This is a genomic window from Flavobacterium sp. F52 (assembly GCF_000278705.1).
Classification (GTDB): Bacteria; Bacteroidota; Bacteroidia; order Flavobacteriales; family Flavobacteriaceae; genus Flavobacterium; species Flavobacterium anhuiense.
Map to the genome: position 1 here is coordinate 346029 of NZ_AKZQ01000037.1, position 57671 is coordinate 403699.

Sequence of the window (57671 nt, forward strand, 5' to 3'; positions counted from 1 at the left end):
TCAACAGGTTTTGGGGAAATAGTGCCTCTTCATCCTTTGGCTCGTTCCCTAGTTCAGATTGAAGTGCTTACCGGCGTTTTGTATCCAGTAATCTTAATTGGAAGGTTGGTTTCAGATGCCAATTTCTCTATTAATAAGACTGAGAAGTAATAAAGAATAAAGAATAAAGAATAAAGAAGTCAGAGTACGGATTTATAGAGAGAATTCATTCACCATTAACAATTCACAATTATAACCATTCACCATTAAAAATAATAACCATGAAAACAACTTATTCGAATAAAAAGAAAGAACTCTTTGATACTATTTTGCAGTTATTTTTCATATTTCTCCTTGTCGGGTTTTGTCTTAAATTGCTGTTGCCTTTTTTTATGCCTATCCTTTGGGCTATAATACTGTCTGTTGTATTTTATCCGTTGTTTAATTCATTGCAGCGAATATTAAAAGGACGTAAAGTATTGGCATCGGTTGTCATTACTATTTTGATTATTGCCATTATGGTGGTGCCTCTTATTTATTTCCTGAAAGCGGCGACTGGCAATTTTTTGGAACTGAAGGACAGCTTTGAAGCAGGAACGCTTAAAATTAGTCCGCCGGGGCCTTCTATAAAGGAATGGCCGATAATTGGGAAGCCTCTTTACGAATTTTTGCTGACGATGTCAACAGATTTGGAACAAGGTGTTGTTAAATATCAAGATCAGATTAGAGAATTGTCATCTAAAATTATGGCAAGTATTTTGAGTTCTGGTGCTGCATTTCTTCAATTTATACTTTCGGTTATTATTGCTGGAGTTTTATTAGTATCGCCAGGAGGTAAAGCTTTCTTCATGAAATTCCTTAAAAAAATTGCAGGAAGTGAAGCTGAAGAAATTATGACAATTTCTGTTTCAACAATTTATCAAGTGGTTAAAGGCATTTTGGGTGTTGCCGTTATTCAGACTCTGATCCAGGCCATCGGATTATTTATGGCTGATATCCCTTATGCGGGAATATTGACCTTGATTTGTTTGATATTTTCTATTTTACAAATTGGACCCATTATAATTAATATTGGAGTTATTATCTATCTTTTTTCAACAGGAGATTCTGGCCATGCTGTTTTTTGGACTGTGTTTTTTATCATCAGCGGACTTTCAGATAATGTTTTAAAGCCGCTTCTATTAGGGAAAGGAGCGCTTGTGCCAATGCTTGTAATTTTTCTGGGTGTAATTGGCGGTTTCATCATGTCAGGTTTCATCGGATTATTTGTCGGACCAATTGTGTTTTCAATAGGATATAAATTATTTGTAGCATGGTTAGATGATAATCCCGAGCCCGTTGAAGAACCTGCAGACGATATTGAAATTGTCTAAATTGTTGATGGTTGATTGTTGATGGTTAGCTGCGAATTGTCAATCGTTGCTATGTTTTTGCATAGCCCCTAGTTTCAACTAGGGGTTTTCGGAATCGAATATCGTTATTATTTAAACTAAAGCCTTTTTTGTGCAAATTTTGTGTATATCCCTAAAGATGGAGGCAATTGATTATTTAGAAAGTTTTACACTTGAATTAACAATTCACAATTTATAATTCACAATTAAAAGAAGTATTTTTGCAGGATTATAATTCCAGCAAATGAAACGTTCCGGCACGGCAGATCTTCCTTTACATTATGGACATGTTCCATTATGGCTTGCTGAGCGAATGTCTAAGTTAGGTTTGGCCATTGTAGAAACTATTGCAATGGAATTTTCGACTTCTGAAGTAATCAGCAAATTAAGCAATCCGTTTTGGTTTCAGAGTTTTGGAGCTGTAATGGGAATGGATTGGCATTCGTCTGGAATTACAACTTCGGTGCTTGGAGCTTTGAAAAAATCGGTTAATCCGCACTCAAAAGAGTTGGGAATTTATATTTGTGGAGGAAAAGGAAAACATTCTATGGCAACGCCACAAGAACTCTTATTTGTGGGAGAAAAGACAGGCCTCGATGGAATCAATCTTGCCAGCTGCAGCCGACTTACGGCAAAAGTGGACAATACCGCCATTCAAGACGGATTTCAATTGTATCAGCATAATTTTATTGTAGATAATAAAGGACAATGGGCTGTTATCCAGCAGGGAATGAATCCGAATTCTAGAACTGCCAGAAGATATCATTGGCATTCGCAAGATTTAAAATCTTTTATAAATGAACCACACACGTTTATTTATGGCGAAAACCAAGGTTCGATTTTAAATCTCACAGCCAATGCCGCAACAAAATCTCGCGAAGGTATTTTAGAATTGGTAAAAGAATCGCCAGTTAAAATCATAAAAGAAATGCAGCATCTTTCTATGCCTGCGCACCATGATGTGAGAATGGAAGATGTGAATATGAAAAGATTGGGAGCCATGCTTTGGGCTACTCACGAAAATAAGCCCGAAGATTTTGAAGAATTATTGCTCTTAAAAGGAATGGGGCCGAGGGCTTTGCAATCTTTAGCTTTGGTAAGCGAAATCATTTATGGAACTCCAACACGATTTGAAGATCCAGCACGTTTTTCATTTGCTCATGGCGGAAAGGACGGACATCCGTTTCCTGTTCCCGTTAAAATCTACGATGAAACTATCGATACTTTGCAGAGAGCGATTAATCGCGCCAAAATCGGAAATAGCGATAAATTGAGTGCCATTCAAAAACTATCTGAGATTTCGCGGAAAGCAGAAGAAAGTTTTACGCCAAATTCTAATTTTGATGCTCTTATCCAGAGAGAACGAGAGGAATCTTATAAATATGGCGGAAAAACTGTTTTTGGAGATGCCAAACCTCCCCAAAAGAAACCCATAAACCCAAACAATCAGCTGGAATTATTTTAAGAATCATAACTTCTATCAGCCTTTAGTTATATAAAAATTCAATAATGTCACAAAACGAAAAATCAATTTATACTTTACAATTCATTTTACTTTGTTTGAGTTCTTTATTATTTTCATCAAGTTTTAATATGATGATTCCTGAACTTCCTAATTATTTAAGCAGTTTGGGAGGAGCAGAATACAAAGGGCTTATTATCTCATTGTTTACATTAACAGCTGCGATTTCGAGACCTTTCAGCGGTAAGCTTACCGATAAATGGGGACGTGTTCCGGTTATGGCTATTGGTTCTTCTGTATGTGTGGTATGCGGATTTTTGTATCCTATTTTGAGTTCTGTTTCGGGATTTTTGTTGTTGCGTTTGGTTCATGGTTTTTCAACAGGATTTAAACCAACCTCGACATCGGCTTATGTGGCAGATATTATTCCGCAGCACAGATGGGGAGAAGCTCTCGGAATGCACGGATTATGTTTTAGCATCGGAGGAGCATTGGGTCCTGCACTGGGGAGTATGATTGTGAATAATTATGGCATTAATGTAATGTTTTACACTTCGTCATTTTTGGCTTTCTTTTCAATTATAATCGTGATGAACATGAAAGAAACTCTTAAGTCGAAAGAAAAATTGAACAGATCAATGTTCATTATAGGAAGAAACGATATTGTAGATAAAAATGTGTTTCCTGCGGGAATTATTACTTTTCTTTCATACACAGCTTTCGGGCTTATTTTAACTTTAATCCCAGATTGGAGCGAGCATTTGGGAGCAACCAATAAAGGTATCTTTTTTACCGCTTTTACTATCGCTTCGGTTATGGTGCGTTTTGGGGCAGGAAAAGTTTCAGATAGACATGGCCGACCAAAAGTAATTATGGCTGGATTAATCATAACTTCGATTGCACTTTTTATAATTAGTTCGGGAAGAGATATTGAGATGTTATTGATTGGAGCTGGAATTTATGGAGTTGGGACTGGTATTTTGTCTCCAGCAATTAGCGCATGGACCATAGATATGAGCAATCCTGAACATAGAGGAAAAGCGGTTGCCACAATGTATATTTCGATGGAACTCGGAATTGGATTAGGAGCGCTTTTGGGTGGAACTTATTATAATGATCAAATCAATCGCATACCGCAAATCATTAGATTTGATATATTGGTGCTAATTTTAGGAATTGTATATCTTACTTATTGGGCGAAAAATAGAAAGAGAATTAATGTATGACTTTAATAGACCTTATTCTTTTCGAATATTTAACTGCACTTTAAAATTGCCGTAATAAGGATTTTCGGCCATTAAAGAATGGCCAATTGCCAGAATATGAGTTCCTTTTTGTTGAAGCGGGATTTTCAAGTCCATTCCAAAAGGGCCATCTGAGGTTTTATCAGGAAAAATAATTTGATTAAATCGGATGTTTCCTTTTCCTGCATCTGGAACAATTTGAGCGTTTAATTCACCCAAAACTTCATTTTTGAATTGAACATACACTTTTGAATTCAGAGAATCTAAATGGCCTTCAGCTGAAAACACATTTTCTTCATTTTTGAAATTCATAGCAATAGTATCGCCTATTTGTTTATTTTCCTGCTTTTCTTTTTGAACAACAGGTTTTGTAGCGTCAGCAGCAGTTTTATTATTTTCCTTCTGCTGACATGAAAAACAGAAAATTGAAATTAGAAGTATATACCAATTTTTCATAGTGCTATTTTTAGTTCATCATTTCAAAGCTTCCTGGTTTTTCTTCGTTCTCATCATATTCTCCTGCAAGATTATCATTTAAATCTTCTTCTTCTTCCCAGTCATTTTCGTCATATTCCGAGTCGAAATCATATTCAAGATTATCTTCCAATTCTCCTAGTTCTAGATTGTAGTGATTAGAAGCTGTCAGCCTATTGTTATAATCGCCTTCTAGATAATCATCATAATTTAATAATAGCTGTTCCTCGTAAGAATTCATTTCTAATCCAAATTCGTCTGACATGTAATTTTCTGATCTCATATTAAATAAGTTTTAAAGAATAATTGTATCTAATTCTGTATTAGATTATTCTAAAATTACATTCTAACACGGCTAATTGTTTTATATAATTTTCTAACAGTCTTATCAAATTTTCATTTAACCAAAAAAGGCAAGGGCAAGAAGATTGAAAAAATACAAATTGGTTCTTTTTCCAACTATAATTCTGGCTATTCAATATTATTAAGATTAATCATATTGATATTTAAAAAAATGCTTTACGAAATCCTTTGCGCTTGTTTTAACTGCATCATCTTTTGGTTTTTAACACTAAAAATGTTTAATATTGTGTTTTTGATCCTCACTTTTTATTGTTAAATGTCTGTTTACCGCAAATATGCTGATCATATTTTATTGAATCTTCTTAAGGAAGATGATCAATTAGCGTATACAGAAATTTTTGAGAGATATTCCAGACTTTTAGTAAATCATGCTTACAAAATGATTGGGAATCAGGATGAATCAAATGACGTTGTTCAAGAAGTATTTTTATTTATTTGGAACAAACGCCATGAGCTGGAAATTACGGGTTCTCTATCTTCTTATTTGTACAAAGCAACAAAAAACAAAATCCTTAATCATATTGCTCACGAAAAAGTGGTTTCGCGTTATGCTGATTCGATTTCGAATTTTATAGAAAGCGATTATGTTTTTGCTGATTCTAAACTCAGAGAAAAAGAATTAGAAGCAATTATTGAAAGCGAAATAGCCTTACTTCCTGAAAAAATGCGTGAAGTTTTTCTTTTAAGAAAAGTACAAGAACTTTCGTATGATGAAATTGCCTTACAATTAAATATAACCGACAAAACAGCTAAACAGCAAGTTTATAATTCGCTGAAAATTCTTCGTGGAAAACTAAAATCGGCCCTAAATGTTTTCATTTGGTAATTTTTTCTTGTTCTTTTTGTTAAAATTTAAAACAAAATTTACTTCTAATAACCTCATTAATAAAGAGAAACTAACGTTTTGATGAATTTATTAATGATAAATTAATATTTTTTTGATTTTCATCTATGACAAAACCCATTTCTAACTGTCTTACTATAAAACGAGACAAAATTTCGTGTTGTAATTATGAATGAAACTGAATTTCTAGAACTGCTTAAAAAATATCAAAATGGCACTTTATCTCATGAAGATAAGGACAAACTTGATGCGTGGTATTTACATAAAGCTTCAAATAGCAAGAGACAGCTTAGCGAATACGAATTGGCAGATAGTTACGAACATTTGAAATCGAGGCTTCCGTTGGCTCAAAAAACAAAAGTGATTAATATTTGGCCGCGTGTTGCCGCTGCAGCATCAATTATTGTGCTGTTAGGCGCTGGAATATTCTATTTTGCAAAATCGGAAACGGCAGCAAAACAAGAAAATATTCAGATTGTCGAAAAGGCAAAAGAAATTGCTCCAGGCGGAAACAGAGGGATTTTGACGCTTTCTAACGGAAAACAGATTATACTTTCTGATATTTCTTCGAAAGATATCATTGCTAAAGAAGATCAAGATGAGGTAACTATAAAAATGGATGCCAATGGAGTGATTACTTATGTTATAAATCCAGATGCGGATACTTCAAAAGAAAATGGCAATTCATTTAATACACTTTCTACGCCAACTGGAGGGCAATATAATATTGTCTTAGCAGACGGCACAAAGGTATTCCTGAATGCCGTTTCGTCTATCAAATATCCAACTCAGTTTAACGGAGATCAAAGAGTCGTAGTATTGGAAGGAGAAGCTTATTTTGAAGTTGCTAAAGATAAAAGCAAACCTTTTATAGTAAAATCTGATAAACAGACCATTGAGGTTTTAGGAACACATTTTAATGTTCATGCCTATAATAATGAAGCAGCTGTAAAAACTACATTATTAGAAGGAAGTGTTGCGGTTTCTTCTAAAAATCAGAAAGCAATTTTAAAACCGGGCCAGCAGTCTAATATAAGTGATAATGCTAAAATTGCCATTAGAGAAGTTGATACAGAAGCGGCAATAGCTTGGAAAAATGGCCGATTTAAATTTGATAATGCTGATCTGAAATCGGTAATGAAACAGCTGGAACGCTGGTACGGAATTAAAGTAGAATACCGCGGCGATGTCTCAGACGTGAGATTTAACGGTGGTACTTTTAGAAATAAAAATTTGTCTGAAGTATTAAAAGTGCTTGAGCTTAGCAATATAAAATTTAAGGTCGAAGGAAAAACGATTACCGTCTATCCGTAAGTCTTTTTATTTAACCGATTATATTGAGTTTATAAACTAAAAAACCAGAGGCAGTTGCGATGCTTCTGGTTGTTTAAAAAGTTTATAGCCAATATAAGTTGTCCACTATTGTTTAACTATAACCAATGTAAATGTATGAAATTAAATTTACAACCAAAAAAACCTTACAAAAAACTTAAAAAAAAGATTCCAAAAGTTAGTTTTCTGGCTTTATTAAGTCTTCTGTTTACTTTGTTTTGCAGTTATAAGAGCCAAGCTCAGACTATTACTGTCAATTTTAAAGACGCATCGCTTGAGACGGTATTAAAAGAAGTGGCCAAACAAGCTAATTATGAAGTTTTTTACACTCAAAAACTGCTTAAAGATGCTAAACCTGTTACGATTAATGTAAAGAATTCTTCATTGAAGGAAACTTTAAATCGGATTTTCAGCGGTCAGAATTTAAAGTTCAATCTTGCGAACCAAACTATAGTAGTGACTGGTTCAAAAGATAAAGCCGAGAACTTGGGAAACGAACTGATCGATATACGAGGAAAAGTACTAAACAATAAAAATGAACCTTTTCCGGGAGTAACAGTTACGGTTTCTGGAACTAACAGAGTAAGCATAACCGATTTTGATGGTAGTTTTTCTTTTGATAAAGTTTCATCAAGTGCTGTTCTTGAATGTTCTGGACTAACTATTGAGAATAAATCTTTTGGGATTGCAGGACGCACAGAATTAACACTCATTGTTGAAGACAAGGTAGCTGCCATGAAAGAAGTTGTGGTAACGGGTTTTCAGACAATTGCCAGAAGTAATTTTACTGGTGCTATTGGTAAAGTTGAGGGAAAGGTATTAAACGAAAATATTAATGCTAATTTATCAAGTGCGCTTGAAGGCCGTGTAGCTGGTTTGATGTTTCAAAAAAATCCAAACGGACTTGGATCGGACCAGCCGATATTGAGAGGTATTGGTACTTTTTCTGCAGATGTTGGGTATAGTCCGCTAGTAGTAATAGATGGTTTGCCAACTGAATTGACATTGGATGAAATCAATCCGTATGATATCGAAAGTGTTGATGTTCTTAAAGATGCAGCTGCGGCTTCTATCTATGGGTCAAGAGCGGCAAATGGTATTATTGTATTGACTACCAAAAAAGGAAATGGTAAATTAAAAGTGACCATAAACTCAGATTTCTTTATCTCAGATAAACCTAATTTGAGAGATATGAACTATGCCTCAACAAGTGAATTGATTGATTTTGAGCAGGCGGTTTATAATAGAGAAAGAGCAAGATTTGCCGATACGGCTACAATGTTTAGCAGTTATGGAGATATTGGAAATACCAGTTCTAAATATTACAGCCCTCTTTATCAATTAAACAGAAATTTGGAAGAAGGAAAAATCGATAATGCAGCTTATAACAGCACTATTGCGCAATGGAGAAAGAATGATTATAATAAAGATTATCGCGATAATGTTTGGCAGAATGAATTAAGACAGCGTTATAATGTTGCATTTTCGGGTAGTACAAGTAAGCAGAATACTTATGTGTCTCTTAATTATGATGAATCTAGAAATCGTATAAAATACAATAACGGACGTACATTCAATCTTTATGCAAAAAGCAGTTTTCAGATAAACAACTGGTTGAATGCTACATTTGGAGTAAATGGAACATACAGTAATGATGAAGTTACAGAATATGATCTTGGGAATTACGATATTCAAAAACGATACGAGCGTATTACAGATGATAACGGAAATTTAGTTCAATCTTCATTTGCATCCATTAGAGATGGATTTACTTCTAGCGGTGCTCTTAATCCAGCTATGGTTGAAAAATTATCAGGTTTAAGCGGATTTAAATCTTTTAATTTTAATGTCCTTGATGCACTTAAAGAAGGTATTGAAGAGCAAAATTCATTAAGCTTAAGAACTTTTGCTAATGTAAAAGCTAAATTATGGAAAGGTCTAAGCTTTAATACGCAATTTCAATATGAAGTAAGAAAAAATGATAGAGAACAATACCATGACGTCAATTCTTATAGAATGCGTTATGCTATCAACGCACTAACAGGCTATAATCCGACTACAAATGCATACACTTATGTGGATGGTTTTTCTACGGGAGGACGATATAAGCAGTCTAGCAGTCAGGCGAGCAATTATTCTTTTAGAAATCAATTAGATTTTAATCAAGAATTTGCGGAAGGGAAACATTCTGTTAATGCTTTAGTGGGAACTGAAATGCGCGAAACTTTTGTTCCAAGAAGCATAGAACAACTTCGATATGGGTATGATCCTGTTACACTTACTTCTGCAGTATTAAACAATCTTGCACTTAGCCAAACGGGAGTTTCTAGTTATATTTTTGGGAATAACAGAACACTTTCAGCGTTAGGCAGAACACAGCAAGAAATCCTTCATCGTTACTTTTCTATTTTTAGTACTGCGAGTTATACTTATTTATCAAAATACAACCTTACGGGGAGTTACCGAGTAGATAGAGCAGATTTGTTTGGAGTTGATCCAAAATATAAAAACCGTCCATTATGGTCTGTAGGTTTAGGCTGGAATATCAGCAATGAAGATTTTATGAAAGAGGTTAAATGGGTAAGTATGTTAAAATTGAGATCAACTTATGGTATAAACGGAAATGTTGATCAAAATACAACGCCTTATATTACTGCTACAAGAAGAAACGATAACCTGTATCAATCTTTACAATATACAAATATTACGGCTCAGCCAAATCCGATGTTAAGATGGGAAAAAACACAAAGTACCAATATTGGTGTAGATTATAGCTTATTTAGAGCTAAATTAAACGGTACGATTGATGTTTATCACAAATACAGCAGCGATTTATTGGCAACTACAGATCTTGATCCTACTGTTGGTGCTTTGTCGAGAAAAATCAATGCAGGAGCTCTATTAAATAAAGGTATCGAATTTAGTATCGGTTCTGAATGGTACAATAACGGTAACTTCCGCATTAATTCTAATTTAGTTTTTGCCCACAACAAGACAACCGTTAAAAAAGTAACAAGAGCTGAATCGACAGCATCGGTATATGTTTCTTCGCCAACCAATTTTTTTCTAGAAAATGAATTATTTAATAGTATGTATGCTTACCAATACGGAGGAACAGTAAATGGTTATCCTTACGTTTTGGATGAAAACGGAAATCCTTCTATAACTTTTGATGAAAACGGAAATCCAGTTTCAACAAGTATAAAAACGATTACCAATGCAGATGCCTTAGTAAATGTGGGAACTTTAATGCCAACTTACACAGGTTCATTATCTCAGCGTTTTTCGTATAAACAATTCGATTTAAATTTTCTGTTTGTTTTCTCGGGAGGAAACGTAATGCGTAAAGAAACTTTAGATATGAGTTCTGATGCCGTAAATCTTTCTGGTATCACAAATCGTTATACTGACACAAATAGAAATGACAATACTCGTTTGTATGTTGATTTTGCCGAAAATATTAGAAATTATGCAGGAACAATAAGCAGCCAATGGAGAAACTCAACAGCAAATGTTGTAGATGGCGATTATATTAAATTGAGAAATATTTCTTTGGCTTATAATCTTCCTAAAGCTTTTGCAACTAAAATAAAGATGGCGTCTGCAAAATTTACTTTTCAAATGAATAATATTTGGTATTGGAGTGCAGCTGGTAATCGTATTGATCCAGAGGTTTATAGCCTAAATTCTGGTACGCGTAATTTACCATTGCCAAAAGCGTATTTACTAGGTCTTAATCTTACTCTTTAAAAATGAAACAGGTTTATATACTATTATTGTCTTTGATGATGTTAACGATTTCATCATGCGAAGAATACACTGAAATAACACCCAAAGGCGCTTTGGTGATCGAAACTCCTCAACAATTTCTTGAATTAGTTTCGCTGCCAAATAGAGGGTATCCAATCAATAACTTTCAATATTTGTCAGATGACCAATGGATGAGAGAGGCTAACGTAATAGGAAGAACTCCAAACATTGACATCATTAATTTTACTTTTGATGAAACTATAGACAGGGTTTCTTTATTCACAGCTTCAAGTTTTTATAATCAAGCTTATACTTATATTAATAGATGGAATACTGTTATTTCGTTGGTTGATGATAGTAAAGGAGATGAGAGCATAAAACAATTGGCCAAAGCCGAAGCTAAAATTTATAGAGCGTACGATCATTTCTTATTAGTAAATACGTATGCTAAAGCTTATGATCCGCAAACCGCTGCGACTGATGGAGGAATTTGTATCATGGATAAATTTGATCTGGAAGCGCAGCCTTCAAAATCTACTGTTGCTCAGGTTTACGATTTCATACAGAAAGATATAGAAGATGCATTGCCATATTTGAAGGAAAAACCAATGGATGTTTATCATCCTTCATTGGCATTTGCCTACGCATTTAAAGCTAAAGTACATTTGTTTAAACGCGAAATTGCGGCGGCACAGGCTGCGGCAGAAAAGTCATTGAGTTATAACAATCAGATATTTGATATGGTTGCTTACAGCGCAAAAGGAGGGCCAACATCAGTGGCTGTTCCAGCTGCAGACAATATTGAAGTTCTTAGTTATATGTACATGACAGGTTATAACGAAATGAATTTTGCGCAGAGCTATATTATTAGCCCTGAATTGAGAACTTTATTTGGAACAAATGATGCTCGTTTTAATTTGTTTTTCAATTCTACGAGTACAACCAATTTAGATCAGGGTTCGAATACTGCTTATTGGGGAGTTCAATATACAAGGTTTTTTTATCCAACAGTTGGCATGAAGACTACTGAAGTATATTTAATGCTAGCAGAATGTTATGCCAGAGACAATAAATTAAACGAAGCAGTAGGAGTTTTAAATACTTTAAGAGCAAAACGTATTCTATCTGGCACAGTAAATTTAACGGTTCCTACAACTAGAAAAGAAACTATGGAATTGGTGGTGAACGAACGCAGAAAAGAACTGCTTTTAGGATTTAATAGATTTTTTGACCTAAAGCGATTAAATACAGAAGCAGAATATGCAAAAACAATAACAAGAGTATTTCCAATCGTAAACAAAACAGTTCCTCAAAAGACTTATACATTGCAGCCTAACTCAAGATTGTACATTATTCCGTTTCCTTTATCGGCACTGACAAAAAATCCAAAGCTTACTTTAAATACAGACGAAAAAGTTCCGTTTTAATTTCAATGAAAAAGTTAATTATAATACTAACCATGCTGTCTGCTTGGCAGCATGGTTTTGCTCAAACCCCAGAAAAAAAAGCCGATAGTACCAGTACACAGCCCAAAGGCATGCAGGCTTATAATAAGGTAATAACAGAAAAAGCAAAAAATAAATCAGGGCTTTTTACTGTAAGCCAGGTTGATACTAAATATTATTTTCAGATTCCAGATAGCTTGTTTAATAGATACATGCTAGTGGTAACACGATATTTATCTACTCCGGAAGGAATGGGAGCTTTTGGAGGAGAAAAAGCCAACGAACAAACCATTTATTTTGAAAAAGGAGCTAATAACACGGTTTATTTGAGATCGCTTCAATATAAGCAAGATGTGCGTTCGGCTGATTCAATGTTGGCAAAAGCATTGGCTGGAAGTAATGAAAACCCAATTGTAGGGGCTTTTGCAATCAAGACAACTAATCCAGATAACGGAAATATTGTTATTGATGTAACAGATGCATTCAAAAAAGATAATCCGATGTTTTCTTTAGAAAGCAAAGAGAAAACAGAAAAAAAACTGACTTCTCTTGCCGATGATAAATCTTTTATTGAGGCTATTGATACCTATGCAATCAATATCGAAGTGAAAACCACAAAAACGTACACAAGCAGTACTGCAAGCAGCGGAAGCATAACTATTAGATTAAATACATCTATTGTATTATTGCCTAAAACACCAATGCGCAAACGTTTTTTTGATGAAAGAGTGGGATACTTTGCTAACAAATATGTCCTTTTTGATGATGACGAACAACGCGCACAGAAGAAATTTATCATTCAGAGATATCGTTTAGAGCCAAAAGACAAAGACATTAAAAAATATCTAAAAGGCGAATTGGTTGAACCAAAAAAGCAAATCGTTTATTACATAGATCCAGCAACGCCAAAAAAATGGAGACCATATTTAATTGCGGGAATCAACGACTGGCAGAAAGCTTTTGAGGCCGCTGGTTTTAAAAATGCGATTGTAGGGAAAGAATGGCCAGAAGACGATAAAACAATGAGTCTAGAAGATGCAAGGTATTCTGTAGTAAGATATTACGCTTCTGAAACGCCAAATGCGTATGGGCCTCGTGTGAGCGATCCAAGAAGCGGTGAAATTATAGAAAGCCATGTTGGTTGGTATCATAATGTGATGAAATTAGTGCAGCGCTGGTATATGATTCAGGCTGGACCTCTTGACGCGAGAGCAAGAAAAATGCATCTGGATGATGAATTAATGGGACAATTAATCCGTTTTGTTTCTTCGCATGAAATAGGTCACACTATTGGTTTACGCCATAATATGGGAGCAAGCAATGCTACTCCAGTCGAAAAACTTCGTGACAAAAAATGGGTAGAAGCCAATGGCCATACCGTTTCTATTATGGATTATGCCCGCTTTAATTATGTGGCGCAGCCAGAAGACAATATTAGTCCAAAAGGAATTTATCCGCGTATTGGAAGCTACGACAAATGGGCGGTTCAATGGGGTTATGGATATTATCCAAATGCAAAGGACGAGTTTGAAGAAGAAAAAATATTGGCAAAATTAACTACTGATAGTTTAGCTGCTAATCCTAAATTATGGTTTGGGGGAGAAGGTAAAGATGAAGATCCGCGCAGCCAAAGAGAAGATATCGGTGATGACGCAGTAAAGGCAAGTGATTACGGAATAAAAAATTTAAAGCGCGTTGTGCCAAATCTTATCGAATGGACCTATCAGCCTAATGATGCTTACGATAATTTATCGGACATGCATAAAGCGGTGGTGTCCCAATATAGTATCTATTTGTACCATGTATTGAAATATATCGGCAATAATTATGTGACCAAAAGAACTGTAGATGAAAAAGGTGTTGTCTATCAGCAGATACCAAAAGCAAAAGTAAAAGCCGCGATTGACTATGTCGGAAGACAATTGTTTGTAGCTCCGCTATGGATGTACCCGCAGGAAATTGATCAGCTTATTTCTTTAAAAACAGCTGATCAAATTTCAGATCAGCAGAATCAGGTTTTAAATATGCTTTTAAGTCCAGGCATGCTGTACAATATCAGTCTTAAATCGATCCAGTTTGAAAATGCTTATACAGTTCCTGAATTTTTAAACGATTTGCAGCAGACAGTTTGGGTGAAATTTACAGGCGATGAAAAACAGGATTTTTACAGAAGAAGTTTACAGCGTGGTTATATTGAAAAACTAGGTATGCTATTATTGCCAAAAGAAGCAGAACCCGGAAAAGCTTTAAATGCAGCTCAGCGAAGCGATATTAGATTGTATGGGAAACAGCATCTTTTAAAATTAAGAGATGAAATCAAAAAATTAGAAGATGCTTCTTCAGGATTCAATAAAGACCACTTCGAAAGCATTTTAATCGAAATCGATAAAATCGTTAATAAATTAGATAAAACCGCGATATGAAAAAAATATTAGTTGTAGCATTGATTTGCTTAAGTACTCTGGCTCAGGCACAATTAACGTCAAAAGAAGAAGTGACTCCAGAATTGGTGCAAAAAAGAGAAGAGCAAAAGAAAGAAATTACAAAGAGTTATTTGGCTTTAAAAAATAGCTTAATACTTTCGGATAGCCTTGTTGCCGGTAAAAGTGCTGTGGCTTTGACGAATTCTTTGAAAAACTTCAAGTTTAAAAAATTAACGTTGGAGCAAATGAACATTGCTACAATTTCAAGAAAAGAAATTATAGAATTGGCTAATCAGATTGCCGCGACAAAAAACATTAATAAACAGCGCAAGATTTTTGAGACTCTTTCAGTAAAGTACTGGGATCAGGCTTCAAAGTTTAAAGCAGCAGATGAAACATTATATTTACAAGTCTGCCCAATGACTGGCGCAGTTTGGACAAGCGATAGTAAAGAAATCAAAAATCCATATTATCCCAAAAATATGCTTACCTGTGGTGAAGTAAAAGCAACTTTATAGTTTTTTTAATTTGAATTAGTTTGATAGATGCGGTCTTCTTTGTAGGGAAGCCGTATTTGTCGTTTAGAATACTTAATGCCACCGTTATAGTTAAAACTATTGTAGAAACAATTGAAAAAAAGCCTGTAAACAAGAGTTTACAGGCTTTTTTATGGAGTCGCAGGGATTTCATTCGAATGTTTATTGATAAACTTAAACAAATTCATTAAAGTGGTATATGTAATTTAAGTTCGAGACAAAGAAGATTGCAATCATTTTACATTATGTCCAGTATTTGAAAGTAGTATTTTTTGAGCTTTTATCAGGTGTAATTTTTCCTTTATATTTTCTTTTTCGAGTTTTTGAAGTAATTAAGGAAACTCCGAATCAATCATCTTAAGTGCACTAAAGAATAATTATCTGTTTTCTTTCATTATTATATTTGTTTAAAGGATAATAATCTTTATAAGCATACATAAAAAGAATAATTATCTGATTTTTAGTATGAATGAAAATATTTAATCTTTTATTTTAAAATTTGCAGGATAAAAAACTAAATATTATCATCAAATGAAAGCGAACATACAAGAAGAAAGGGAAATAAACGAAAAGCAAGATATTAAAACCACTCAGAATGCAATCAAGAATGATTTCGCATTCAAACTAAAGAGCACCTGTTTAGATGAAAACTATCACCCCTCAAGCCAAACGCGTTTGACAACCAATTTTGCGAATCTGGCTAGAGGAGATAAGCGCCAGCAAAACTTACGCAATGCCTTAAATATGATTAACAATCGATTCAATGCATTGGCTCATTTGGATAATCCAAAAGCTGATCGTTACCTTATAGAACTTGAAATCCTCACAGTAACGATGAGTATTGATGATAAAAATGGCAGTAACGATTTACCGATGATTGAAGTTTTAAAAACGAATATTATTGACCGTAAAACTGGCCAGCAAATCGAAGGGATTGCCGGAAACAATTATTCTTCTTATGTTCGTGATTATGATTTCAGTATTTTATTGACCGAGTACAATAAAAATAAATCTACTTTTTCTATTCCTGAAAATTTTGGCGATTTGCACGGAAAACTTTATAAATGTTTTGTGAATTCGGTCACTTATAAAGAGCATTTTAAGATGTCACCGATCATTTGTTTAAGTGTATCGAGCAACAAAACGTATACCCGCACTGACTATCAGCATCCTGTTCTGGGTTTTGAGTATCTGCAGAATGAATATTCTCTCACTGATGAATATTTCTCTAAAATGGGCTTAGAAGTTCGTTTTTTCATGCCTCCGAATAGTGTGGCACCGATGGCTTTTTATCATTCTGGAGATCTGCTTGCCGATTATACTGATCTTGGATTAATCAGCTCAATCAGCACAATGGAGACTTTCCAGAAGATTTATCGTCCTGAAATTTACAATGCAAATTCAGTGGCTGGAAAAATCTATAAGCCTAGTCTTAAACACGAAGATTATTCACTGACTCGCGTGGTTTATGACCGCGAAGAGCGCAGCCGACTGGCTGTTGAGCAGGGTAAATATGCAGAAGAGCATTTCATTAAGCCTTACAAAAGTCTCCTGGAACAATGGTCTGCTAATTTTACCCTTTAATTGATTACAACGCATTAAAATTATATTATTATGAAAAAATTATTATTACCCACCTCTATTGTTGGAAGTTTGCCCAAACCAGCCTGGCTTGCACCACCCGAAAAACTTTGGTCACCATGGAAATTAGAAGGAGATCAGTTACTTGAAGGGAAACAGGATGCTCTGCGCATTTCTCTGCAGGAACAGCAATTGGCAGATCTAGATATCATTTGTGACGGCGAACAAACACGCCAGCATTTTGTAACGACTTTTATCGAGCATTTAAGCGGTGTAGATTTTGAAAACCGTAAAACCGTAAAAATCCGTAACCGTTATGATGCGAGTGTTCCAGTGGTTGTAGGTGAGGTTGCACGCCAAAAAGCAGTTTTTGTTGAAGATGCTAAATTTTTACGCAAACAGACTAATAAACCTATAAAATGGGCATTGCCAGGCCCGCTGACAATGGTAGATACCTTGTACGACGACCATTATAAAAGCCGAGAAAAATTGGCATGGGAATTTGCGAAAGCACTCAATCAAGAAGCAAGAGAACTTCAAGACGCAGGGGTAGATATTATCCAGTTTGATGAACCTGCGTTTAATGTGTTTTTTGATGAAGTGAACGATTGGGGAATGGCGGCATTAGAAAGAGCCATTGAAGGTTTACATTGTCAAACTGCTGTTCATATTTGTTATGGTTATGGAATACAGGCAAATACCGATTGGAAAAAGACATTAGGTTCTGAGTGGCGACAATACGAAGAAATTTTCCCGAAAATTCAAAAATCTAAAATTGATGTGGTGTCTTTAGAATGTCACAACTCCAATGTGCCTTTAAATTTAATGGAATTGGTTCGCGGTAAAAAAGTAATGGTCGGTGCCATTGATGTGGCAACCAACACTATCGAAACACCAGAAGAAGTAGCTGATACCCTGCGTAAAGCTCTTGAGTTTGTAGATGTCGAAAATCTTTACCCTTCTACAAACTGCGGTATGGCTCCGTTATCTCGAAACGTAGCTAGAGGCAAATTAAGTGCTTTAAGCGCAGGAGCAGAAATTATACGCAAAGAACTTGGGATTAGTCTCGATATTAATAATGGAGTCCATACCTCTATGGAGGAATAATATTTAGTACACATTGAAAAAATTATTACAAGTATTAAAAAAAGCAGGTTTCGACGGTTTCCTGTTAATGATAGCCACCATGATTCTGATGGCTTATTTTTTGCCAAAGCCAGGCATGGTTAAAGAACCTGTTTCGCTGGAGGAGATTGCCAATGCTGGGGTTTCCTTGATTTTCTTGTTTTATGGCATGCGACTGAGTGCTGAGAAACTAAAAGCCGGACTTTCCAACTGGAAAATGCACATTGTCGTCCAGTTGACCACCTTTTTATTTTTTCCGCTCATTGTTTTGGCATTTCGCCCGTTGTTTGTCAATAACGGGTTCGAGCTGCTGTGGTTGGGTGTATTTTTTCTGGCGGCTTTACCGTCAACAGTATCCTCTTCTGTAGTAATGGTTTCTATCGCCAAGGGAAATATCCCCGCAGCGATTTTCAATGCTAGCATTTCTAGTTTGATCGGAGTATTGGTTACGCCGCTCTGGGTTGGGCTGTTTATAGCTTCTGCGACAGGCGATTTTGATGTTACTCAAATCGTCATAAAGTTGATTCTTCAAGTCTTGCTGCCTGTCATGATTGGCATAAGCTTAAATTTCCGTTTTGGCGCCATTGCCGAAAAATACAAGAAGCAGCTCAAATATTTCGACCAGGCAGTTATTCTAACCATTATTTACACTTCGTTTTGCAAGTCATTCTCCGAACATCTTTTTGAAGGTTTCACCGCTCTTGAACTTGCTGGACTTGCTGTAGGGATGATGGCGTTGTTTTTTGTGGTATTCTTTTGTGTAGGACTACTCAGCCGTCTGCTTGGTTTTTCAGATGAAGATCGTATTACGGTCTTATTCTGCGGGTCAAAAAAGTCATTGGTACATGGCACTGTTATGTCAAAAGTACTTTTTCAGCACAGTACTATCACCGGGATCGTATTGCTGCCGCTCATGCTTTACCATGCATTGCAATTGATTGCCGCCAGTATTATCGCTCAGGGTATGGCTCGGCGAAAAGAAGTGTAATTTTTTTTATATGAAATTAAGTGCAGGTTATTATTTTTTTAATTAGTGAAAAATTAGATTTTTGTGTTGCTTCTAGTTGTATTTAAAGAATTTTATTCTAATTTAGAAATAAATTAAACCTATTTTAAAGTAAAATTCTATGGAGCAGATAGATGATATTGATCTTCAGTTATTAAATATACTTCACGATAATTCTAAATATACAGTAAAAGAACTGGCAAAGATGGTAAATCTTTCCCCATCGCCCGTTTTTGAGCGTATTAAAAGATTAGAGAACAATGGTTATATTAAGAAATACATAGCGCTTCTTGATGCAGAAAAATTAAACAGGGGATTCATTGTTTTTTGTAATATCAAACTAAAACAGCATGATCGTAATATTGGGAATCAGTTTGTCAGTGATATTATGAAAATAGAAGAAGTTGTAGAATGTTATAATATCTCAGGAGATTACGATTTTTTAATGAAAGTTTCTGCCAAAGATATGAAGCATTATCAGGATTTTGTGTTTAATAAATTGGGATCAGTTGAAAGCATAGGAAGTACCCAAAGTACCTTTGTTATGTCGGAGATAAAAAATATGTATGGATAGCTCCGAGATGTTTTAAAATTATTTTGGAATTGCTATCATTTAGCATCAAAAAAATAAGATAAACCAAAGGGGAAAAAATATCAACCAAATTGTCAACCAAAAAAAAACAAAAAGCCTGTAAACAATTTGTTTACAGGCTTTTTTGTGGAGTCGCCGGGAATCGAACCCGGGTCCAAACAAGCAACTAAAGAGCTTTCTACACGCTTATTTCCTGATTGGATTTTCGATGTTGAGCTAGGCCAGAAACAACCACCCAACACTTATCTTCTTAAATTTCGAAATCCACCCGAAGCTCATGGAAATCTAGGTTTATTTTTACGGTTCCCCTTAACGGAACGCCACAAACCAAGGCTTTCCAAGAGAATCCAGCTTCTCTACCTTGTAGAGACGTGGCGTAATCTTACTATGATTCGGATTATGCAGCTAAAGCGTAATTATTTTCGCCGTGTAAAAGTTCGAGATCTTATATTTACGAGCAAGGTCTCAATGCTCGACGTGCTTACTGTTCAATTCGACTTGCTGTCAAAACCAGTCGACCCCAAAAAATAAGTCTGCAAATTTAGAGTATTTGAAATTACTTTCTGCTAAAATTTTCAAAAAAATATAAGTCCAAAGTCCAAAGTCGGAAAGTCTAAAGCCGGAAATCGAAACTTGAAAGTTATAAAGTTTTTAAAATCAAAAGCTTACTTTCTTTTGCTCCTTTTTATTGTACCTCAATTAGTATATTAAAAGACAAAGTCAAAATAGACAACAACTTTAAGACTTTGGACTTTCGACTTTGGGCTTTATGACTTTACAACTATTTTTACTCTTCGTCTTTAAAATTAAAAGGATAATCTCCAAAAATCGGAGCTAGTTTACGAACTGCATAAGTGTTTCTAGTCATCTTATTAGACAGGGCAATAATCGTTACGCCTTCTTTCATCAAAGTAATATAAGATGAGGTGTTTCCGTGCCACCATCCATTATGAAAATAAAAGTTCTGTCCCGTTTCCCAATTAATCATTCTAATGCCAAGACCGTAATTCTTAGTTCCTTTACGCTCATTGCTATAGCCAGTGTAAACTTGTTTTAATAATTCAGGTTTTAAGAAATCTGGCGATTGTCTTGCGCGATCAAATTTTAAAAGATCTCGTGCAGTCGAGAAGATATTTTTATCTCCGTAAACATTATCTAAATAATCAAAGCCAATTTCTACACCGTTGCCTTTATAAGAAGGAACAATTTTTTTTCTGTCTTTATCATCATCAAAAACATAAGTATGAGTCATTCCCAAAGGCTTAAAAATCATTTCAGACATGGCTTCTTTATAACTTAAGCCCGTAATTTTTTCTATAATAAGAGCCAGCATGGCATAATTCGTATTGCAATAACTAAAACGTGTTCCAGTTTTAGCTTCCAAACCAATATCTTTTGTAGCCAGAATATCTAAAATGTCTTTATTGGTTAATTGATTATGTCTGTCCCAAATCGATTTGTCGCGGTCTGTGAAATAAGCGTAATTACGCATTCCTGTGCGGTGATCCAATAACATTCTTATGGTACATTCTTCGTATGGGAAAGTTTTTAAAATAGTATTTACTTTTTGGTCCAAATCGATTTTACCTGCGTTAACCAATTTTAAAACCGCTGTGGCAGTTAGCACTTTGCTCACAGAAGCAATTTGTACAGGTGTTTCAGGAGTTATCTCCGTTCCTTCATTTTTATTGGCATAACCATTATATCTTTCAAATAAAATTTGTCCATTTTTGGCCACTAAGAAGCTTCCATTCATGGTATTATTTGGCCAATTTTTGTTGTAAAAGTGATTTATTCTGCCGACAACTGAGTTTTTATAAGCCTGTGAAACTTTCGGTTCAGCTCCTAACGGCTTCATTTTAGGTAAGGTATCTTCGACTGTCTGAGTTGTATCTGTGGCTGCTGTTTTGTTTTGGCCACATGAACTTAAAACCAGTATTGAAAAAAGTATTTGTGGTATCTTTGTTTTTTTAAGGAAAATCATTTGCATCGTTCTTTAAAAACAAATATATCGAATTCAATTTTGTTGTATTCTTGGTTCTGGGGCTCTATTTTGTGTTTTTTAACATTTTTTTAAGAAAACTAAATTTTACTCGGTTGTTTTTCAGCTTTTAACGGTTTTGGAACATTTTAAATAGAATTTTTGAAACAAAATTTTAACTAAATTTGTTATATTTGAAACAAATATGTTTTAAAAAGTTATATTATTAAATACTAAAAAACCAATCTAATGAAATTTGGAATCATAAAAGAGAGAAAAAACCCGCCTGACAGAAGAGTTGTTTTTTCTCCAAATGAATTGACAAGATTAAAGCAACTTTATCATGATGCCTCTGTAAAAGTCGAAAGTTCAGATATCAGAATTTTTTCTGATGATGACTATAAAAATATGGGAATTACCGTTACTGATGATGTTTCTGACTGCGATGTTTTATTTGGTGTGAAAGAAGTTCCTGTAGAAAGCTTGATTCCAAATAAAGCGTATTTCTTTTTTTCTCATACAATTAAAAAACAGCCTCATAATAGAAAATTACTTCAGGCGATTTTAGAAAAAAATATTGATTTATACGATCATGAAACGATTGTAAACGAACACGATCATCGTTTAATTGGTTTTGGAAAATATGCTGGAATGGTTGGGGTTTATAACGGAATCCGTGCATTCGGAATTAAATTCGAATTGTTCAAACTTCCAAAAGCAGAAACTCTTTCAGGAAAAGAAGATTTGATAAAACACTTAAAGCGCATTACAATGCCAGCTCTGAAATTTGTAGTTACTGGAACTGGAAAGGTTGGGAGCGGAGCCAAAGAAATTTTGGATGCTATAAAAGTGAAAGAAATTACAATTGATAATTATTTGACTAAAAAATATGCTCAAGCGGTTTATGTGCAATTGGATGTTTTGGAATACAACAAAAGGAAAAACGGGCAGGTTTTGGATTTTGTAGATTTTGTTAAGCATCCAGAAGAGTATGAATCTGATTTTGAACGATTCACGAAAGTATCTGACATTTATTTTGCTGGACATTTTTATGCCAATAATGCACCGATGATTTTAACCAAAGAAATGCTGAACGCAAGCGACTGCAAATTGAAAGTGGTAGCTGATATTTCTTGTGATGTTAACGGTCCGATTGCTTGTACAATACGTTCGTCAACCATTGAAGATCCCTTATATGGGTATTTTCCGTTAGAAGATCGTGAAGTGGATCTTTTTCATCCAGCTGCAGTTGCAGTAATGGCAGTAGATAATCTGCCGTGTGAAATTCCAAAAGATGCCAGCGAAGGTTTTGGAGAACAATTTATGGAACACGTAATTCCAGCTTTCTTCAACGGTGATAAAGACGGAATCTTAAAACGCGCCAAAATCACTGAAAACGGAAAACTAACAGAAAGATTCAGTTATTTACAGGATTATGTAGACGGTAAATAAGTTATGAGTTTTGAGTTATGAATTATGAGTTAGCCGACTTTGTCTATAAAATAAAAAGGAGAAACATTTATGTTTCTCCTTTTATTATTTACGTTAGAGTAATAACTCATAATTCATAACTCATAATTCATAACTCAAACCATATCTTCAGGTTTTACCCAAGCATCAAAATCTTCTGGAGTTACATAACCAAGTCGGACAGCTTCTTCTTTTAAAGTTGTTCCGTTTTTGTGAGCGGTTTGAGCAATTTCAGCAGCTTTATAATATCCAATTTTGGTGTTTAAAGCAGTGACTAGCATAAGCGAATTATCTACTAATTCTTTGATGCGTTTATGATTTGGTTCGATTCCCTGTGCGCAATGTTCGTCAAAAGAAACACAGGCATCACCTAATAATTGTGCCGATTGTAAAAAATTGGCTGCCATTACAGGTTTGAAAACATTCAGTTCATAGTGCCCTTGCATACCGCCAACAGCAATTGCCATATCATTTCCAATAACTTGAGCGCAAACCATGGTTAAAGCTTCACATTGCGTTGGATTTACTTTTCCAGGCATAATAGAAGAACCTGGCTCATTTTCAGGAATATGAATTTCGCCAATTCCAGAACGAGGACCTGACGCCAGCATTCTAACATCGTTGGCAATTTTATTTAAAGAGACAGCCAATTGTTTTAAAGCTCCGTGTGTTTCTACAATTGCATCGTGTGCTGCAAGCGCTTCAAACTTATTTTCTGCCGTTACAAAAGGATGGTTGGTAAATTTTGCGATATATTCTGCGACTTTTACATCATATCCTTTTGGAGTGTTTAATCCTGTTCCAACAGCTGTTCCTCCAAGAGCGATTTCAGATAAATGGGATAAAGTATTTTTTAAGGCTTTTAATCCGAAGGCTAGTTGTGCTGCGTAACCTGAAATTTCCTGACCAAGAGTTAATGGTGTCGCATCCATTAAGTGCGTACGGCCGATTTTGACAACATCTTTAAATTCTGCAGCTTTTTTGGCTAGGGTAGCATGAAGTTTTTCGATACCAGGAATGGTAGTTTCTACGACCATTTTGTAAGCGGCAATATGCATTCCAGTTGGGAAAGTGTCATTTGACGATTGGGATTTGTTTACATCGTCGTTGGCTTTTATAAATTGTTCGCCTTCGCCAATTTCAAAACCTTTAAGGACTTGAGCGCGGTTGGCAATTACTTCGTTTACGTTCATATTGCTTTGCGTTCCAGAACCCGTCTGCCAGATTACAAGAGGGAATTGGTCATCTAGTTTTCCCTCAAGAATTTCGTCACAAACTGCTGCAATTGCATCTCTTTTTTCGATTGGCAAAACGCCTAAATCGTAATTGGCATAAGCAGCTGCTTTTTTGAGATAGGCAAAACCTTCTATGATTTCTTTTGGCATTGATGCCGCCGGCCCAATTTTGAAATTATTTCTAGATCGTTCTGTTTGTACACCCCAATATTTATCGGCTGGGACTTGAACTTCGCCCATTGTGTCTTTTTCTATTCTGTATTTCATTATGTTGTATGTAAAAATGTTATTTGTAAAAATGTTATTTGTAAAAATGTTATTTGTAAAAATGTTATTTGTAAAAATGTTATTTGTAAAATGTGAAATGTTTTGATGAAATTCCTCTGAACTCTTTTAGAGAAAGGGATTGTATGCCCTAAAAAAGCTTATTTAAAATGAGTATAAATATACGGATAAATGTTATTTAACGAAAATTGATTTAGATTTTATTGCTGAGAAAAAATATATACCCTACATTTGTGGTAACATTCAAAAATTCCGGAAAACATGTTTGAATTTTCACAGTACTTAGGTTTTTTACTTTTCTTAACCATACTAACTATAGGGTTTTGGTTAATGTTTTTCTTGGTAGGTTTCTTATCTTATTGGGTAACAGGAGCTAGCTGGGAAATGATTAAAGAAAAAAGAGCCAGAAAAAGACAAGAAGAGCAATCTATTTAATTTTAGATTGATGTCATAAAAAAAGAACCCAAAAGGTTCTTTTTTTTGTGCCCAAAAAAGGAAATTCCAATATCAAAAATTCCAAATTCAAATTTGACAAGCTTATTTAAACCCGACAGGTTTTTAAGACTTGTCGGGTTTTGTTCGAAATAGAAAAATCCAAATTCCAATGATAAAATTGGAATTTGGATTTTTTTATTGGAATTTTTTGTCCAAATTGGAATTTAAAAGATTTTATCCAGGAAAATCTCCGCCGCCGTCTCCACCGCCATCATTTCTTGGCTGTGCATTTTTATCTCTTTCACCTTTTGGTTTATTGAAACGGTATGTGAATGATAAATTGAACTGACGTTTACGGAATTGGAATTCGCTATATGAACTTACATCATCTAAATACGTGTACGATCTCATTTTTCTTGAATTGAATACGTCGCTAATGTTGAAAGCAATAGTTCCTTTGTCTTTCATGACATCTTTGCTGAAAGCAGTATTCATTCCGAATTGGCCTAAGTTTTTACCTTGAGCTGTTTTTTGTTCTCCGTTGTACATTGCTGTCAACTGCCAGTCAATTTTGTACGGAAGTGTAACTTTAGAGTTTACTCTTGCAAACCAAGAATTAGCTTGATTGTCTAAATTCTGAACAATAAGATTTCCTTGTGTATCTGTATAACTATGTTCTCCTGTAGTTTTTACATTGAAGAAGTTAAAGTTACTGTTTAATTTCCACCATTTGAATGGAGTGTAATTGAACGTAAATTCGAAACCAAATTTTTGCTCTTTTCCTAAGTTAATAGGTTGGCTTTTGATTACAGGCACTCCATTAACTTCGTCTCCAGTAGGAGATCGTACAAAGCTGAAAACATCTTTTGTGTCTTCAAAATATGCCGATGTATTGAAGGTTACTTTATCCCATTTTTTGATGTAGCCAATATCATATTTGTCTGTCAAAGAAGGATCTAAGTCTGGATTTCCTTGAAAGATGTTAACGTTACTAGCGTAGTTAACTGCTGGGTTCATGAAACGTCCTCTTGGTCTTGACAAACGTTTGCTATAGCTTGCAGAGAAATTACTTTGATCTGAGATTTCGTAACTAATAAAAGCACTTGGAAATAAGTTGTTGTATTTTTTGGTATTGAAATCGCTATTGTCTAGCAAATTAACATGGATGTCTGTGTCTTCCCATCTTAAACCAAATAAATAAGAGAATTTATTTACTTTGAAACCATACTGTGTGTAAAGCGCATTGATGTTTTCTTTGTATTCTAAAGTATTTGATAAATTAGGATCTTTTGCTCCTCCATTTTCAGTTACATAATATTCGTTGTTTAGATCTCCAAAACTTCCTTTATATCCTGCTTCAAACTGGCTTCCTTTTCCTAGCGGAAGAACATAATCTGCCTGAAATAATACTTGTTTTTGGATCTGATCGTTTAAAGTATTATTGAAATTCGGTGAGGCTGTAATAGTGCTGTAGCTATCATCTGTGTTTCTTGAAATAGAAAGGTCTGCGGTAAGTTTGTGTCCCTTATCGTTGAAATTCTTAATCAAATTAGAAGTGTACTCAAAGTTTTCGCTTCCAGTATCTGCGTTGTTTAAACGATACGTTGTTCCAGTAAAATTGCGATTGGCATCGTAATTGTAATAATTGATCAAATCTCTATCGTCACCCGTATTTTTTTGGTAGTTGATAGCATTTGTCCAGAATGTAGACGGGGTTATGGTCCATTCAACACCAGCTCTTGCATTGAATCCGTTTCTGATACGTTTTGTATCGCGGTCTTCGTCTAAGAAACTTTTTGTTGTACCGTCTGGATTTAAATATTCAGAATTGGTCTGGCCAGCTCCTTCTGTAGTTCTGTAGTTGTAACCAGCAGTTGTAAAATAGTTTAACTTTTCAGTTTTGTAGTTTAAGTTAGCACTTAATCCATACGTTTCTGGTAAACCTGTTGAAGCAATAAAAGTTCCGTTGAAACCTTGATTTTTTCCTTTTTTAAGAACAATATTGATAATTCCAGAACCACCCTCAGCATCATAACGCGCTGATGGGTTTGTAATTACTTCTACTTTGTCAATTGCGTCCGCTGGAAGCTGTCTTAAAGCTTCTGCAATATTTATAGCTTGCGAAGGTCTTCCGTCAATTAAAATACGAATGTTGTCGCTTCCTCTTAAACTTACATTTCCTTCTGTATCAACAGAAACAGAAGGGACGTTGTCTAAAACATCGCTAACACTTCCGCCTTTTACAATCATATCCTGACCAACGTTGTAAACTTTTTTGTCCAGTTTGATTTCTACAGTCGATTTTTCAGCGCGAACTACAACTTCGTTTAGTTGTGCAGCATCTTCAGATAGGTTTACGACACCTAAATTGGTATCGCCTTGAATGCTTTTCTGTTTAATTTCAGTCGATTTGAATGAAATGAACTCCACTTTTATATCGTAAGTTCCGGGTGCAACCGCAACTTCAAATTCTCCTTTCGGATTCGTAATACCTCCAGCAACAACTTTTGTATCATTTGGAGCAGTAAGTGAAATTGTAGCATACTCTAATGGTTGTTTGCTTACTTTCTCGAAAACTTTTCCGGTGACTTTTACTTTGGGTCTGCCTCCGGGACCTTGTTGAGAGTAATTGTAGAAACTTGTAAACATGAATACAAGCAATACAGCAAATTTGATTTTTTTCATTTTCTGGTTTTCTTTTTCTCTTTAGACGCCAAATGTAGTTTTTGGTTTAAAGAGAAGAATCACAAAAAAATGTTAATAGGGTATTTTAGAATCAATCTAAAAAAGAAGCAACAAGTTCTGGGTCTCGGCCAATTATAGCTTTTCCGTCTTTTACAACAATTGGACGCTCTATTAAAATTGGGTTTTCTACCATGGCATTTATAATCTCGTCATCGCTCAAGGTTTTTTCTTTAAAATTTTCGATCCAGATTTTTTCCTTAATTCTAATGAGTTGGATTGGCTCTAAATTTAGTTGACCTAATAATGTTTTTAATTGGTCAAAAGATGGAGTTTCAGTTAAGTAAGGTATGATTTCAAAATCCTGATTCGATTTTTCAATAAAAGCTAGGCAATTTCTCGATTTTCCGCATCTTGGATTGTGGTAAATTTGTATCATTTTGTTATATTTAAACGTTTAATATTCGTAAAATAAAAAGGCGGTATTTTAGTGCTATCAAAAGTAAGATTAACTTATCGAATTTGAATTCTCATTTTTTAAAATTTTAAATTTATGTTTTTAGAACAAGGAATTAAGCCCGAAAATAAATTTTGGAAATATCTGGTAGGATCAGTTTTTATTATTTCGGCATCTTTTATAGGGCAAATTCCAATTACAGCAGCTGTATTTTATAAAACATTCACAGAACATATTGCTTTCCCAACTACAAATGAAGAAATAATGAAAATGTTTGAGTCCAATACAACTCTTTTTCTGATAATGATTTCTTTCATTTTTGCTTTTGCAGGAATTTATTTTGTGGTTAAATATATTCATCGCCAAACTCTATTGTCGGTGACAACTTCAAGATCTAAAGTGGATTGGAAAAGAATCTTGTTTTCTTTCTTTTTATGGTCATTTTTCTCCTTGCTCAGTTTTTTGTTCGTATATTTAAGATCTCCTGAGCAATTCGTATTGCAGTTTAAATTAGTTCCTTTTTTGACATTAGCAGTTTTAGGATGCATTTTAATTCCGATTCAGACTTCAACTGAAGAATATGTTTTTAGAGGTTATTTAATGCAGGGATTTGCCAATTTAGCTCAGAATAGATGGTTTCCGCTCTTAATGACTTCTGTCATATTTGGCTCGATGCATTGGACCAATCCTGAAGTTGAAAAAATGGGAGGTGTTATCATGATTTATTATATAGGAACGGGATTGTTTTTGGGTGTAATAACGCTGATGGATGAAGGGATGGAATTGGCACTCGGATTTCATGCTGCAAACAATCTTGTTGGAGCATTATTGGTTACTTCAGATTGGACTGTTTTTCAAACCAATTCTATATTTAAAGATCTTTCAGAACCTTCAGCAGGAATTGATGTAATTCTGCCAGTGGTTATTATTTATCCTATTCTGCTCATTATTTTTAGTAAAAAATATGGCTGGACAAATTGGAAAGAAAAGCTAACAGGAAAAATTAGTAATGTCGAATTAAATGCTTAAGATTATGCAAAACTTAACTCAAAATAACGTTCACAATTATTTCAAATTAAATGGATACCATCTAAATGCAAAAGACTTGTGCCGTGTCGCTTATAGTTATATTAAAGAAGGAGATGCATATGAACAATCTATTGGAGAGTTCTTTTTAGACTGGTTTGATAAAAAAGATTATATCGAAATGACGACCTCTGGAACAACAGGACTTCCAAAACTGGTTAGATTAAAAAAACAAGCCATGATTCAATCGGCTTTGGCTACAGGTGATTTTTTTGGTTTGGAGCCAGGAGATAAAGCTTTATTATGTTTGCCAACGCAATTTATAGCAGGGAAGATGATGCTGGTGAGAAGTTTAATTTTAGGATTGGAATTAGATGTGGTTTCGCCAAGTCTGCATCCATTACAATTCAATACGACGACCTACGATTTTGTGGCAATGGTGCCGCTTCAGGTTCAAAACTCTATAGACGGACTTTCTAAAGTACGCAAATTAATTATTGGCGGAGCTAAATTAGATTCGGCTCTTGAGGAAAAGCTTTTGCCTTTAAAAACAGAAATCTACGAAACTTATGGAATGACCGAAACAATTACGCATATTGGGGCGAAACGTTTGGGGGATTCTGTTTTTTCGATTCTTCCAAATGTCAAAATCTCTCAGGACGATCGTCAATGCTTGGTGATTCATGTAGCTACAATTTCTGATGAGCCAATTGTCACAAATGATTTGGTAGAGTTGGTGAATGAACAGCAGTTTAAGTTTTTAGGTCGAATTGATAATGTAATCAATAGTGGAGGGGTAAAGCTGATTCCAGAACAGATTGAAGCTAAACTGACAGGAAAAATTGCTAATAGATTTTTTGTGACAGGACTTCCAGATACTACTTTAGGAGAAAAACTAGTTTTGGTTATAGAAGGAGAAAAACAAGAATTTGAACCTGATTTCTTTGATGTTTTAGGGAAATACGAGAAGCCAAAAGAAATAGTCTTCGTTTCAAAATTCAAAGAAAATGAAAATGGAAAGTTGTTGCGAAAACCTACTTTACAAGATTAAATACTAATCTTTTAAATTCGAAGTTTTCGCAATTTTGTCATTTCGACGTAAGGAGAAATCTTCGATAGAAATTCTACAAAGATTTGCTTATTGGAGCGGAGCTACTTGCGAAGATTTCTCCTTACGTCGAAATGACAAAGCTATATGGCATTAGAAAAAATAAAAAATTCCAAATTCCAAGTTTTAAGATTGGAATTTGGAATTTTAATATTGAGTATTCCGAAATAAATCGGATTTTGGAATTTATTTTTTACGTTCCATAAGTGCCATGTAAAAACCATCAAAACCAGATTCTGAAGCTAACATTTTACGATCTTCAATAAAAGTAAATTGTTTTCCGATTTCTGTTTTTAAGAATTTCTCTACCTGTTCTTGGTTTTCTGATGGAAGAACTGAACAAGTTGCATAAACTAATTTTCCGCCTGGTTTTACAATTTTAGAATAGCTTTCTAAAACCTCGCTCTGAACTTTACGAATGTTGTCGATAAATTCAGGTTGTAATTTCCATTTAGAATCTGGGTTTCTTTTCAAAACGCCTAATCCGCTACAAGGCGCATCAATTAAAACACGATCAGCTTTTTCGTGTAATTTTTTAATCACTTTTGTGCTGTCGATGATGCGATATTCAATATTAAAAGCACCATTTCTTTTTGCTCTTAATTTCAATTGCTTCAATTTACTTTCGTACAAGTCCATTGCAATCAATTGTCCTTTATTCTGCATTAAAGAAGCCATGTGTAATGTTTTTCCGCCCGCACCTGCGCAAGTGTCTACTACGCGCATTCCTGGTTTTACATCTAAAAAGTCTGCAACTAACTGGGAGTTGGCATCTTGAACTTCAAAAAGTCCTTGTTTAAAAGCGTCTGTCAAAAATACGTTTGCTCTTTCTTTTAAAACAAGAGCATCTGGCTGATCTTTTAAATATTCAGTTTCAATATTTAAATCCATTAAAGTATTTCTAAGACTTTCTTTTGTACCTTTTAAAGTATTAGTTCTCAAGATAACTTTTGCCGGCTGATTTTGCGCTGCAATTTCTTTTACCCAAACTTTTTCTCCAAGTTCTTTTACGCCCAATTCATCCATCCAATCTGGAATAGATTCTTTTATGGCTCTAGTTTTAGATAATTCATCAAAGCGACCTTTGATTTTTCTTTCAGGAGTTCCTTCCAGTTGTCTCCAATCTGGAATTGGATAACCGCGTAAAACAGCCCAAACCGCAAACATTCTCCATAGATTATCTCTGTCGTAAGGTTCTTTTACTTCGGCAATTTCTGCATATAATCTTTTCCAGCGAACAATTTCGTATATCGTTTCAGCAACAAACTTCCTGTCAGAACTTCCCCAACGTTTGTCTTTTTTTAATGCTCTGGCTACCACTTTATCAGCATATTCTCCTTCGTTGAAAATGGCATTCAAAGAGTCAATGGTAGTATAAACTAAATTTCTGTGTAATCTCATTTCTATAATTTGAGTTGCAAAGTTACTATTAATTGATTGAAAGTTAAATTTTTAATACTGAATCTTAATCTAACTCGTATTAAAAGAAAAAAACACTCCAAATTAGAGTGTTTTTTTGAATTATTTAAAAGCCTATTATTTTGTAATACGCGTTAATCCAATATTTTCTGGAGCGTGAAGCACCATCGGGAATTTTTCTATTTTAACAGAACTGCTGTCTAGACCAAAAGCTCTTTCCTCAGACAAACTCAGTTTTTTTATGAAGAAATAAGAGTTCATGATAATATTTTCATGCCATCTTAAATCGTTGTCGTTTGATAAGAATTTCTCAGACAATACAAATTTAAAGTCTCCAATAATATTATTCTTGTTTAAAGATTCGTAACGGCTGGTAATATCTACTTCACCTCGTTTTACCATGTCTTTGATAACTTCTCTAAACATCAAATTGATTTTGGTTGGCTCTCTAAATCCTAAGTTAAAATCAATTCTATAAATATCGTCTTTCGCAATTTCTGTTACTTTATATTGCGTTTTGTAAGGTTCAGTTAAAATATTAACGTGAACAAACCAATAAATATCAGCTCTTTTTGGACGTTTTTGAAGGATCGAATAAATTACTTTTTCTTCCAATTCATCAACGCGATTTGCATTGGTCATATAAACCAAATGTGTGGCATATTTCGGAATGGATAAATCTTGGCTTAACTCTACCAGAACTTGCTTGTAATCATCAACTTTGACCACCTTAGTGTAGTTTTTGTTGATTTTCTTAGCTAGATACCAGATTGTCATCACAGAAATAAGTAAACTCGCAATAATTAATGTTACGTAACCACCTTCGGCAAATTTGGTAATATTAGCAAAAAGGAAGCTGAACTCAATCAATAAATAAATTGTAATTAACGGTACCATAAAGTACAGTTTTACACGTTTCATGATTAAGTAGTAATTCAATAATATGGTTGTCATGATCATACACAAAATAATGGCAAGACCATACGCATGCTCCATGTTTCCTGATTTCTCGAAATGTAAAACGATTCCAACACAGCCAAAAAACAATAGCCAGTTGATTGACGGAATGTACAATTGACCTTTTACTTCTGTTGGATATTTGATTTTTACTTTTGGCCAGAAGTTCAGACGCATAGCCTCGTTAATTAATGTAAACGAACCAGAGATAAGCGCTTGAGATGCAATTACAGCGGCAAGAGTTGCAACTACGATTCCGAAAGGTAAAAACCAATGTGGCATAATCAAGTAAAACGGATTTCCGTTTTCACCTCCTAATTGCTGTAATGTGCTTCCTTCGTGGTGAATTAAATAAGCGGCTTGTCCAAAATAGTTTAAAACTAAAGTGGTTTTCACAAAAATCCAGCTAATTCTAATGTTTTTTCTTCCACAGTGTCCCATGTCAGAATATAAAGCCTCAGCTCCAGTTGTACATAAGAAAACAAATCCAAGAACGAAGAAACCATCAGGATGTATCGATAATAAATGATAAGCATAATAAGGATTAATCGCTTTAATTACTTCAGGATAATTCAATACCTGAATTGCTCCTAGTGTACCCAACATAGCGAACCAGATTAACATCATTGGAGCAAAGAATTTTCCAACCAATTTAGTTCCAAATTGCTGAATAGTAAATAAAACGAATAAAATGGTAATTACGATGTACACGATAGTTTGTGTCTGCATCGTTGGGTAAAATGCCCTAATTCCTTCTACAGCAGAAGAAATCGAAATAGGCGGGGTTATAATTCCGTCGGCGAGCAGGGCGCTACCACCAATAATCGCGGGTACTATAAGCCATTGAATTTTAGTTTTCTTTACCAATGCATATAAGGCAAAAATCCCTCCTTCACCGTGGTTGTCTGCACTTAAAGTAATAAGTACATATTTAATTGTAGTTTGTAATGTAAGCGTCCAAAACACACAAGAAATGCCTCCTAAAACAATATCAGCATTTATTGTATGGTCACCCAAAATAGCCTTCATTACGTACAGTGGAGAAGTACCAATATCTCCATAAATAATCCCTAAAGTAATCAATAAACCCCCTATAGACAACTTACTATGTAAGTTTTTATGCGATGCGCTCATGTATAATTTTATAAAAAGACGGTTGCAAATTTACTGTTTTAAAACAAATTAGAGGCAATTAAAATTAAAAAGATAAAAAAAAGCACAATCGTAAAATTGTGCTTTCTTTTTTGAATATTATTTATTTCGAAAATTAACCTCTTCTGCCATTTCCTCTAGAACTCGAACCGTTATCTCTTTGGCTCTGTCCCCCTCTAGATTCTTGGTTTCCTCTAGAAGGTTCTTGGCTCATACGTGGTGATTCTGAACGTTGGCTTTGCTGTGGTCTAGCAGAATAGTCTCTGTTTGAATTGCTAGACTGGTTTTCAGAATAACTTCTTGAACTTCTTTCAGCTCTTGGAGCAGATGCCTCTCGGTTAGAATATCCTCTTGATGTGCTAGAAGTATTTCCGTTTCCGTAATCTACTCTTGGAGTATTCTGAACTCGAGCTGCATTTTCATTTCTTTGAGAATTATAACCATTATTTGAATAACCACCACGATTTGTGCTTCTTTCTGTGCTTACACTTTCAGTACTTCTGCCTGTAGTGTTATAACCTCTATTGGTATTGTTGCTTCTGTCTACAGATGATCTGTTTGTTGCATTTCTGTTTTCAGCATATGTTCTGTTAGAAATACCATTATCAGATGTTGTTCTTCCTGTATAATTTCTATTGGTGTTATACGTATTTCGGCTAGTTTCTCTGTTTGCTACACGTCTTTGTTCTAATTCATATCTATTAGATGTGTTTGCGTGTCTTTCAGCAAAACTGTAGTTAGGACGCATTCTTTCGTAACCGTAACTGCGTCTTGTTTCATAAATAGCAGGGGCTCTGTAGCTTCTTCTCACATTTACATAGTTATATGTATTGTGTACGTTGATGCAAACATTGATGTTATTTCTATATCTGTAAACAGGGTAAGGTCTCCAAGCAGTATAATAAGTTGGATAATAACCCCAATACCAAGTTGAATAATACGGTCTGTAATTTGTTACCCAAAATGAAGTGTAAATAACAGGTGCCACACTATAAACAGGCTCATAAATGTAATTTGCTCCGTATAAGTAAGCGTTTCCAACAATTTGAACGCTCACTTTATTGTAATTGTCTCTTTCTACATCTATTGTAGCAACGTCTTGGTAAACATCACGGTCCAAAACTGCTTGTATTATTACAACGTGAGTTCTGTTTTCAACACTTTCGATTACACGAAGATAGTCTACTTCGTCATCTCCGTTAAGGTCAAGATTTGATATTTGATATTTCGGATCATTTAAACGTCTTTCAAAATCTTGAAGATTGGCTGATTCTCCAAACATCGAAGCAACAGCTCTTAAATCTAAGTTATCGCTTATATCTGAGTTTTTTGCATAAACAGTAGTTTGACTTTGCGCAGCGCAAGAACCAAAAACTAGGGCTGATATTGCTATTAAAAGTAAATTCGCTTTCATGGCTAATTTGTATTAAATTATTTTGTGTTATGAGATATCCAATTACTGTGCCACAAAATTTATTTAATGCAGGATGAATTTTATAATGCTGATTTTTAATGTTTTAAATTTTTAGAATAGTAGTTTTGTGACTTTTTTATATAAAGTTCTGTAAATGAAACAATAAATGAGCTTAGCAAAAAAATAGGGAAATTAATTTTCCATGTGGGAATTAATTGTATTTTAGCGTTAACCAAATTTTAAGTTTCCTATGAAAAAACTCGCTTTATTTTGTGTTATTTTTATTTTATTGATGTCTTTTAGATCATTTAATTATAAAACTGACGTTGCTTACAATAATGGCTTTACTTCAATGACGGTAGATACATTATTTAAAGACAGAATTAGTATTAGAGCAATTCTTATTGATAAAAATAAAGTTTGGTATGGTGCCGATAATTCTCGTTTTGGGTATTATGATTTGGATAAAAAAGAAAAATTTGAAGAACATATTTATCGCGATACATTAAAGTTAGAATTTAGAAGTATAGCGCAAACTTCAAAAGATATTTTTTTATTGAGTGTGGCAAATCCAGCGCTTTTGTATTCAGTTTCTAAAAAAGACCGCAAAGTTAAATTGGTTTACAAAGAAGTTAATCCAAAAGTATTTTACGATAGCATGCAGTTTTGGAACGACAAGGAAGGAATTGCAATTGGTGACCCAACAGAAGATACTTTTTCAATTATTGTTACTCGTGATGGCGGAGAGACTTGGACCAAACTGCTTTCTGATAAACTGCCGACAAATAGCACGGGAGAAGCAGCCTTTGCAGCCAGCAATACAAATATCGTTATAAAAGGTAATGATACTTGGTTGGTTTCAGGCGGAAGAAAAGCGCGTGTTTTTTATTCTCCAGATAAGGCAAAAACATGGAAAGTTGTAGAAACCCCAATTGTGCAAGGAAAACAGATGACAGGAATTTTTACTGCCGATTTTTATGATTCTAAACAAGGTTTTATTGCAGGAGGAGATTATGATCTTCCTAATAATAAAGCCAATAATAAAGCTTTTACAAAAGACGGCGGCAAGACTTGGCAATTAATTGGTCAGAATATGGGATTTGGTTATGCGTCATGTATACAATATGTTCCTGGAGGTAATGGAAGAGAAATTGTTTGTGTTGGTTCTGAAGGAATACAATATTCTCAAAATGGAGGAGAAAACTGGATGCAGCTTTCTACAGATAACAAATTTTTTACCATTCGATTTGTGAACAGAAATACTGCGATCGCAGCGGGACACAATAAGGTAGTCCGATTGAATTTTAAATAAAAAAATAAACCCTAAATAATAAAGTAAGTATTATTATATAGGGTTCTTATCGCTGTTGTATCGTTAAGATTTAATCCTTATTGGCTTTGTCTCGGTATTGTTGCAATAATTTTCGATTAAAGTCGTCTTCAGATTTTTTAAGTAAGAGTATTTTCTTTGCAGGAAGTACTTTTTTCAGATTGTTCATGTATTTTTCACGAAGCTGATAGATTTCTTTATCTGTACTTTCTATTTGAGATAATAACGTTACAGCTTCTTTGTCTGAAAGATTTTTAAGATTTTCATCTTTTAACTGTTTTATATAAGTCTTCATTTTTAGGTACTTCAATTCATATTGTTTATCATCATAAGCATTATAAATTGGCCAGAATTTTTCAGCTTCGGTTGAAGTTAGTTCTAATTCTGTCGTTAAAAATGACACTTTAAAAGCTTTAATCTTTTCTCGCTTTTCATCAATTTTTCCATTTTGTGCAAAAAATGAAAAACTTGTCAGAAATAGCAATAGCGGTAAAATGTTTTTTATTTTCATTGTTGAGCTAAGTTGTTGAGTTAAGTTTGATTTAATTTTGTTCTGAAATTAAGTGTTCTATGTTTGGGCTTGTAGCTAAAATATCTTCTAAAGTTTCATCTTCTAGAGTAACATCGTTACCTAAATTTTCGATATCGCTGTCATCCAGTTTTTGAATAAGATCGTATTGGCTTATATTAGAATGATAGGATAAATAATTTTCTAAAGTAGCCTCGTCAAGATCGGTTGAATTTGCTCTATAATTATTTATGGCAGGAATTAATATTGCAAAGCCCACTACTGCAGCGGCAGCCATCCAAAGTGTTTTTTTACGTTTGTAAAAAGGAATTACCTTAACTTCTTTTTCGTTTAATTGCTGCAAAACCTTTTCCGAAAAATTATCAAAATAGTTTTCTGGAGCTTTAAAGCCAGATTTTATTTTGGGTTCGTTTTCTAATTTAAATGTTTTCATAATACTTATAAGACAGTTTTAGTTACAAAAGGTTTAATTTGTTGTAACATATAATTCGATTTTTTTTACTGCGTGATGATAAGATGCTTTAAGTGCTCCAACAGATGTCCCTAAAATATCTGCAATTTCTTCATATTTTAACTCTTCAAAATATTTCATTTTGAAAACTAATTGCTGTTTCTCTGGAAGCGTTACAATTGCTTTTTGAAGTTTGATTTGAATTTCATCTCCATCAAAATAGAGATCGGCTTTTAAACCATCAATGGTTTTGTTTTGCAGATCTTCAGAAGAAATTCCACTTAATTTTGCTTTTTGCGATAAAAAAGTCAAAGCTTCATTCGTGGCAATACGATACATCCAGGAAAAAAGTTTACTTTCTCTTTTAAAGTTTTTAAGATTTTGAAAGACTTTTACAAAAGTGTTCTGTAAAACATCGTCAGTATCATCATGATTCAAAACAATGTTTCGAATATGAGAATACAAAGGTTTCTGATAATCAGACAAGAGTTTTTGAAACGCTACATTTTGCGTTTCAGGGGTTAATAGTTGTTTTATAAATTCTTTCTCGTCTATCAAACTTTTTGTTTTGTAAACTTTTTTTAATAGAAGTTAGACAGAATTTAAAACAAAAGGTTTAATGCGCTTTTGAAATTATTTAAAATTCTGAATCTTCCTCTTGTGCAGGTGTTTGCGCAGGAGCTGGAGTTGGTGCAGCTGGTTTGCGTTTTACAGGTTCTGTACGAGGCTTTTCTGTAGGTTGTTCTGCTCGTGGCTCGCTTGTCATTTCGCCAGTAGTTTCTGGAGCATAGACAGGTTCTGTAGCAACAGGAACTACTTTTGGTTTTATTGGAAAATAAATTTCGGTCACCAATTTAGATGAAGCTTTTACATCCAATTTGCTTAATGTCAAAATTTCAAGATGAGACCAGCTTAAATCTGGAATAATCTTTTGATTGTTTATGTAAGCCGTTGTTTTTGCAATGGCTTCATTCCTATGGGAATAATCTCCATTAAGCGTTGTTTTTACAGCATCGAAACCATTTAATTTTCCTGCTAAAATATCGCTTCCCGAACTTGTTGAAATCTCTTTATTAATAGGCAAACAGATAGAAATCTTTGCTAAACCATTTTTAGTGTCGTAAGTATGATAAATGATAAAAGGTTTTCCTGCCGCAGACAAACCATTTGTTTCGCTAAACTGAATAAGCTTCGGAATTACAATTCTAGCATTCTTGCTTACTTTGGCAATTTCGCTAGTGAAAGTCTGCTTGATATAAGGAGTTTCAGTTTTCTTAACCACTCCATCTACTTTAACAGCATAAGTTTTAGTTTCGTAATCTAAGTTTTTGTCAATATTGGCTAAACTTTTTTCATAGATAGTTCCAATAACTCGGTCAGAACCGCCATGAAGAGCGGTGTATATTTTAAATAGAAAACTCATAGTTCCTTTTCCTTTCCAAGTAACTTTTGTTTTGCCGTTTAAAGTATCTTTTAAGGTCCAGTTTACATCGGCTTCGGTGCCATCAAACTGCATTTTTTGATCGATGCTTTCTCCATCTTTCGTTTTAAGAATAATAGAATTTCCTTTTCCGTCTGCACCATCCCAATAAAATGTAGCGCCATTGCCACTGGTTTTATTAGCATAAGTCATTTTAATCGTAGGATCTTCAACAGACCATGATTCAAAATCTTCGTAATTTCTAAAGTCATTCAGGTAGTTATAAACCGTTGCACGAGGCGAATTTATGACTTTACTTCTTTCTACAGAAAAATCTCCTTTCTGTGTAGCAACAAAAACAGTAAGAGCAACAAAGCTTAAAAGTGCAAAAAGAAATAAATACTTTAGAATTTTCATGGTAGATTGTTTGGTTTCGGTAAAGTTATAAATTTTATTATGAGTCTTACTAATAACCCCTAATTATTAGGTTTTATTTTATCTCGACCAGAATAATTTATCTTTTTAGAAAGATTTTAATTACGAACAAAAGGACAATGAAAAGCAGAAAGGCAAGGAGTACTTTGTAATTTCCCTTGTAGAAAACTTTGTGTAATTTCAAATCTTTTCGATAAGCAAATATCATAATGATTACAAAAGCGATAAAAAAACATACTCCAAATAGTAATTGTCCTTGACTAAACATAATTATAAAAATTTTTAGCAAATTTAGAGATTTGTAAACGATTTGCTGCTAAATTGCCTTTTCATTTCATTCAATAATTTTTCAGATTATTAGAAAGTGATTTAAATTAGCAAAAAAAGAAAACTACTATATGAAAAAACAACTTGACGCCGTAACCGAATTTCACACTGCTTTTAAAATTGGCCACAGTTTAACTCCAATTGCCGATGTAGGAGCAGAGAAAAAATTACTTCGTTATAATTTAATGAAGGAGGAAAATGAGGAATATTACGAGGCGGTTCAAAATAATGATTTGGTTGAAATTGCAGATGCACTTGGAGATATGATGTACATCTTGTGCGGCACAATTATCGAGCATGGACTTCAGGATAAAATTGAAGCTGTTTTTGATGAAATCCAACGCAGTAATATGAGTAAATTAGGAGAAGATGGGAAGCCAATTTACCGCGAAGACGGAAAAGTAATGAAAGGCCCAAATTATTTTAAACCTGATTTTTCGAAATTATTGTAAAGAAGTTAACGCAAAGAACGCTAAGTTTTTTTTTTGCAGTTCTTAGAAAAAGGCAAGTTCGCAAAGCTTTACGTTATTTTTGTCATTTCGACGAAGGAGACCCGAGCGATAGCGAACAGGCGAAGCAAATCTTCGCAAGTAACGGCAACGAGAAGCTAAAATTTAATAATAAAGGAAAAATGAAAAACCCGATAAAACTAAATTTATCGGGTTTCTTTTTTATATGGTTTTGGATTATTGAACTTTTACTGTCCATCCAAAAGTATCTTCAGAAAGTTTGTTCTGAAGATTTGTTAATTTTTCTTTTAAGAAAGAAGCATAAGAATTTTCGATTGGAGCCATTTCAAAATACTCATCTTTATACGAGAATCCTTTGATAACGCTGATTACAGCAGCAGTTCCTGCTCCGAAGATTTCTTTCAAAGATCCGTTTTTAGCAGCTTCTACCAATTCAGAAACAATTACAGGACGAACTTCTACTTTTAATCCTTCTTTTTCAGCCATTGCAATCAAACTTTTTCTGGTCACACCATCTAAAATTCTTTCGCTTGTTGGAGCTGTTAATAAAGTATCGTTAATTCTGAAGAACACGTTCATTGTTCCAGCTTCTTCTAATTTTGTATGCGTTGCATCATCTGTCCAGATAACTTGTTGGAAACCGTCTTTGTTTGCTAAGTTAGTTGGGTAAAATTGAGCAGCGTAGTTTCCTGCAGCTTTTGCAGCACCAATACCGCCGTTTGCAGCTCTACTGAAATGTTCAGCAATGATAACTTTTACTTCACCTCCGTAATATGCTTTTGCAGGAGAAAGTAAAATCATAAATTTATATTCATCAGAAGGATTTGCAATTACTCCAGGACCTGTAGCAATCATAAAAGGACGAATGTACATACTAGCTCCGTTTCCTCTTTGAATCCAATCTTTGTCTAATTTCAATAATTCATTTAAACCATCCATAAAAATAGCTTCTGGAACTTCTGGCATTGCCATCCTTACAGCAGATTTATTAAAACGTTTGAAGTTTTCATCTGGTCTAAACAACCAAACATCATTATTATCATCCTTATAAGCTTTCATTCCTTCAAAAATCGCTTGTCCATAATGGAAGACTTTTGATGACGGATCCATTAAAATTGGAGCATAAGGCTTAATGACAGGATTTTGCCATTGCCCGTTTTTAAAATCGCATTCGAATAAATGGTCTGTAAATACAGCACCAAAACTTAAGTTGTCAAAATCTACTTCGTTTATTTTTGTAGAAGTAGCTTTAATGATTTCAATTTTGCTCGTTTGAGTTGTACTCATAGTTATGTATGTTTTTTGTGAGATATTCTTCACTCTCAGAAATCTAAAGTGATGATATCGTGTAAAATGGAATTTATCGAATGCAAAATTACGTAAAAATCTGTAAAATGCTTAGTGAAAATTCATTATTTATAGGTTTTGATTGAGATTTGTTTATCCTATAATAAACTCAAATATTTAATTGATTTTTATAAAGATTTTATGAAAAAAGTGTCGTTTTTTAAGGCTTTACGCATTTGTTTTGACTAAATTTGATTATTGAAATGGCTTGAAAATCAACAATAAGCTATTATTAAATTCTTAAAAGGTGAAAAGAGAAATAATTAAAACGCTAGATGGCTCAACTACAATTCGTTTGCCTGAATGGGACGAGTGTTATCATTCAAAACACGGTGCAATTCAGGAAGCAAAACATGTTTTTATTAAAAATGGTCTTTCATTATTTGAAAATCCGATAAGGATATTAGAAATAGGTTTTGGGACTGGTTTAAATGCTTTTATCACGTATTTGGAAGCTATTAGAAAAAATCAGAAAATAGACTATGTTGGCGTAGAGGCTTATCCTGTTGATGCAGATGAAATCTTGGAGATGAATTATGCTGATGAACTCGAGGCATTGGAATTTGAGAACATTTTTGAAAAAATGCATAAAAGTGAATGGAATGAAAAAATAGAAATTTGCGACCTGTTCTCGTTAACAAAAAGAAAACAATTTTTTCACGAAATAAACGATTTTGAAATTTTTGATTTGATTTACTTTGATGCCTTCGGATATAGAGTACAACCGGAGCTTTGGAGTACTGAAATTTTTCAGAAAATGTACAATAGCTTAAAACCAAACGGCGTTTTGGTTACCTATGCTGCTCGAGGAGTTGTGAAGAGAAGCATGATGGAAGTTGGATTTACGGTAGAAAAATTAACAGGACCTCCAGGAAAAAGGGAAATGTTTCGAGCTTTTAAAACGGTTCAAATGAATAATTTAGAATAATTCTATATTGATTTATTTGTTTTAAGAAAACGTATTCGTTGCTAAAGTTTTTTAAAAAATAAGTTAAAAGTAATGTTTATGTTGGTTATTTGTTTAAATTTGGTGCGAGTTTAAAAAAATAGATAACCCCCGAAAATCTTATTTTATTATGTCAAAAATGATGTTTGATTACACGAAATCAATACTTGAAAGAGTTAGTTTCGATCCGGTACTTTTCTGCAAAGAGTTAGAAAAAGCTATCAAAACACTGTTGCCTTACGAAATGGAACAATTGCAAGAGTGGTTACTGAATTTCGTTGTCGGAAAACCAGAATTAAAACAAAGTCTACAACTAATTAAAGTATAAAAAGAAAGGAGCCAAATTGGCTCCTTTTTTATTGCGCTTTCTTTTGTAATGGACTGATGATTTGAACATTCTGAAAAACAATTGCGCCTTTTACAACGCCTGCGATTGTAGATCTGAGTGCATCAATGATTTGCATCTTTAATTCGCTCTTTGGGTAAATCAAACTTACCTCTCGAGCTGGTTTTGGTTCCTTAAAGTTACGAAGCTTCAGTTTATCGGATTCTTTTAAGTCTAAGGTGTGCAAGTACGGAAGTAACGTTGTACCAAGGCCTTCGTCTGCCAATTTAATTAAAGTTTCAAAACTTCCGCTTTGAATCTGAAAATTATTTTGATCGACGTCAGAGACGCTTTTACATAAATTCAAAATGCCGTCTCTAAAACAGTGACCGTCTTGTAAAAGCAGAATTTCATTGAGGTTTAAGTCGGCTACTTCAATTTCTTCTTTCTGAAAACTAGCATGATGCTCAGGAATGTAGGCTACGAATGGTTCAAAGTACAATACAATTTCCTTGATTTTTTCGTCTTCAAGCGGCGTTGCGGCAATTGCAGCATCTAGATGCCCGTTTTTTAGTTTTGTAATGATTTCCTCTGTATTCAGCTCCTCAATTAAGAGTTTTACTTTTGGATATTTCTTAATGAAATTATTCAGAAACATAGGCAGAAGTGTAGGCATAATCGTTGGAATAATTCCTAAACGAAATTCTCCGCCAATAAAACCTTTCTGCTGTTCTACGATATCTTTTATGCGATCGGCTTCGTTTACGATGTTTTTCGCCTGGCTGACAATTTTTTGTCCTATATCAGTAAGCTGAATCGGTTTTTTGCTTCTATCGAAGATTAAGATATTAAGCTCCTCTTCAATCTTTTGTATCTGCATACTTAAAGTTGGCTGTGTTACGAAGCATTTTTCAGCAGCAAGAGTGAAGTTTTTATGCTCAGCAACCGCTAACACATATTGCAATTGAGTTATAGTCATGTTGATAGTAATTTGTGATGCGAAAATAAGAAAATATAATTTTTATTTATATATATTTTAGTAAAGTTACTCTAAATTTGTAGTAAATTAGTGTAAAAAATAAGATTATGAAGACAAATATTTTAGGATTACCAGTAAAAGAATCAGAATTGTTAGTACAAGAATTGAATGTATTATTATCAAATTTTCAAGTATATTATCAAAACTTAAGAGGGATTCACTGGAATATTCGCGGAAAGCGCTTCTTTGATTTACATGTTAAGTTTGAAGAATTATATACAGATGCACAACTTAAAATAGATATGATCGCAGAAAGAGTGCTAACAATAGGAGGAACGCCTCTGCATACTTTTGAAGATTATATTCAAAATAATAAATTGACGGTTGGAAAGAATATTTCTAACGATGAAAAAGCAGTTCAATTGATTGTTCACTCCTTATCTGATTTATTAAAAATCGAAAGAGAAATATTGAACAAATCTGACGAAATTAATGATGAAGGAACTAATTCTATGATGAGCGACTTTATTGCTGAGCAGGAAAAAACAATTTGGATGATGAATGCTTGGTTAGAAGAATCGTTATAATGTATTGGTTTTTAATAAAATAGAAGCAGAATGGGATGAAAATTGCATTCTGCTTTTTTGTTTGTGTTAAATTTCTATAAAAATCTCTTTGATTTTATTTGTTTAACGCTATTTTTGCTTTGATGAAATTTATAGCCCGCATATTATTATTCATTTTTATTGCCTTCTTATCGACCCCAACAATTGTTCAGGCGTTAAAGAAAGGGAATAATACGGCTATATCTTTTAGCATTGCTGAAGAAGAAGTGCATAAAGAACTTAAAAATGTAGTTCACCCTACAATTCTTGAGCATGAAGTTTTGATTCCGGTTTATATCGAGAAAAAAACAATTATTTCTGAAAATATTGTCAAACTAGACAACATATCTCCGAGCATATTTGCTCCACCGCCAAACGTAGCATAATACTTCCGATTATTTTGATCTTTATCCGCATTTCTATTGAGATGTGGCAAATCTTTAATGAATAATTTTTTTAGTATTATATTATGACAAAAAAAATCAATCTTTTTGCTAACCTTAAATCTGATTTTGCTTCAGGTTTAGTGGTTTTCTTGGTGGCTCTTCCATTGTGTTTAGGTATTGCAATGGCTTCTGGAGCACCGTTATTTTCTGGAATTATCGCTGGTGTTGTGGGTGGTATCGTTGTAGGATATTTAAGCCAATCACATATTAGTGTATCAGGTCCAGCTGCTGGGTTAACCGCTATCATTTTAACCGCTATTACCGATTTAGGTGCGTTCGATGTATTTTTAATGTCTGTTTTTATTGCTGGACTAATTCAATTAGCATTAGGATTTTTAAAAGCGGGAAGTATATCGAATTATTTTCCAACAAACGTAATCGAAGGTATGTTAGCGGGTATCGGAATTATTATTATCTTAAAACAAATACCGCACGCTTTTGGTTATGATGCCGATTTCGAAGGAGATCAAGCTTTTATTCAAAATGATGGAAGTAATTCGTTTTCATTTTTGTTTGATGTTTTAAATCATATTCATTTAGGAGCTGTTGTGGTTTCGGCAGTTTCATTAGTAATTTTATTAGCTTGGGATAAAGTTCCTTTCTTAAAAAGAATAAAACTGGTTCCAGGAGCTTTAGTCGCTGTTATTGCTGGAGTAGTTTTAAACGAAATATTTGTATCTACAGGAAGCACTTTGGCAATTGCGAAAGAACATTTGGTTTCTTTGCCAGTTCCAAAATCTTTTGAAGACTTTAAATCAATTATAATAATGCCAGACTTCACTGCTGTTACAAATCCGCAAGTTTGGGTGGTTGCTATTACAATTGCCATTGTCGCTTCTATTGAAACTCTTTTGTGTATTGAGGCTTCTGATAGAATGGATGTGCAAAAACGTTATACTGACACCAATGTTGAGCTTAGAGCTCAGGGAATTGGAAACGTAGTTAGTTCGCTTTTAGGAGGACTTCCTATGACATCTGTTGTAGTACGTTCGTCAGCGAATAACAACGCAGGAGCAAAATCTAAAATGTCAACCATTATTCACGGTATTCTTTTATTAATAAGTGTATTGTCTATTCCAGCAATTCTGAACAAAATTCCATTGGCAACATTGGCTACGGTTTTGATTTTGATCGGATATAAATTAGCAAAACCAGCAACCTTTATGCATTTCTGGGAAAAGGGGAAATACCAGTTTGTACCTTTCATCGCAACTTTGGTCTTTGTTGTTGCGACAGATTTGCTAAAAGGTGTTGCGTTGGGAATTATCATCAGTATCATCTTTGTTTTAAGAGGAAACTTAAAAAGAGCTTATGTATTTAAAAAAGAAGAATATGAAGATGGCGATATCATTCATATCGATTTAGCTCAGGAAGTTTCGTTTTTAAACAAAGCGGCTATCAAGCAGACTTTAAATGAAATTCCAGAAAATTCAAAAGTAATCATCAATGCTCATGATACAGAGTATATTGCACATGACGTTTTAGATTTGATTCGCGAATTTAAAGAAACCAGAGCGGTTGATGAAAACATCAAAGTGAAGCTTAAAGGATTTAAAGAAGCATACGAACTAGAAAATACGCCAGAAAATAATAATCATGTTACGATTGAACATTATTATGATGTGGCAAAAAGAGAACTAGTTAAAAGAGAAGTTGTTAGAGAAGAATAATTAAATTTAGGTGTTTTTAAGACCTAAGAAATGTCAAAATTTAGGTAACTTTACATCAAGTTCATTTTTTGAGGCTATTATAACTTAAAAATTACCACACAAAAAAATAAAGAAATGAGAAAATTTTATGAGCAGTTATTAGAAAACAATAAAAAGTGGGTTGAAACTTCATTGGCAAAAGACCCGAACTATTTTGCTGATTTGGCAAAAGGACAACAGCCACCATTATTGTGGATTGGTTGTTCTGACAGCCGTGTTCCTGCAAACGAAATTGTTGGTGCAAAACCAGGAGAAGTTTTTGTTCACCGTAACATTGCCAATATGGTAGTGCATTCTGATATGAATATGCTTAGTGTTCTAGATTATGCCGTAAATGTTTTAAAAATTAAGCATATTATTGTGTGCGGACACTACGGATGCGGTGGTGTGAAAGCTGCAATGGGACATCAATCTGTTGGAATTATCGATAACTGGTTACGTCATATTAAAGATGAATATCGTCTTCACGATAAATATTTAAACTCAATTGAAAATGAAGAAGAGCGTTTCAATGCTTTTGTTGAAATCAATACAAAAGAGCAGGTTTACAACTTAGCAAAAACATCTATTGTACAGAATGCTTGGAAAAATGGACAAGATTTAATGCTTCATGGATGGGTTTACGGATTAAATTCAGGTTTTGTAACAGACTTAAATGTAAACATTGCTTCGAATGATGAACTAGACGAAGTTTACCAATTAGATCTTTAATCGTTAAAAAATAGAAATCGCCCTTAAAAAGGGCGATTTTTTTTTATTCGTTTTCGTCTAAATTCTCATTAAATGCTGATGGAAGCATTGTTGGAATAAACTTAATCAATATCGGCAACAATAAACTTCCTCCGGGAAGTAAAAATATGGTAAGCGATGGAATGGTTTTACAAATGTCTAAAAGCTGTTTTTTTACTTTTTTCTTTTCTTTCGCATCCAAATCTCTAGTGGTAGAGTAGGCAAGTAGCACCATTAATTCCTTACTTTGAACAATTTCTTTAATCAGCCTGTTTTTATTTCGTATGATTAATTTGACTACGCTATGCGTCATTTGGTCATAAAAATGTTTAACAGGATTTGAATAATTAAAGTACGGAATCTTCTTTTTATGTGTGGTGATAAAAGTATTGGTTGTGTCCATACTTTTGGTCACAAAATCATCAGGAACTCCCATTGTTGATCCTAAAGCATATAGAAAATACGATTCTTCGTTTTCCACTACGCCATCACTCCACAAAGCCATTCCGGCCATGTCAATCAGATAATATTGTTCAAGTCTGTTTTTAAAGTAATCAAGATTCAAAGTCTCTAAGGTCTCAACCGTTACTTTTGAAAATTTTGAATAGCGTATAGAAGCTTCAAAAAGTTTAATCAAAAGATCGTCATGCTGCGATTTTACGGTTTTGGTTTTCAAAGCCAAACCAACAATTCCAAGAACTGTTTCTTCAATTCGTTTTAAATATTTTTCAGGAATTTCTCCGTGCTCCAAATATTGTCTGAAAGCTAAAACATCAATAAACAAAAGTGCATTGGTCACCAAATGCGAAAAGTTTTTACTGATGATACTGTCATTGGTTTGAACTCTCTGATCAATAATATTTTCAAGCGATAGAGAAGGAGTATCTTTGGGCAATAAAATTTTAAACAAATTAAATCCTTCCGGGTTCATTTGCTTGTAAAACTTTAAAACTTCAGAAATAAAATTTTTAGGTTCCGAATTTCTTTTCTCTAAGCAAAAAACATGGTAGAGCGTATTAAGTAAAGCGACTTTGGAAATTTCGGTTTTAAACCAGCCTTTTATCGGAATTGGAACTTGCGAATCTATAGCAATAATATGGCCGTAAATGAAACCCGTTTCTCTTACTTTATAGTAAAACAAATCCACAGTCTCAAAAGGAATAGCTTCTGAAAACTTCTGTTCACTAAAAAACTTATCGATCCAGCCTGGTGCTGATGGGTTAATCATTGACTTTATTTTGCTGATGCAAAGCTATGTCTTTTTCTTGTTTTAGAATTCATTTTAAAATGAAATAACCGCTAGATTTTGTTAAAAATAGCGGTTATTCAAATTTTTCTTATTTAATGATTCCTGCGCAAGCAACTCTTCCTCCGGCATTTCCTGTTGGCTGAGTGGTAAAATCGTCTGTTCCTGCATGTACGATTAAACCTTTTCCAAGAACATCTTTGTTAGAATCTCCACATCCAACACACCATTCGTCGGTAGTTAAAGTGATAGATCCATTACCTTTTGCGTCGGCGGTAAAGTTTCCGATATCACCTTTATGATATTCTCCAACTCCCCATTTTCCGTGTTTTTTGAAAGTTGGATTCCAGTGTCCCCCGGCAGAACTTCCGTCTGCAGAGCTACAGTCTGCTTTTTCGTGAATGTGTATGGCGTGAACTCCAGGCTCTAAACCTGTGATTTTTGCTGTAAAAGTTACTTTGCCATTTTTCTCAACAAAAGTAGCAGTTCCGGCTACTTTACTGTTGCTTTTTGGCTCTAGTGCAACAGTCAGAGTTTTAGCATCATTTGATTTATTATTTGTTTTACAGCCAATGATTAAGGCTGTAATTATAGCGAAAGAAACAATTAGTTTTTTCATATTTACGGGCATTTTAATTAAAGATTAAGTAAATTTAACATAAAATAACGGAACTGATTAACTCTAAAAGTTAAAAAAAAGTCAAACTATACGTTATAATTTGATATTGATTGAGTTAAAAACCGAAAATATTGTTTAAATTCGTATAGCTTTTTAACGAATAATTTCTGAAAGCCAATTATCTAATTCGCTCACATTTAATCCTTAATGTTATGATGAAAAAGATTTTTACCCTCGTTTTTTTTAGTTCGTTTTTAATTTCTTGTAAATGCGTAAAAACCGATGCAGTTTCTAAGCTTGATGGAAATTGGGAATTGAATTATATCTCGGACACACAAACCTTTGATGTCTTATATCCAAATAAAAAGCCAAGTATAAATTTTAATACGAAAGAGAATCAGGTATCCGGAAACAACAGCTGTAATTCATACACTGGAAAACTGAATGTGACTGGCAACAAAATTGATTTTACTCAACCCATGGCCGTAACCAAGATGATGTGCTTAGATGGCGGTAAAGGGGAGCAGGCTTACATGAGTACACTGCAGAAAATTACATCATTTGATATAACAGATGATGGCAAAACATTGAATTTTATTTCTGGAGATATTGCCATGATGCGTTTCAATAAAAAATAATGTTATGAAAACGAAATTATCTGTTTTGCTTTTTTTAGTTAGTATTCTAAACTTTTCGGTTTCTGCACAAGAAAAAACAAAAAAAGAACTCAAGCAAGAAAGAGAACTTAAAAAACAAAATGAAATTAAAGCGCTTATAGATAGTCAAAATTTTGTTTTTGAAGCTCAGAAAGCAACGCCTCAAGGCGGGAGATTAATCCAGCTGGACTATAATACTTATTTTTTAAAGTTTAAAGCTGACAGTACAACTTGTGATCTGCCTTTTTTCGGACGTGGTTATAATGTGGGATACAATAGTGATGGCGGAATAAAATTTGAAGGCAAACCCGAAAATATTAGAGTTGAAAGTAAAAAGAATAATACTATTCTAAAAGCGACAGTAAGAGGGAAAAGCGATGTTTATGATTTACTGTTTTCTATCTTTTATAACGGAAGCACAACACTTTCTGTCAGTAGTAATAATAGAGGCCCAATTAGCTATGATGGAATAATATATGCTCCCAAAACAGCGGAGAAACAATGATATAATTCATGGGGTAAACTTGTCACAAATTCGTCTGAATATATGGTAAGAATCTTTTTTTGGTTAGTAAAGTGGCAGTTTTCGCTTTTGGTTTTCTTTTTTGGTGTGTTGTCCCTATCTGCTCAGGATTTGGAACCTCGAGCGTATGCTAATGTTCCTAAAGATTTAAATGTAATTGCTGCAGGTTATGTTTTTATAAATGGAAATGTGCTTACAGATCCTTCTCTACCTATAAAAGATTTTACACTTCAAAGCCATAATATGGCTGTGAATTATATTAGAACGTTTGGATTGGCAAATAAATTGGCTCGTATACAGGTTGGACTGCCTTTTACTTTTATGGATGGATCTGCTGTAGTTAGTGATCAGCTGGTTACTGGCTCAAGAACTGGTTTTGCAGATATGAAAGTGCGTTTTGGAATTAATTTGCTAGGTTCTCCTGCACTTGATAGATCTGAATTCAGAAGTTTTGAGCAAAAAACAATTCTTGGAGTCAGTTTGGTTACTTCAATCCCAACAGGAAGATATTATGGAGATAAACAAGTAAACATTGGAACAAACCGATGGGCTTTCAAGCCAGAAATAGGAGTATCGAAACGGTTTGCTCATGTGTATGCTGAGGCTTATGGCGGGGTTTGGTTTTATACGGATAATAATGATTATCTAGGAAAAAAATTAGAGCAAAAACCAACCTACAGCCTTCAGGCGCATGCAAGCTATTATTTTAAAAATCAAATGTGGGTTGGTTTTAATACGACTTGGTTTTTTGGGGGCCGAACTATTACTGATGGCGTTTCGGATGATAGCCAGATTGATAACTGGCGCGTAGGAGGAACTTTTTCTACTCCAATTGCAAAAGGGCAATCCATTAGATTTCAATATCATATTGGGGCATATACCAACAACGGACTAAATTATTATGCGCTTTCAGCAGTTTACCAATATTCTTTCTTTTAAAATGTTATTTTATTTAAAGTGTTTAAAATCAGTATATTTGAGTATGCATATATTTTTAAAAACAAATTTAAAATTAAAACTATGAAAAAATTAGGACTTATTCTTATCATGGCGGCAGCCTCGTTTTCATCTTATGCACAGTCTTCTTATAAAGAAGATTTAGAAGTAGTACAAAGTGTTTATGGAAAATCTAAAGCAGATCTGGTAAAACAGTACATGAACTTATCTGATGCACAAGCCGCTGCTTTCACTAAAGTTTATGATGACTATGAAACGTCGCGAAAAGCCTTAGGACAGACAAAATTTCAACTATTAAATGATTATGCAGCTAATTATGAAACTTTAACAGATGCAAAAGCTGATGAGTTGGCAAAAGCTACTTTAAAAAACCACGTTGATTACGAGAAGCTTTATTCTAAGACTTATAATCAGGCAAAAAAAGCAATTGGTTCAATAAACGCGGCAAAGTTTATTCAGCTTGAGGTTTATCTTCAAACTATAATAAGAAGCGAAATTTTAGAAGCAATTCCGTTTATTGGTGAAATGGACAAAAATAAGACTAAAACGATGTAAATATTCGTTTATAAAAAAAGGGAATCAATTTGATTCCCTTTTTTTATTTTTCAGTTTTAACTTTGTAAATCTCATTTACCATTCCGTCGCGGAAACTGTCTAGAGTAAGTTCCCAGAACATGATGCCACCTAGTTTTTTTGCTTTTACATATTCCGCTTTAGCTCTGATAGATTTTAAATCATCTGATGTAGCAAAAGTTTTAGTTGATGCATTGTACCAATATGGCGCTTGAGCTTTTTCATCATAAAAATATTTCCAGCCGTTTGCTTCTGTGTATGTTGTAGCGTAGTTTTTAAAGTCAACACCTTGAAAGTGCTCTCCTGCTTGGTATAATCCGTTATTGATGTTTTCTACATTTTTCCATTGTCTGGTATAAAATGCACCTCCAATTACCAATTTTTCAGCAGGAACACCTAGTTTCAATAAAAATTCAACGGCTCTCTCTGTAGATTCTTCTTTCGGATTTGTGCTGTATAAAGGCGTGTGGTGACCAGTAACTTTTGAATATCCGTTTACTAAATCGTAACTCATGATATTAATGCGGTTTACAAAAGGAGCAACTGCTTTCCAGTCAATAGATTCATCTAAACATTTTTGGAAGCCTCCTGCAGCAAAGCTTAATTCATATTTTTTACCTAAAGTAGAACGTAATATTTTGATTAGTTCTGTAAAATTAGGTTTGTCAGCAGGTTGATATAAATGTCCTGGAAGTCCTTCAATCGATGGATATTCCCAATCCAAATCTAAACCGTCAATTTTAAAATAATCGCTTACTTCCTTTACAGACTTTGCAAATTTTAAGCGTCCTTCAGCAGTTGAGAATGCTTGAGAACAAGGTTCGCAGCCCCCCCATCCTCCAAGAGATACAATAATTTTCAACTGTGGATTTTTTGCTTTAAGAGAAACTAAATGTTTGATAGTGATAGAATCTTTGGCAGAATCAACACTTAGTTTTCCATCTTTTAAATGGCAGAAACTAAAAATAATCTGGTTTAATTTTCCAACTTCATATTTATCAATAAGTTGAGAATCGCCAGTGTAATAAGCAATAATGTCCATTTTTTTATTTTTTTGTGCGAAGACAGCTGTGAAGCAAAAGCACAATAAAAATGATGCAATTAGGTTAATTTGTTTCATTTATTTTGTTTTTATAGTTTTTAGAATGTTAAATATACTGTAATGCATTTTATGTTTAGCTATTCCGTATGAGTCTATAAGCTAATTTTAACAAATATTTTGCAAATCGCTGCAAAAATATTGCGACGTATAAGAAATATCTTTCGATAAGCATATTAAAAAAAAATAAACCCGTGCAGTTTCGGACTTGCACGGGTTTATAACAAATTAAAAGCTAAAAACTATTTTGAAATTAGAAGCAGTATGAATTTTCTGCAACTAATTTTTCTGCAATTTTTTCTCTTAACGCTACCACGTTTGGCAGGTTAGTATATTTAGTGAAACGTTTAAGTCCCATTAACATCATACGTTGTTCGTCACCTTCAGAGAAAGAAGCAATTCCTTCTTTTCCTCTTAAGTTTACGATATCAACCGCTTTGTACAAGTATAATTTTGCCATAGCAATTTGCTCTTGAACTTTATCTTCACCTTCTTTTTTAGCTAATTTCTCAGTTCTCAAAATTGTACTTTCAGCCATGTAGATTTCGATCAAGATATCAGCAGCAGCCATTAATAACTGTTGGTGAGAATCTAATTCTGGTCCGTATTTTTGAACAGCGCTTCCAGCAACCATTAAGAAAACTTTTTTCAAGTTCGCTACTATTGCTTTTTCTTCTGAAAATAATTCAGAGTAGTCTGGAGCATCAAAAGATGGAATTCCCATTAATTCTTCCTGAACTTTCATTGCTGGTCCTAGTAAATCAACGTGTCCTTTCATAGCTTTTTTGATCAGCATACCTACAGAAAGCATTCTGTTGATTTCGTTTGTACCTTCGTAAATACGAGCGATACGAGCATCTCTCCAAGCACTTTCCATTGGAGTATCTTCAGAGAATCCCATTCCACCAAAAACCTGAATACCTTCGTCAGAACAGTTTTGAACGTCCTCAGAAACCGCAACTTTCAAAATAGAACACTCGATAGCGTATTCTTCAACACCTTTCAATTCTGCTTCTTGGTGAGAAGTTCCTTCTGCTTCACGAGCAGCGATTCTGTCTTCGATATCTTTTGCGGCACGGTACGAAGCACTTTCTCCTGCGTAAGCATTAGTTGCCATTTCAGCTAATTTAGAACGGATAGCTCCAAAAGATGAAATAGAAGTATTAAACTGAATTCTTTCGTTAGCATATTTTACAGCTCCAGAAGTAACTCTTCTTTGTGCATCTAAACAAGCTGCAGCCAATTTAATACGACCAACGTTTAAAGCATTCATCGCGATTTTGAAACCGTTTCCTCTTTCAGATAACATGTTTTCAACAGGAACTTTTGTTTCGTTGAAGAAAACCTGACGAGTAGAAGAAGCGCGGATTCCTAATTTATGCTCTTCTTCATTCATAGAAATTCCATTTGAAGGATCGTTTTCTACAATGAAACCTGTAATGTTTTTATCATCTCCAATACGAGCAAAAACGATGAATAAGCTGCAGAAACCTGCATTTGAAATCCACATTTTTTGTCCTGTAATTAGATAATGAGTTCCGTCTTCAGATAAAACCGCTTTTGTTTTCCCTGAGTTAGCGTCAGATCCTGCACCTGGTTCCGTTAAGCAATAAGCTCCAAACCATTCTCCAGAAGCTAATTTCGGAACGTATTTTTTCTTTTGTTCTTCAGTACCATAAAGTGTAATTGGCATAGTTCCAATTCCAGTGTGAGCACCAAAAGCAGTTGAGAAAGAACCCGTTGCTCCAGAAATGTAGTCGCAAACTAACATTGTAGAAACAAATCCCATTCCTAATCCGCCGTATTCTTCTGGAACTGCAACTCCAAGAAGTCCAAGTTCTCCAGCCTTACGCATAGAAGCTTCTGTATACGCATAATCTTTTTTCTCAAAACGATCTTTATGCGCCCATAATTCTTTGTCAACGAACTCTTTTACAGAGTCACGCATCATTAACTGCTCCTCAGAGAAATCTTCTGGTGTGAAGATATCCTCGCATTTTGTTTCTTTAACTAAAAACTGACCACCACGAGTCACGTTTTTTTCGATTGTATCTGCCATTGCTAATGTTTTTTGTATGTTTTTTATTTATGGTTTTTGTACACAATCTTGTCATTTCGACGAAGGAGAAATCTTCACTACGATTTTCCACATGGTTGATAATCTTTGCAGAGCTACTTGCGAAGATTTCTCCTTCGTCGAAATGACAAACTGAACGTATACTTTACTTAATAATACTTTCTTATAAAACCTCGTAGATTCCAGCACTTCCTTGTCCAGTTCCCACACACATAGAAACGATTCCGTACTTATTACCTCTGCGTTTCATTTCGTCGAATAACTGTACAGAAAGTTTAGCTCCAGTACATCCAAGAGGGTGACCTAAAGAAATTGCTCCACCGTTTACGTTTACGATTTCTGGGTTAATGTTTAATTCGCGAGTAACGGCTAAAGCTTGTGAAGCAAAAGCTTCGTTTAATTCAATTAACTCGATATCGTTCAATGTTAAACCAGCTTGTTTTAATGCTTTCGGAATTGCTTTTACAGGGCCAATACCCATAATTCTTGGCTCAACACCAGAAGAAGCAAAGTTTACCAAACGTGCGATCGGCTCAAGGTTTAACTCTTTTACCATTTCTTCGCTCATGATTAAAACGAAAGCAGCACCATCGCTCATTTGAGAAGAGTTACCGGCAGTTACACTTCCGTCAGCAGCAAAAACTGGTTTTAAACCCGCCAAAGCTTCTTTAGAAGTTCCGGCTCTTGGCCCTTCGTCTTTGTTTACAACGTATGATTTAGTTTCTTTTTTACCATTTTCATTGATGAAAGTCTGTTCAACAGTAATCGGAACGATTTGTTTGTCGAATTTTCCTTCTGCTTGTGCTTTCAACGCTTTCATGTGAGAGTTGTAAGCAAACTCATCCTGATCTTCTCTAGAGATTTTATATTGGTTAGCAACCGCTTCAGCAGTTAAACCCATTCCCCAGTAGTAATCTTCGTGACCTGCAGCAGCAACTTTATAATCCGGAGTTGGTTTGTAACCTCCCATCGGAATGTAACTCATACTTTCTGCACCACCTGCAATGATACAATCTGCCATTCCTGATTGGATTTTAGCCGTCGCCATTCCGATAGTTTCTAATCCAGATGCGCAGTAACGGTTTACGGTAACCCCAGGAACGTCTTCAACTTTTAATCCCATCAAAGAGATCAAACGTCCAACGTTAAGACCTTGTTCTGCTTCCGGCATGGCATTTCCTACCATAACGTCATCAATACGTTTTTTATCAAAATCTGGCAATTCGTCCATCATAAACTGAATGGTTTCAGCTGCTAATTCATCAGGTCTTTTAAATCTAAAAACACCTTTTGGAGCTTTTCCAACTGCTGTTCTATATGCTTTTACTATATATGCTGTTTTCATTTGTTTTTTGTTTTTTAAGATTGGTAGAAGAAAGATGCAAGAAGCAAGATTTCAAAACAGAGTTTTGTCTTTTCTCTTGCTTCTTTCTTCTGTATCTATTTTTCTAGTTACGAAGCGGTTTTCCTTTAGTCAACATGTATTGAATTCTTTCTAAAGTCTTACGCTCTGTACATAAACTCAAGAAAGCTTCACGTTCGATATCTAATAAATATTGTTCAGATACTAAAGTTGCTTCAGATAAATCACCTCCAGCCATTACGTAAGCCAGTTTGTTAGCGATTTTCTTATCGTGCTCAGAAATGTATTTTCCAGCTTGCATTTGATCTGTTCCAACTAAGAACATTCCCAAAGCTTGTTTTCCTAGAACTTTAATATCATTTCTTCTAATTGGCTGTGTATAACCCGCTTCTGCCATTAACAATGCATGTTTCTTAGCTTCAGCAATCTGACGATCTTTGTTTACTACGATAACATCTTTTCCATGTTGAAGAAGTCCAGTGTCAAAAGCTTCGTAACCAGAAGTCGAAACTTTAGCCATTGCGATAGTCAAGAAATACTCCTGTAGAACGTTCAATTCCACATCATTTTTGCGGAATAAATCTGAAGCTCTTAAAGTCATTTCTTTAGAACCACCACCACCAGGAATAACTCCGACACCAAATTCAACTAATCCCATGTAAGTTTCTGCAGCAGCAACAACCTTATCAGCATGTAAGCTCATTTCGCATCCACCGCCAAAAGTCATTCCGTGAGGCGCAACCACAACTGGAATAGAAGAATAGCGAACACGCATCATAGTGTCTTGGAACAATTTAATTGCCATATTCAATTCATCATATTCCTGCTCAACCGCCATCATGAAAATCATTCCGATATTAGCACCAACAGAGAAATTCGCTGCTTGGTTTCCAATAACTAAACCTTGGTGTTCTTTTTCTGCTAATTCAATTGCTTTGTTGATAGCAGAAAGTACGTCGCCACCAATTGTATTCATTTTAGATTGGAATTCTAAGTTTAAGATTCCGTCTCCTAAATCCTGAATAATTGCTCCACTGTTGCTCCAAACTTTTTTGCTTTCGCGAATGTTGTTCAGAATAATGAATGAATCTTGTCCAGGAACTTTTTCTTGTGATTTTGTTGGAATGTTGTAGAAATAAGTAGCGCCTTCTTTTACAGTATAAAAACTTTTGCTTCCAGAGGCCAACATTTCATTTACCCATGCAGCAGGTTCTAAACCTTCTGCTTTCATGATTTCAATTCCTTTTTCAACACCAATAGCATCCCAGATTTCGAATGGACCATTTTCCCATCCAAAACCAGCTTTCATGGCGTCGTCAATTTTGTAGAATTCATCTGTGAT

51 protein-coding genes and 1 other RNA gene (2 of these 52 cut by a window edge) are annotated in these 57671 nt (G+C 34.3%); 30 read left to right on the forward strand and 22 right to left on the reverse strand.

Annotated features, from left to right (window positions below; genetic code table 11):
• From FF52_RS20005 to FF52_RS20020, 4 genes are all read left to right on the forward strand, one after another.
• Window positions 1-150 carry the 3' end of an ion channel gene (locus FF52_RS20005; protein WP_008468428.1) on the forward strand. The gene continues 546 nt to the left of window position 1, outside the view, so 150 of the gene's 696 nt are visible here — the last part of the coding sequence; the start codon falls outside the window, past its left edge; its stop codon occupies window positions 148-150.
• Window positions 151-260: 110 nt separating this feature from the next.
• Window positions 261-1352, forward strand: coding sequence for an AI-2E family transporter (locus FF52_RS20010; RefSeq protein ID WP_008468429.1), 1092 nt, complete (start codon window positions 261-263; stop codon window positions 1350-1352).
• 262 nt (window positions 1353-1614) lie between these two features.
• A complete protein-coding gene (locus FF52_RS20015; protein WP_008468430.1) occupies window positions 1615-2835 on the forward strand; it encodes a DUF763 domain-containing protein in 1221 nt (406 codons plus the stop codon).
• Window positions 2836-2879: 44 nt separating this feature from the next.
• Window positions 2880-4058 carry an MFS transporter gene (locus FF52_RS20020; protein ID WP_008468431.1) on the forward strand — a complete coding sequence of 393 codons (1179 nt, stop codon included), beginning with the start codon at window positions 2880-2882 and terminating at the stop codon, window positions 4056-4058.
• A 12-nt stretch (window positions 4059-4070) separates the two neighbouring features.
• Here the strand turns inward: FF52_RS20020 and FF52_RS23240 are convergent, their stop codons facing one another.
• Window positions 4071-4532, reverse strand: coding sequence for a hypothetical protein (locus tag FF52_RS23240; RefSeq protein WP_008468432.1), 462 nt, complete (start codon window positions 4530-4532; stop codon window positions 4071-4073).
• A gap of 10 nt (window positions 4533-4542) precedes the next feature.
• A complete protein-coding gene (locus FF52_RS20030; RefSeq protein ID WP_008468434.1) occupies window positions 4543-4833 on the reverse strand; it encodes a hypothetical protein in 291 nt (96 codons plus the stop codon).
• Window positions 4834-5169: 336 nt separating this feature from the next.
• Between FF52_RS20030 and FF52_RS20035 the strand changes: the two genes are divergently transcribed.
• The 10 genes from FF52_RS20035 (at window position 5170) to FF52_RS20085 (ending at window position 19529) form a co-directional block, all read left to right on the forward strand.
• Window positions 5170-5739: an RNA polymerase sigma factor gene (locus tag FF52_RS20035; protein WP_008468436.1), complete on the forward strand. Its 570-nt coding sequence runs from the start codon at window positions 5170-5172 to the stop codon at window positions 5737-5739.
• 186 nt (window positions 5740-5925) lie between these two features.
• Window positions 5926-7071, forward strand: coding sequence for a FecR family protein (locus FF52_RS20040; RefSeq protein WP_008468438.1), 1146 nt, complete (start codon window positions 5926-5928; stop codon window positions 7069-7071).
• Between the two features lie 135 nt (window positions 7072-7206).
• Window positions 7207-10839, forward strand: coding sequence for a SusC/RagA family TonB-linked outer membrane protein (locus FF52_RS20045; RefSeq protein ID WP_008468440.1), 3633 nt, complete (start codon window positions 7207-7209; stop codon window positions 10837-10839).
• A 2-nt stretch (window positions 10840-10841) separates the two neighbouring features.
• Window positions 10842-12266, forward strand: coding sequence for a RagB/SusD family nutrient uptake outer membrane protein (locus FF52_RS20050; RefSeq protein ID WP_008468442.1), 1425 nt, complete (start codon window positions 10842-10844; stop codon window positions 12264-12266).
• Window positions 12267-12271: 5 nt separating this feature from the next.
• The gene (locus FF52_RS20055) at window positions 12272-14707 is read left to right on the forward strand and encodes a zinc-dependent metalloprotease (protein ID WP_035692010.1); all 2436 of its coding nucleotides are present in this window, start codon (window positions 12272-12274) and stop codon (window positions 14705-14707) included.
• Window positions 14704-15225 (forward strand): DUF3347 domain-containing protein, encoded by a 522-nt coding sequence (locus tag FF52_RS20060; protein WP_008468446.1) that lies wholly within the window; start codon window positions 14704-14706, stop codon window positions 15223-15225. Before FF52_RS20055 ends, FF52_RS20060 begins: the two co-directional genes overlap by 4 nt.
• Before the next feature lie 549 nt (window positions 15226-15774).
• The gene (locus FF52_RS20070; protein WP_008468447.1) at window positions 15775-16827 is read left to right on the forward strand and encodes a DUF1852 domain-containing protein; all 1053 of its coding nucleotides are present in this window, start codon (window positions 15775-15777) and stop codon (window positions 16825-16827) included.
• Window positions 16828-16857: 30 nt separating this feature from the next.
• Window positions 16858-17931, forward strand: a complete 1074-nt coding sequence (locus tag FF52_RS20075) for a methionine synthase (protein ID WP_008468449.1) — start codon at window positions 16858-16860, stop codon at window positions 17929-17931.
• A gap of 13 nt (window positions 17932-17944) precedes the next feature.
• Window positions 17945-18937, forward strand: a complete 993-nt coding sequence (locus FF52_RS20080) for a bile acid:sodium symporter family protein (RefSeq protein ID WP_008468453.1) — start codon at window positions 17945-17947, stop codon at window positions 18935-18937.
• 139 nt (window positions 18938-19076) lie between these two features.
• Window positions 19077-19529, forward strand: coding sequence for an Lrp/AsnC family transcriptional regulator (locus tag FF52_RS20085; protein WP_008468454.1), 453 nt, complete (start codon window positions 19077-19079; stop codon window positions 19527-19529).
• Window positions 19530-19671: 142 nt separating this feature from the next.
• Here the strand turns inward: FF52_RS20085 and ssrA are convergent.
• Both ssrA and FF52_RS20095 read right to left on the reverse strand, forming a co-directional pair.
• Window positions 19672-20069: a transfer-messenger RNA gene (gene ssrA, locus FF52_RS23470) on the reverse strand.
• A 265-nt stretch (window positions 20070-20334) separates the two neighbouring features.
• The gene (locus FF52_RS20095; protein WP_008468458.1) at window positions 20335-21537 is read right to left on the reverse strand and encodes a serine hydrolase domain-containing protein; all 1203 of its coding nucleotides are present in this window, start codon (window positions 21535-21537) and stop codon (window positions 20335-20337) included.
• 240 nt (window positions 21538-21777) lie between these two features.
• On the opposite strand from FF52_RS20095, the gene FF52_RS20100 reads away from it, so the two are divergent.
• Complete coding sequence (locus tag FF52_RS20100; protein WP_008468459.1) at window positions 21778-22980, forward strand: NAD(P)-dependent oxidoreductase; 1203 nt, start codon at window positions 21778-21780, stop codon at window positions 22978-22980.
• 134 nt (window positions 22981-23114) lie between these two features.
• On the opposite strand, the gene fumC is transcribed toward FF52_RS20100, so the two are convergent.
• On the reverse strand, window positions 23115-24500 hold the full coding sequence (gene fumC / locus FF52_RS20105; protein ID WP_008468462.1) for a class II fumarate hydratase: 1386 nt from the start codon (window positions 24498-24500) through the stop codon (window positions 23115-23117).
• A gap of 279 nt (window positions 24501-24779) precedes the next feature.
• On the opposite strand from fumC, the gene FF52_RS23795 reads away from it, so the two are divergent.
• Window positions 24780-24953 (forward strand): hypothetical protein, encoded by a 174-nt coding sequence (locus tag FF52_RS23795; RefSeq protein ID WP_008468464.1) that lies wholly within the window; start codon window positions 24780-24782, stop codon window positions 24951-24953.
• Window positions 24954-25187: 234 nt separating this feature from the next.
• On the opposite strand, the gene FF52_RS20115 is transcribed toward FF52_RS23795, so the two are convergent.
• The gene (locus tag FF52_RS20115) at window positions 25188-27638 is read right to left on the reverse strand and encodes an outer membrane beta-barrel family protein (RefSeq protein ID WP_008468466.1); all 2451 of its coding nucleotides are present in this window, start codon (window positions 27636-27638) and stop codon (window positions 25188-25190) included.
• 91 nt (window positions 27639-27729) lie between these two features.
• Complete coding sequence (arsC, locus tag FF52_RS20120; protein WP_008468467.1) at window positions 27730-28074, reverse strand: arsenate reductase (glutaredoxin); 345 nt, start codon at window positions 28072-28074, stop codon at window positions 27730-27732.
• A gap of 114 nt (window positions 28075-28188) precedes the next feature.
• On the opposite strand from arsC, the gene FF52_RS20125 reads away from it, so the two are divergent.
• A complete protein-coding gene (locus tag FF52_RS20125; protein ID WP_008468469.1) occupies window positions 28189-29121 on the forward strand; it encodes a CPBP family intramembrane glutamic endopeptidase in 933 nt (310 codons plus the stop codon).
• A 4-nt stretch (window positions 29122-29125) separates the two neighbouring features.
• Window positions 29126-30169 (forward strand): AMP-binding protein, encoded by a 1044-nt coding sequence (locus FF52_RS20130; RefSeq protein WP_035692088.1) that lies wholly within the window; start codon window positions 29126-29128, stop codon window positions 30167-30169.
• Window positions 30170-30412: 243 nt separating this feature from the next.
• Here the strand turns inward: FF52_RS20130 and FF52_RS20135 are convergent, their stop codons facing one another.
• The 3 genes from FF52_RS20135 to FF52_RS20145 form a co-directional block, all read right to left on the reverse strand.
• Window positions 30413-31627, reverse strand: a complete 1215-nt coding sequence (locus FF52_RS20135; protein ID WP_008468472.1) for an RsmB/NOP family class I SAM-dependent RNA methyltransferase — start codon at window positions 31625-31627, stop codon at window positions 30413-30415.
• 135 nt (window positions 31628-31762) lie between these two features.
• Entirely contained in the window at window positions 31763-33736 is a 1974-nt protein-coding gene (locus FF52_RS20140; RefSeq protein ID WP_035692014.1) for a KUP/HAK/KT family potassium transporter, read from the reverse strand.
• A 133-nt stretch (window positions 33737-33869) separates the two neighbouring features.
• Window positions 33870-35168: a hypothetical protein gene (locus FF52_RS20145; protein ID WP_008468475.1), complete on the reverse strand. Its 1299-nt coding sequence runs from the start codon at window positions 35166-35168 to the stop codon at window positions 33870-33872.
• Between the two features lie 250 nt (window positions 35169-35418).
• On the opposite strand from FF52_RS20145, the gene FF52_RS20150 reads away from it, so the two are divergent.
• On the forward strand, window positions 35419-36480 hold the full coding sequence (locus tag FF52_RS20150; protein ID WP_008468476.1) for a WD40/YVTN/BNR-like repeat-containing protein: 1062 nt from the start codon (window positions 35419-35421) through the stop codon (window positions 36478-36480).
• Window positions 36481-36550: 70 nt separating this feature from the next.
• Here FF52_RS20150 and FF52_RS20155 read toward each other — a convergent pair whose 3' ends face one another.
• From FF52_RS20155 to FF52_RS20170, 4 genes are all read right to left on the reverse strand, one after another.
• Window positions 36551-37009 carry a hypothetical protein gene (locus FF52_RS20155; protein WP_008468477.1) on the reverse strand — a complete coding sequence of 153 codons (459 nt, stop codon included), beginning with the start codon at window positions 37007-37009 and terminating at the stop codon, window positions 36551-36553.
• Between the two features lie 31 nt (window positions 37010-37040).
• The gene (locus tag FF52_RS20160) at window positions 37041-37460 is read right to left on the reverse strand and encodes a hypothetical protein (RefSeq protein WP_008468478.1); all 420 of its coding nucleotides are present in this window, start codon (window positions 37458-37460) and stop codon (window positions 37041-37043) included.
• A gap of 33 nt (window positions 37461-37493) precedes the next feature.
• Window positions 37494-38036 (reverse strand): RNA polymerase sigma factor, encoded by a 543-nt coding sequence (locus tag FF52_RS20165; protein WP_008468479.1) that lies wholly within the window; start codon window positions 38034-38036, stop codon window positions 37494-37496.
• Between the two features lie 79 nt (window positions 38037-38115).
• Window positions 38116-39315, reverse strand: coding sequence for an SRPBCC family protein (locus FF52_RS20170; protein WP_008468480.1), 1200 nt, complete (start codon window positions 39313-39315; stop codon window positions 38116-38118).
• 416 nt (window positions 39316-39731) lie between these two features.
• Here FF52_RS20170 and FF52_RS20180 point away from each other — a divergent pair, with 416 nt between their 5' ends.
• On the forward strand, window positions 39732-40112 hold the full coding sequence (locus FF52_RS20180; protein ID WP_008468482.1) for a nucleoside triphosphate pyrophosphohydrolase family protein: 381 nt from the start codon (window positions 39732-39734) through the stop codon (window positions 40110-40112).
• Between the two features lie 234 nt (window positions 40113-40346).
• Here the strand turns inward: FF52_RS20180 and FF52_RS20185 are convergent, their stop codons facing one another.
• Window positions 40347-41417, reverse strand: a complete 1071-nt coding sequence (locus FF52_RS20185) for a branched-chain amino acid aminotransferase (RefSeq protein WP_008468483.1) — start codon at window positions 41415-41417, stop codon at window positions 40347-40349.
• Window positions 41418-41724: 307 nt separating this feature from the next.
• Between FF52_RS20185 and mnmD the strand changes: the two genes are divergently transcribed.
• Window positions 41725-42405 (forward strand): tRNA (5-methylaminomethyl-2-thiouridine)(34)-methyltransferase MnmD, encoded by a 681-nt coding sequence (mnmD, locus tag FF52_RS20190; protein ID WP_008468484.1) that lies wholly within the window; start codon window positions 41725-41727, stop codon window positions 42403-42405.
• A 148-nt stretch (window positions 42406-42553) separates the two neighbouring features.
• Window positions 42554-42751: a hypothetical protein gene (locus FF52_RS23925; RefSeq protein ID WP_008468486.1), complete on the forward strand. Its 198-nt coding sequence runs from the start codon at window positions 42554-42556 to the stop codon at window positions 42749-42751.
• Between the two features lie 28 nt (window positions 42752-42779).
• Here FF52_RS23925 and FF52_RS20200 read toward each other — a convergent pair whose 3' ends face one another.
• Entirely contained in the window at window positions 42780-43727 is a 948-nt protein-coding gene (locus tag FF52_RS20200; protein ID WP_008468488.1) for a LysR substrate-binding domain-containing protein, read from the reverse strand.
• 107 nt (window positions 43728-43834) lie between these two features.
• Between FF52_RS20200 and FF52_RS20205 the strand changes: the two genes are divergently transcribed.
• The 4 genes from FF52_RS20205 (at window position 43835) to can (ending at window position 47198) form a co-directional block, all read left to right on the forward strand.
• Window positions 43835-44314, forward strand: coding sequence for a Dps family protein (locus FF52_RS20205; protein ID WP_008468490.1), 480 nt, complete (start codon window positions 43835-43837; stop codon window positions 44312-44314).
• A 122-nt stretch (window positions 44315-44436) separates the two neighbouring features.
• The gene (locus FF52_RS20210) at window positions 44437-44718 is read left to right on the forward strand and encodes a hypothetical protein (protein ID WP_035692090.1); all 282 of its coding nucleotides are present in this window, start codon (window positions 44437-44439) and stop codon (window positions 44716-44718) included.
• 83 nt (window positions 44719-44801) lie between these two features.
• Window positions 44802-46448 carry a SulP family inorganic anion transporter gene (locus tag FF52_RS20215; RefSeq protein ID WP_008468496.1) on the forward strand — a complete coding sequence of 549 codons (1647 nt, stop codon included), beginning with the start codon at window positions 44802-44804 and terminating at the stop codon, window positions 46446-46448.
• Window positions 46449-46562: 114 nt separating this feature from the next.
• Entirely contained in the window at window positions 46563-47198 is a 636-nt protein-coding gene (can, locus tag FF52_RS20220; RefSeq protein ID WP_008468497.1) for a carbonate dehydratase, read from the forward strand.
• A gap of 43 nt (window positions 47199-47241) precedes the next feature.
• On the opposite strand, the gene FF52_RS20225 is transcribed toward can, so the two are convergent.
• Window positions 47242-48444 (reverse strand): LETM1-related biofilm-associated protein, encoded by a 1203-nt coding sequence (locus FF52_RS20225; RefSeq protein WP_008468499.1) that lies wholly within the window; start codon window positions 48442-48444, stop codon window positions 47242-47244.
• A 109-nt stretch (window positions 48445-48553) separates the two neighbouring features.
• The gene (locus FF52_RS20230) at window positions 48554-49081 is read right to left on the reverse strand and encodes a superoxide dismutase family protein (RefSeq protein ID WP_008468500.1); all 528 of its coding nucleotides are present in this window, start codon (window positions 49079-49081) and stop codon (window positions 48554-48556) included.
• A gap of 212 nt (window positions 49082-49293) precedes the next feature.
• On the opposite strand from FF52_RS20230, the gene FF52_RS20235 reads away from it, so the two are divergent.
• From FF52_RS20235 to FF52_RS20250, 4 genes are all read left to right on the forward strand, one after another.
• Window positions 49294-49719, forward strand: coding sequence for an META domain-containing protein (locus tag FF52_RS20235; protein ID WP_035692018.1), 426 nt, complete (start codon window positions 49294-49296; stop codon window positions 49717-49719).
• A 4-nt stretch (window positions 49720-49723) separates the two neighbouring features.
• Complete coding sequence (locus tag FF52_RS20240) at window positions 49724-50242, forward strand: DUF4251 domain-containing protein (RefSeq protein ID WP_008468505.1); 519 nt, start codon at window positions 49724-49726, stop codon at window positions 50240-50242.
• A 42-nt stretch (window positions 50243-50284) separates the two neighbouring features.
• A complete protein-coding gene (locus FF52_RS20245; RefSeq protein WP_008468507.1) occupies window positions 50285-51199 on the forward strand; it encodes a transporter in 915 nt (304 codons plus the stop codon).
• Between the two features lie 81 nt (window positions 51200-51280).
• A complete protein-coding gene (locus tag FF52_RS20250) occupies window positions 51281-51772 on the forward strand; it encodes a hypothetical protein (protein ID WP_008468509.1) in 492 nt (163 codons plus the stop codon).
• A gap of 43 nt (window positions 51773-51815) precedes the next feature.
• Here the strand turns inward: FF52_RS20250 and FF52_RS20255 are convergent, their stop codons facing one another.
• From FF52_RS20255 to FF52_RS20270, 4 genes are all read right to left on the reverse strand, one after another.
• Window positions 51816-52832 (reverse strand): glycoside hydrolase family 18 protein, encoded by a 1017-nt coding sequence (locus FF52_RS20255; protein WP_008468512.1) that lies wholly within the window; start codon window positions 52830-52832, stop codon window positions 51816-51818.
• A 310-nt stretch (window positions 52833-53142) separates the two neighbouring features.
• Window positions 53143-54948: an acyl-CoA dehydrogenase family protein gene (locus tag FF52_RS20260; protein ID WP_008468513.1), complete on the reverse strand. Its 1806-nt coding sequence runs from the start codon at window positions 54946-54948 to the stop codon at window positions 53143-53145.
• Window positions 54949-55129: 181 nt separating this feature from the next.
• Window positions 55130-56311 carry a thiolase family protein gene (locus FF52_RS20265; RefSeq protein WP_008468516.1) on the reverse strand — a complete coding sequence of 394 codons (1182 nt, stop codon included), beginning with the start codon at window positions 56309-56311 and terminating at the stop codon, window positions 55130-55132.
• A gap of 103 nt (window positions 56312-56414) precedes the next feature.
• Window positions 56415-57671: the 3' portion of a 3-hydroxyacyl-CoA dehydrogenase/enoyl-CoA hydratase family protein gene (locus FF52_RS20270; RefSeq protein WP_008468518.1), read on the reverse strand. The gene runs 1134 nt beyond the window's last position; 1257 of the gene's 2391 nt are visible here — the last part of the coding sequence; the start codon falls outside the window, past its right edge; the stop codon is at window positions 56415-56417.

Bases quoted from the DNA above. Each gene is read 5' to 3' on its own strand.
- FF52_RS23240 (WP_008468432.1), bottom strand. From the start codon at position 4,532: ATGAAAAATTGGTATATACTTCTAATTTCAATTTTCTGTTTTTCATGT.
- FF52_RS20160 (WP_008468478.1), bottom strand. From the start codon at position 37,460: ATGAAAACATTTAAATTAGAAAACGAACCCAAAATAAAATCTGGCTTT.
- FF52_RS20085 (WP_008468454.1), top strand. From the start codon at position 19,077: ATGGAGCAGATAGATGATATTGATCTTCAGTTATTAAATATACTTCAC.
- can (WP_008468497.1), top strand. From the start codon at position 46,563: ATGAGAAAATTTTATGAGCAGTTATTAGAAAACAATAAAAAGTGGGTT.
- FF52_RS20250 (WP_008468509.1), top strand. From the start codon at position 51,281: ATGAAAAAATTAGGACTTATTCTTATCATGGCGGCAGCCTCGTTTTCA.
- FF52_RS20020 (WP_008468431.1), top strand. From the start codon at position 2,880: ATGTCACAAAACGAAAAATCAATTTATACTTTACAATTCATTTTACTT.
- FF52_RS20245 (WP_008468507.1), top strand. From the start codon at position 50,285: ATGGTAAGAATCTTTTTTTGGTTAGTAAAGTGGCAGTTTTCGCTTTTG.
- FF52_RS20140 (WP_035692014.1), bottom strand. From the start codon at position 33,736: ATGAGCGCATCGCATAAAAACTTACATAGTAAGTTGTCTATAGGGGGT.
- FF52_RS20060 (WP_008468446.1), top strand. From the start codon at position 14,704: ATGAAAAAAATATTAGTTGTAGCATTGATTTGCTTAAGTACTCTGGCT.
- FF52_RS20100 (WP_008468459.1), top strand. From the start codon at position 21,778: ATGAAATTTGGAATCATAAAAGAGAGAAAAAACCCGCCTGACAGAAGA.
- FF52_RS20240 (WP_008468505.1), top strand. From the start codon at position 49,724: ATGAAAACGAAATTATCTGTTTTGCTTTTTTTAGTTAGTATTCTAAAC.
- FF52_RS20040 (WP_008468438.1), top strand. From the start codon at position 5,926: ATGAATGAAACTGAATTTCTAGAACTGCTTAAAAAATATCAAAATGGC.
- FF52_RS20070 (WP_008468447.1), top strand. From the start codon at position 15,775: ATGAAAGCGAACATACAAGAAGAAAGGGAAATAAACGAAAAGCAAGAT.
- FF52_RS20095 (WP_008468458.1), bottom strand. From the start codon at position 21,537: ATGCAAATGATTTTCCTTAAAAAAACAAAGATACCACAAATACTTTTT.
- FF52_RS20135 (WP_008468472.1), bottom strand. From the start codon at position 31,627: ATGAGATTACACAGAAATTTAGTTTATACTACCATTGACTCTTTGAAT.
- FF52_RS23795 (WP_008468464.1), top strand. From the start codon at position 24,780: ATGTTTGAATTTTCACAGTACTTAGGTTTTTTACTTTTCTTAACCATA.
- FF52_RS20200 (WP_008468488.1), bottom strand. From the start codon at position 43,727: ATGACTATAACTCAATTGCAATATGTGTTAGCGGTTGCTGAGCATAAA.
- FF52_RS20255 (WP_008468512.1), bottom strand. From the start codon at position 52,832: ATGGACATTATTGCTTATTACACTGGCGATTCTCAACTTATTGATAAA.
- FF52_RS20055 (WP_035692010.1), top strand. From the start codon at position 12,272: ATGAAAAAGTTAATTATAATACTAACCATGCTGTCTGCTTGGCAGCAT.
- arsC (WP_008468467.1), bottom strand. From the start codon at position 28,074: ATGATACAAATTTACCACAATCCAAGATGCGGAAAATCGAGAAATTGC.
- FF52_RS20230 (WP_008468500.1), bottom strand. From the start codon at position 49,081: ATGAAAAAACTAATTGTTTCTTTCGCTATAATTACAGCCTTAATCATT.
- FF52_RS20125 (WP_008468469.1), top strand. From the start codon at position 28,189: ATGTTTTTAGAACAAGGAATTAAGCCCGAAAATAAATTTTGGAAATAT.
- FF52_RS20235 (WP_035692018.1), top strand. From the start codon at position 49,294: ATGATGAAAAAGATTTTTACCCTCGTTTTTTTTAGTTCGTTTTTAATT.
- FF52_RS20045 (WP_008468440.1), top strand. From the start codon at position 7,207: ATGAAATTAAATTTACAACCAAAAAAACCTTACAAAAAACTTAAAAAA.
- FF52_RS20050 (WP_008468442.1), top strand. From the start codon at position 10,842: ATGAAACAGGTTTATATACTATTATTGTCTTTGATGATGTTAACGATT.
- FF52_RS20010 (WP_008468429.1), top strand. From the start codon at position 261: ATGAAAACAACTTATTCGAATAAAAAGAAAGAACTCTTTGATACTATT.
- FF52_RS20145 (WP_008468475.1), bottom strand. From the start codon at position 35,168: ATGAAAGCGAATTTACTTTTAATAGCAATATCAGCCCTAGTTTTTGGT.
- FF52_RS23925 (WP_008468486.1), top strand. From the start codon at position 42,554: ATGTCAAAAATGATGTTTGATTACACGAAATCAATACTTGAAAGAGTT.
- fumC (WP_008468462.1), bottom strand. From the start codon at position 24,500: ATGAAATACAGAATAGAAAAAGACACAATGGGCGAAGTTCAAGTCCCA.
- FF52_RS20215 (WP_008468496.1), top strand. From the start codon at position 44,802: ATGACAAAAAAAATCAATCTTTTTGCTAACCTTAAATCTGATTTTGCT.
- FF52_RS20155 (WP_008468477.1), bottom strand. From the start codon at position 37,009: ATGAAAATAAAAAACATTTTACCGCTATTGCTATTTCTGACAAGTTTT.
- FF52_RS20130 (WP_035692088.1), top strand. From the start codon at position 29,126: ATGCAAAACTTAACTCAAAATAACGTTCACAATTATTTCAAATTAAAT.
- FF52_RS20150 (WP_008468476.1), top strand. From the start codon at position 35,419: ATGAAAAAACTCGCTTTATTTTGTGTTATTTTTATTTTATTGATGTCT.
- FF52_RS20035 (WP_008468436.1), top strand. From the start codon at position 5,170: ATGTCTGTTTACCGCAAATATGCTGATCATATTTTATTGAATCTTCTT.
- FF52_RS20180 (WP_008468482.1), top strand. From the start codon at position 39,732: ATGAAAAAACAACTTGACGCCGTAACCGAATTTCACACTGCTTTTAAA.
- FF52_RS20015 (WP_008468430.1), top strand. From the start codon at position 1,615: ATGAAACGTTCCGGCACGGCAGATCTTCCTTTACATTATGGACATGTT.
- FF52_RS20225 (WP_008468499.1), bottom strand. From the start codon at position 48,444: ATGATTAACCCATCAGCACCAGGCTGGATCGATAAGTTTTTTAGTGAA.
- FF52_RS20260 (WP_008468513.1), bottom strand. From the start codon at position 54,948: ATGGCAGATACAATCGAAAAAAACGTGACTCGTGGTGGTCAGTTTTTA.
- FF52_RS20170 (WP_008468480.1), bottom strand. From the start codon at position 39,315: ATGAAAATTCTAAAGTATTTATTTCTTTTTGCACTTTTAAGCTTTGTT.
- FF52_RS20265 (WP_008468516.1), bottom strand. From the start codon at position 56,311: ATGAAAACAGCATATATAGTAAAAGCATATAGAACAGCAGTTGGAAAA.
- FF52_RS20115 (WP_008468466.1), bottom strand. From the start codon at position 27,638: ATGAAAAAAATCAAATTTGCTGTATTGCTTGTATTCATGTTTACAAGT.
- FF52_RS20030 (WP_008468434.1), bottom strand. From the start codon at position 4,833: ATGAGATCAGAAAATTACATGTCAGACGAATTTGGATTAGAAATGAAT.
- FF52_RS20210 (WP_035692090.1), top strand. From the start codon at position 44,437: ATGAAATTTATAGCCCGCATATTATTATTCATTTTTATTGCCTTCTTA.
- FF52_RS20075 (WP_008468449.1), top strand. From the start codon at position 16,858: ATGAAAAAATTATTATTACCCACCTCTATTGTTGGAAGTTTGCCCAAA.
- FF52_RS20205 (WP_008468490.1), top strand. From the start codon at position 43,835: ATGAAGACAAATATTTTAGGATTACCAGTAAAAGAATCAGAATTGTTA.
- FF52_RS20185 (WP_008468483.1), bottom strand. From the start codon at position 41,417: ATGAGTACAACTCAAACGAGCAAAATTGAAATCATTAAAGCTACTTCT.